Source organism: Paenibacillus tyrphae (assembly GCF_024158745.1).
Lineage (GTDB): Bacteria > Bacillota > Bacilli > Paenibacillales > NBRC-103111 > Paenibacillus_G > Paenibacillus_G tyrfis_A.
This window is the reverse complement of the sequence record NZ_JAMZAW010000039.1, coordinates 1-55347: the sequence shown is the minus strand read 5'-3', so window position 1 is coordinate 55347 and position 55347 is coordinate 1. Positions and strand designations below refer to the sequence as shown.

Below are 55347 nucleotides of genomic sequence, written 5' to 3'. Positions count from 1 at the left end.
GGATCGACATGTCCGAGTATATGGAGAAACACTCTACTTCTCGTTTGGTCGGAGCGCCTCCGGGCTACGTCGGATACGAAGAAGGCGGTCAATTGACCGAAAAAGTACGCCGCAAGCCGTATTCCGTCGTCCTGCTGGACGAAATCGAAAAAGCGCATCCTGAAGTATTCAACATTTTGCTGCAGGTGCTTGAAGATGGCCGCCTGACGGATTCCAAAGGCCGTACGGTCGACTTCCGCAATACGCTGATCATCATGACATCGAACGTTGGCGCCGATACAATCAAGAAAAACTCGACGCTCGGCTTCACCGCTGCACATGATGCAGGCAAAGACTATAACAATATGAAAGAAAAAGTAATGGGCGAGCTGAAGAAAAGCTTCCGTCCGGAGTTCTTGAACCGGATCGACGAGATTATCGTGTTCCACTCCTTGGAAGAACAGCATATCGCCGAGATCGTGACTTTGATGGCCGAAGAGCTTCGCAAACGGTTGAAAGAGCAGGAAGTCGAATTCTTCCTGACCGATTCGGCCAAAGCGTTCCTGGCCAAAGAAGGCTACGATCCGACCTTCGGCGCAAGACCGCTGCGCAGAGCAATTCAGAAGCACATCGAAGACCGGTTGTCCGAAGAATTGCTGCGCGGCAATATCGCCAAAGGCGACTCGCTTACGATCGACGAGAAGGACGGCGAATTGATCGTTCACCGCAACCAAGGTGTCGGTACGCAGGCTTAAGTCAAAAAATTTTAGGAGCGCAGGCTTCTTCCATAGCATCCCACGGCTGCAAGTTGGGCCGGAGGGATGTTTTTTTTCTTTACCATTAAAGCTTTTTTTCTTTTCAGCGGCGGCAAGGGTTTTCAAGACAGGGTCAAAATGGTAAACTTTGAGTTGGGATAAGAAAGCAGGGTTAAATGATGGCGAAAACAAAAACAAAGTTCTTCTGCCAGTCATGCGGCTACGAATCGCCGAAATGGCTCGGTAAATGTCCGGGCTGCGAAGCTTGGAATACATTTGTGGAAGAAGTGGAGACCGTTGTTAAGAGCAAAGGGCTGCACACAAATTTTTTGAACAAGAAAGAAAAAGCGGTTTCTATCATAAACATAGAAAGCAGTCAAGAAGAGCGGATCGTGACGGACAATCGGGAGTTGAACCGCGTGCTTGGCGGCGGCATTGTACCCGGCTCCTTGATTCTGGTAGGCGGCGACCCGGGGATCGGGAAGTCGACGCTGCTTCTGCAAACATCGCATTTGCTGACGCAGCTGGACTTGAAGGTGCTGTATATTTCCGGAGAGGAATCCGTCCGCCAGACGAAGCTGAGGGCTGATCGGCTGCAAGCCGTTTCCCCGCAGTTGTTCGTGCTCTGTGAAACGAATGTGGAGCATATCGAAGCGGCGATCGACGAGATCGAACCGGATTTCATCGTCATCGATTCGATCCAAACGGTATACCACGGTGCCGTAGCTTCCGCTCCGGGTTCGGTTTCTCAAGTTCGGGAATGTACGGGACATTTTATGCGGATTGCTAAAATGAAAGGAATCGCAACCGTCCTCGTTGGTCATGTTACTAAAGAGGGCGCCATTGCAGGACCGCGATTACTCGAACATATGGTCGATTGCGTGCTGTATTTCGAAGGGGAGCGGCATCATTCGTACCGGGTGCTTCGCGCCGTTAAAAACCGGTTCGGTTCGACCAATGAAATCGGGATCTTCGAGATGCGGGAAAGTGGCCTGGTCGAGGTCAACAACCCGTCGGAGCTGTTTTTGTCCGAGCGCCCACTGGGCGTTGCCGGCTCGACCGTCGTCGCCAGTATGGAGGGGACGCGTCCGGTGCTCGTAGAGCTTCAAGCGCTCGTTTCGTCCACCAACTTCCCATCCCCCCGGCGGATGGCGACAGGCTTCGACCATAATCGACTATCCCTGATTATCGCGGTGCTGGAGAAGCGGATGGGCATGTTTTTGCAAAATCAGGACGCTTACCTTAACGTCGCAGGCGGTGTGAAGCTGGATGAGCCTGCCGTCGACCTTGCGGTAGCGGTCAGCATTGCCTCCAGCTTCCGCGAACAGCCGACGCAGCCGTTCGACGTCATCTTCGGCGAAGTCGGCCTGACGGGCGAGGTGCGCGGCGTCTCGCGCGTCGACCAGCGGGTGAGGGAAGCGGAGAAGCTCGGCTTCCGCCGCGTCATTCTCCCGCAAAAAAGCCTGAAAGGCTGGACGCCCCCGGCAGGCATTCAAATTATCGGCGTCAATACCGTAGCCGAGGCGCTATCGGCTGCTTTAGTATAGTATATTTTTTGAAACAAGGGTTTTGATGGAGCGCAGGGGAACTGCCGGAGAGTTTACGTGCCGCCTTTGAACTCGGAAAGCTACCTTAAATTATAATTCAAACTTTCCGAGTTCAAGAGCGGCCGGAGGCAGTTCTCCCTGCTGCGCAATCAACCTCCACTTGCTTCAAAAAATTCGTCAGGAGGGACACCATTGAGCAAGGAAGAAGCAAAACGCGACGTCATGAGCCAGCTGCTGCAGCTCGTTGCGCCAGGCACGCCGTTCCGGGAAGGGCTGGAGAACGTGCTGCGCGCCAAGACGGGCGGCTTAATCGTCGTCGGCTACAGCCCGGAAGTGATGGAGATTGTAGACGGCGGCTTTTCGATCAACTGCGATTTTTCCCCGAACTATTTATATGAGCTGGCCAAAATGGACGGCGCGATCATCCTCAGCGAGGATTTGAAGCGTATTCTGTATGCGAATACGCAGCTGATTCCGGACTCTTCGATTACGTCTACCGAAACGGGCATTCGGCACCGGACGGCGGAGCGCGTCGCGAAGCAGACCTCCAAGCTTGTGGTGTCCATCTCGCAGCGGCGAAACGTCATTACCTTGTATCAAGGTAGCTTGCGCTATTCGCTCAAAGATATCGGCGTTATTTTGACGAAAGCGAATCAGGCGATTCAAACGCTGGAGAAATACAAGTCCGTATTGGACCAGGATTTGACCAATCTGGGCGCTTCCGAATTTGAGGAGCTGGTCACTTTGCACGATGTGACCGGTGTGATGCAACGTATTGAGATGGTTTTACGTATTAAAGGAGAGATCAAGCGTTACATTAACGAGCTTGGTAACGAAGGCCGGTTGATCAGCATGCAGTTGGAGGAATTGGTTGGCAACACTGAGAATGAGGCATACTTGTTGATTAAGGATTACGTCAAAGAGTTGACTGAAGAGAAGGTAAAAGAAGTTCAAGTGACCCTCAAGAAGCATTCGACCGACGAGATGCTCGATCATTCGCACATTGCACGGGCGCTCGGCTATCCGCATACGCCTGGCAGCGCGGAGGAGACGATCTCGCCAAGAGGCTACCGGGTACTGAACAAAATACCGCGTCTTCCCTCCGTTATTATACATAATTTGGTAGAACGGTTTGGTCAGCTCCCGCATCTGATGATGGCGACGATTGAGGAATTGGACGAAGTGGACGGCATCGGCGAAGTGCGTGCACGTACGATTAAAGAAGGCTTAAAGAGGATTCAAGATCAGGTGCTCATTGACAGACATATTTAACTTGCATACAATCAGAGGGTAGCCAAATATTATTAAGATATTAGGGTACAGTAAAACCAGAGGTGGACTAAAACAATGATAACAAAATCCCTTCCGAACTTGTTTACGATTGGGAACTTGTTCTTAGGTATTATTGCAATTATTTCCGTGTTTAATAGTAAGCCCGAGCTTGCTGCGATCATGGTCATCGTCGCGATGCTGCTGGACGGATTGGACGGACGCGTTGCCCGTGCGCTCAATGCGCAGAGCGAATTCGGCAAAGAGCTAGACTCGCTGTCCGATGTCATCTCGTTCGGTGTAGCGCCGGCGTTCATCATGTATGTGGTGGCTTTCACCGAGATGAATGCAGCGGCAGCGTGGATCGTGACCGCGATCTTCCCGATCTGCGGCGCGCTTCGTCTGGCCCGCTTCAATGTCGTTGCCGGGACGCCGGGATATTTTATCGGCTTGCCGATTCCTGCAGCCGGCGGCGTATTGTGTACGCTCGCGCTGTTCCATAAAGAGTTGAACACCGTCGTACTCGTCTTGTCGACGCTTCTGCTGTCTTACCTGATGGTCAGCACCGTCAAATACCCGAACTTCAAAAAAGTCGGCATCCCGAAAGCCGCTATCTGGATTACGCCTGTCGTTGTCGTGGTTGCCGTTGTACTGGCTGTCATGTATCCGGGGCTGTTGTCCAAGCTCATCTTCGTACCGCTGCTTCTTTATGCGCTGTACGGCTTAAAAAAAAACGTTGATCGGCTGTTCTTCTGGAAACGAAGAAAACGTCCGTCCATGGAAGAGCAGGAGTCCAAAACAACGGGCATCTAAAACCGCATAAGCTTCACAAGGCCATGAAAATGAAAAGCATTTGTTTTCCGCAAGGAAAATGAATGCTTTTTTTCATTTTCTTCAACTGATACGATTAGGCTGGAGTAATTTGGATCATAATTGTAGAAGAAGGCAGAATTTGTTATTTTTATGGAGGTGAAAGTCTATGATGAAAAAATGGTTTCAGCTTCTATTTGCAGTTATCGGCGGTGCGCTAGGAGTACGGTGGAGTGATACGATAGGGAAACCATGTTTTGAATTCATAGCATCGGTTTTGGGACGGGAAGAGATTCAAGGACAAGCCCTCTGGATGCTGGGGGCCGGCGCGCTGCTCTTCTATTCGATCAGTTCTTGGGCATTAACGTATCTGCTGAAAGTGGTGCAGCGGGGAGAGGAACGCATTGCCAACGTACCGGTGACCGATCTGCTTGCGGGCTCGATCGGGATGGTCGTCGGCTTGCTTTTTTCGTCGGTACTGCTCCATCCGTTCAGCCAGGCAGGCGTGTTCAGCCCTCTGCTGCATATGCTGCTGATCGCGGCATTTTCGTATGCGGGCTATCGGCTTGGCGCAGTGAAACAGGAGGAGCTGTTCACTGTGCTGGATGCACGACGTTCGGATCGCGGGAAGGGAGCGTCAGGGGAGGCCAAAGGATTCGAGGAGCATAAAATTCTCGATACGAGCGTGATTATTGACGGACGTATTGCGGATATTTGCAAAACCGGATTTATCGAGGGAACCCTCGTCATTCCCGAATTTGTGCTGGAGGAGCTGCAGCATATTGCCGATTCGTCGGATTTGCTCAAGCGCAACCGCGGCCGTCGGGGGTTGGATATTTTGAACAAAATCCAGAAGGAGCTTGATGTCAAAGTACTCATCTACGAGGGGGATTTCGAAGAGATTTCCGAGGTGGACAGCAAGCTTGTGCGTCTGGCCAAAGCTTTGCAGGGCAAAGTGATTACGAACGACTTCAATCTTAATAAAGTATGCGAGCTGCAAGGCGTATCGGTTCTGAACATCAACGATCTGGCGAATGCGGTGAAGCCGGTCGTACTGCCCGGAGAGGAAATTCTGGTGCAAGTCATCAAGGACGGCAAGGAGCATGGACAGGGCGTCGCCTATTTGGATGACGGCACAATGATTGTCGTGGAAGGCGGCCGGGACTTTATCGGCATGACGCTCGATGTGCTGGTGACAAGCGTTCTGCAAACGTCAGCCGGACGGATGATATTTGCCAAGCCGAAGCTATTGGAAAAAGCGCTCTAACACGGTATGATAAGATAGATGCGCTTAGAATAAGGCAAACGGGTTTGCTTCATTCGGAGCCGAACCATAGTGGCAGGTGGACAAGGTGACGGATAAACTGGGGGTCGTGGTCGTAGCGGCGGGCAGAGGCTCGCGTATGCGAACGCAAGAAAGCAAGCAATATTTGCTGCTGGACGGTAAACCGATTCTGGTACATACGCTGGAGCTGTTCGATCGGCTAGAAGCCGTAAGCGACATCGTGTTGGTTACGGGTGCGGACGATGTAGAGCGGTGCCGGGGCTATATCGAGACTTACGGGCTAAGAAAGGTGAAGTGGGTGATTCCCGGGGGGAAGGAACGTCAAGACTCCGTTTACCAAGGGCTGCTGGCTTTGGAGGGCACGGTCCATTGGGTGATGATACACGACGGTGTCCGGCCGTTTGCCGCCCGGGAGCATATCGCAGCATGCCTGGATAAAGCGAAAGAGACCGAAGCGGCTGTTCTGGCCGTACCCGTAAAAGATACGATTAAAATTGTGGACGGCGAAGGGTTGATCCAAGCGACCCCGGACCGGCGCAGCTTGTGGGCGATTCAGACCCCGCAGGCTTTTCGTTTTTCTTTGCTGCGCGATGCGCACGAGCGGGCGCGGGAGGAAGGCTTCGTCGGGACGGACGACGCTATGTTGGTCGAACGGCTCGGCGTCCGGGTCGCCGTAGTCGAAGCGGACTATTACAATATCAAAATCACGACGCCTGAGGACTTGCCTTGGGCCGAGTGGATCATTCGACATGTCAGGGGAGAGCGAGAGTCATGATACGAGTGGGACAAGGGTTCGACGTGCATCAACTGGTGGAGGGACGCAAGTGCATTATCGGCGGCGTGGACATTCCGTATGAAAAAGGGCTGCTTGGGCATTCCGATGCGGACGTGCTGCTGCACGCGCTGACCGACGCGATTCTTGGCGCACTGGGGCTGGGGGATATCGGAAAGCATTTTCCCGACACGGATGCTGCGTATAAGGATGCGGACAGCTATAAGCTGCTTGTGCAGGTTTGGGAGAGTGCCAAGCAAGCGGGGTACCGCCTGGGCAATGCGGACTGCACGATCATCGCGCAGAAGCCAAAGATGGCGCCGTACATTCCCGCCATGATCGAGCGGATCGCAACCGCGCTCGAATCGGAGCCGTCGCAGATTAATGTGAAAGCGACGACGACGGAGCAGCTCGGCTTCACCGGGCGGGGCGAAGGGATTGCCGCACAGGCGGTTGTTTGTCTTGTGAAAGATGTGCTATCATAACAAATAATCTTTTTACGGATCGAATGGCTTCCGGCGAGCGGTTGGCGCGGGAGTACGGGAGGAGAGGGCATTATGGCAGAGTTTCGCGTAAGATACGCGCCGAGTCCGACGGGGCATTTGCACATCGGCGGAGCACGGACGGCATTGTTCGATTATTTGATTGCCCGCAAGCAAGGTGGGAAATTCGTGGTCCGTTTCGAGGACACGGATCAGACGAGACATGTGGAATCGGGTGTCGACAGCCAGCTTAACGGTCTCAAGTGGCTCGGCGTGGATTGGGACGAGAGTGTGGACATCGGCGGACCGTATGGACCGTACCGGCAAACGGAGCGGCTTCATTTGTATCAGCCGTTTGTCGATCAACTGCTGGAAAGCGGTGGTGCGTACCGCTGCTATTGCTCGGAAGCGGATCTGGAGAAGGAGCGCGCAGAGCAGGAAGCAGCAGGACAGATGCCGATGTACTCCGGCAGATGCCGTCATTTGACGACGGAGCAAGTCGAAGCGTTTGTGGCCGAGGGCCGCAAACCGTCGATTCGTTTTCGCGTACCGGAAAATCGCGTCATTGCCTTCGAGGACCGCATCCGCGAGCATGTCGAGTTTGAGAGCAACGGGATCGGCGACTTCATCATCGTGCGTCCGGACGGCATTCCGACGTATAATTTTGCCGTTATTTTGGACGACCATCTGATGAAAATTTCATTGGTCATCCGTGGCGAAGAGCATCTGACCAATACGCCGCGGCAAATTATGATGTACGAGGCACTCGGGCTGCCTGTGCCTGAATTTGCCCATTTGGCGCTTATCTTGAACCCGGACCGCAAGAAGATGAGCAAGCGGGACGAGTCCATCATCCAATTCATTGAGCAGTACAAAGAGCTCGGATATTTGCCGGAAGCGGTTATGAACTTCATCGCCCTGCTCGGCTGGTCGCCCAAAGGCGAGGAAGAAATTTTCACCAGAGAAGAGCTGATCGAACAGTTCGATCTGGACCGGGTGTCCAAAAGTCCGGCAGTATTCGACATGGATAAGCTCAATTGGATGAATAACGTTTATATTAAAAAAGCCGATACCGCACGGATTACGAAGCTGGCGCTGCCACACTTGCAGAAAGCCGGGAAGCTGCCGGAGACGCTCAGTCCCGAGCAGGAGCAGTGGGTTCACTCGCTCGTCGGGCTTTATCAGGAGCAGCTGCGTTATGCCGCCGAAATCGTGCCGTTGTCCGAGCTGTTCTTCCGTGAGGACGTCAGCTACGACGATGAAGCCAAAGCGATGCTTGCCGAAGAGCACGCGCCGATCGTCCTTGGTAGCTTCTTGAAGCAGGTCGAGGCCGCAACCGAGTTTACCGTGGATGCGCTGAAAGCGATGATCAAGGCGGTGCAGACGGAGACCGGCTATAAAGGAAAGCAGCTGTTCATGACCATTCGTGTGGCGCTGACAGGACAAATGCACGGGCCCGACCTGAACATGGCGCTGCATTTGCTGGGAAAAGAAACGGTGTCCGCACGCATTAAGAAGTTATTGTAATGCCTGCAGTTTTCTTATATACTTAGAAAAAAATAAGATCATTTCTTCGATAACATACATCTACGGCGACGAACGGGAAAGTACGGAAAAGTCGGGATTCCCAGAGAGGACGATCGGTTCGGAAACGAACCGGCTGCGAGTCGTCCAATTCCCCTTTTGCGGAAGTGCACCCGGGAGCCGTAAAGACGATCTGACGCGAGCGCTCCGGTGCAGCGGCAGGGTAGTTTTTACCGTGACGTTCACGATACGAACGATTGAGAAGGATAGACGTTGGGCCGGTGCGCTGCCCTTGTACGTTTATCCAAGCAGAGTGGAACCGCGAAAGAAGACGCCTCTGCAGCCGAACGGCTGTAGAAGGCGTTTTTTTTGCGTGATGCGTAGACGAAGTCGTCGCACAGGAACGGGGGATGATACGTGTTTACCAGAATGAAAGAAGACATCGATACGATCTTTGAGAACGATCCGGCGGCGAGAGGCTGGTTTGAGGTCGTGTTCACCTATTCCGGTTTGCACGCCCTCTGGGCGCATCGCGTGGCCCACTGGTTTTATAAAAAAAGCTGGTTCACCCTCGCGCGCATCATTTCGCAGGCCAGCCGTTTTATGACAGGGATCGAGATCCATCCTGGCGCCGTGATCGGGAGGCGTTTTTTCATCGACCACGGCATGGGCGTCGTCATCGGGGAAACGTGCGAGATCGGCGACGACGTGCTGCTTTATCACGGCGTAACGCTCGGAGGCACCGGCAAGGAGCGGGGGAAGCGGCATCCGACCATCGGCAACAACGTGGTCATCTCGGCCGGGGCGAAGGTGCTCGGGTCCTTCACGGTGGGGGACAACTCGCGGATCGGGTCGAACTCTGTCGTATTAAGCGAAGTTCCGGCCAACAGCACCGTCGTCGGAATTCCGGGCAAAATCGTCAAGCGGGACGGCGTGCGCGTCGGGCGGCTGGAGCACGACAAGCTTTCGGACCCCGTTCTCGATATGATTCGCCAAATGCAGCAGCAAATCGACGAGCTGAAGGTTGAGGCTCATAAAGAAAAGACAAGAATTGGAGGAGCCGTGAAACATGAGTCTTAAGATTTATAATACGTTGACTCGCACGAAAGAAGATTTCAAACCACTCGAAGCGGGTAAGGTGAAAATGTACGTCTGCGGTCCCACCGTGTACAGTTACATTCACATCGGAAACGCGCGTCCGGTCATTTTTTTCGACGTCGTGCGACGTTATTTGGAATCGATCGGCTACGAAGTGACGTATGCCGCCAACTTTACGGATGTGGACGACAAGCTGATTAAAAAAGCGGCCGAAATGGGAGTCACCGTACCGGAGGTTGCCGACTTGTTCGTGCAAAAATATTACGAAGATACCAAGGGGCTCGGGGTGCGGGAAGCGACGCTTCATCCGCGCGTCACCCAGAACATGGCGGAGATCATCGATTTCATCTCCGGACTGGTGGAGAAAGATTATGCCTACGAGGCCGGAGGAGACGTCTTCTTCCGGACAGCCAAATTTCCGGAGTACGGCAAGCTGTCGCACCAGAACCTGGAAGAGCTGCAATATGGCATTCGCGTGGATGTCGACGAGCGGAAGGAAAGCCCGCAAGATTTCGTGCTCTGGAAAGCGGCGAAGCCGGGCGAAATCAGCTGGTCGAGTCCGTGGGGCGAAGGGCGCCCGGGCTGGCATATTGAATGCTCGGCGATGATCCGCAAATATTTGGGCGATTCCATCGACATACACGGAGGCGGACTGGACCTGACCTTCCCGCACCACGAATGCGAAATTGCCCAGTCCGAAGGCTTGACGGGGCAGCGGATGGCTAACTACTGGATGCATAACGGGTTCGTGAACGTCAACGATGAGAAAATGTCGAAATCGCTCGGCAACGGAATCAATGTGCACGAGCTGCTGAAGACGATTCCGGGCGAGGTGATCCGGTACTTCATGCTGTCGGGCCACTACCGCAATCCGCTCAATTTCAGCGATGAAGCCGTGGAGCAGGCGAGAGGAAGCTTGGCGCGGATTGAGAACTGCCTTTCCGCGCTCAAGCACCGCCTCAAGACGGCGGAAGCGGGGGAAGTCGATGCCGAAATGGCGGCGGCGGTGCAAGGCGCGCAGCAGCAGTTCGAAAGCAAGATGAACGACGATTTCAATACGCCGGACGCGATCACGGCGGTCTTCGAGCTCGTCAACGCGGCGAATCCGTACATCAACCGCGAGCAGGTGACGGCTCCCAGCTTGGAGCTGCTGCTGAAGCAGTTTGAAGCGATGGATCAAGTGCTGGGCATACTAGCTCCTGAAGCCGAGGACCTGCTGGATGAAGAAATCGAACAATTGATCGTCGAGCGGACGGAAGCCCGCAAAGCGAAAAATTGGGCGCGTGCCGACGAAATCCGCAATCTGTTGACCGAGCGCGGCATCGTGCTTGAGGATACGGCCCAAGGCATTCGTTGGCGGCGGGGCTAAGGCGATGGAACGGGATGAACAGGCGCTGCCTTATTTGCAAGCGAATTTGTTTTCTTTTCCGCCTTCGCGCGAGCCGAGGCTGTTGAATCCCCTCGTGCTGGCCTATATGGGCGATGCCGTCTACGAAGTGTTTATTCGGCAATATGTCGTCTCGCAGACGAATCATAAGCCGAACCATCTTCACCGGCTGTCTACCCGGTACGTCTCGGCCAAGGCACAGGCGAAGGCGCTGCAGCGCTGGCTGCCGCTTCTGACCGAAGAGGAGACGGATATCGTCAAGCGGGGAAGAAACGCCAAATCGGGCACAACGGCCAAAAATGCCGATGTGCTCGAATACCGCCACAGCACGGCGTTCGAGTGTCTGATCGGTTACTTGTATTATACGCAGCGGTGGGAGAGGCTTCAGCAGCTGCTGATGCTCTCCTTGGAGCGGGACGAAACATCAACGACAACAGGAAAGGGGGACGCCTGACGTGGAAGAATTTATCGGAGGCAAGCATTCCGTACTCGAAGCGCTGCGTTCCGGGCGGACCATCAACAAAATTTGGATCGCCGAGCAGGCTCAAAAACAACTTACCCAGCCGATCCTCGCGGAAGCGAAGCAGAACGGCGTCATCGTGCAATTTGCGGACAAGCGCAAGCTGGACCAAATGGCCGGCGGTGTGCAGCATCAAGGCGTCGTTGCCCAGGTAGCGGCGTATGCCTATGCCGAAGTGGAGGATCTGCTGGCTTTGGCCGCGGAACGCAACGAAATGCCGTTCCTGCTCATTCTCGACGAAATCGAGGACCCGCATAACTTGGGGTCCATCCTGCGGACGGCGGACTGTACCGGCGTCCACGGGGTCATCATTCCGAAGCGGCGTTCCGTGGGGCTGACCGCAACGGTATCCAAAACCTCCGCAGGTGCGGTCGAATACGTGCCCGTAGCCCGCGTCACCAACCTCGCCCAGACGATCGAACAGCTTAAGGAGCAAGGCGTTTGGATTGCCGGAGCCGATGTGGGCGCGCAGCAGCCGGTCTATCAAACAAACTTGAATCTGCCTCTGGCTATCGTGATCGGCAATGAGAACAAAGGCATCGGGCGGCTCATTCGCGAAAAATGCGACTTTTTGTTGAAGCTGCCGATGTTCGGTCAAATCAACTCGCTTAACGCCTCAGTCGCGGCGTCGGTGTTCATGTATGAAGTCGTCCGGCAGCGAATGGCTGCGGAATAGCGTCATGCTGCGGGGCGATGCGGCATGATTCAGGAGATCCTCATCGTAGACGGTTACAACATCATCGGATCATGGCCGGAATTGCAAAGGCTGAAGGAGATCCGGCTGGAGGAAGCACGCGACCGGCTGATCGAAACGATGGCCGAGTACCAGTCGTTCTCCGGGATGAAGGTTATCGTGGTGTTTGACGCTTACTACGTTCCGGGGCTTGGCGGCAAATACTTGCAAAACAAGCTCCCGGTGTATTACACCAAGGAAAAAGAAACGGCGGACGAGCTGATCGAAAGGCTCGTCACCGCCCATATCGGACGGCGCAAACAGGTATATGTTGCAACCTCCGATATGACGGAGCAGCATGTAATTTTTGGCAAAGGAGCTTTCCGGATTCCGGCAAGTGAGCTTTTGGTCAAGGTGAGGCAGGTCCGCCAGGAAATCCGCCGGACGATCGACACCGAAGCAGCGCCGAAGCGCAATTCGTTTGACAGCAGACTTAGCGGAGATATACGCGATCAGCTGGAGAAATGGCGCAGGGGGAATTAGGGGCTTTGAAGGCGATGCCTGTAAATCAAGCAACAATCTAGCTTTTGTAGCGGGAATCCGGTTGACGGCGCTAGATTACATAATGTATACTAGTCCTATCTTTCAAGCGTTGGGCCGGAGGGATTGTAGTGAGTGTCGACCTCAAAGAGTTGAGAATGTACGAATACGACCTCAAGGCAGACGAAGATGTGGTCGAAGCAGTCCGTGAAGGGGATAGCGACGCCCTGGAGTACTTGATCAACAAGTACAAGAACTTCGTTCGCGCCAAAGCGCGCTCTTATTTTCTAATCGGCGCTGATAGAGAGGATATCGTACAAGAGGGAATGATCGGCCTGTATAAATCGATCCGCGACTTCCGCGGCGATAAGCTAGCCTCCTTCAAAGCGTTTGCCGAGCTTTGCATTACCCGCCAAATCATTACGGCCATCAAAACCGCCACTCGCCAGAAGCATATCCCCCTAAATTCCTACGTTTCGTTGGACAAGCCCATCTATGATGAAGATTCTGACAGGACGCTGCTCGATGTCATTTGTGGCTCCCGCGTATCCGATCCCGAGGAATTGATCATTAATCAAGAGGAGTTCAGCGGGCTGGAAGATAAAATGGGCGAGATATTAAGCGACCTGGAACGTAGGGTGTTGATGCTGTATTTAGACGGGCGGTCCTATCAGGAAATCGCCGTCGATTTGGACAGGCACGTCAAGTCGATTGACAATGCATTGCAGCGCGTGAAGCGCAAGCTGGAGAGGTATTTGGAAGTGCGTGACGCATAAACGTAGATAAGCGCCTTTATTGCTGCGAAGCAAGGTGCTTTTTTTGTTTTTTAGGTTTAGAGATTATTATAGAACGAATGTTCGTGCATGGCAAGATGTCCTTTTGTAAAAAAATCATCAAGTTTTCGTTTAGGAACGAGCCGCCTGGTCAATAATGGATGAGACGGGACAGGCGCTATGTTAATCCTTTTTCCTTGACAGAAGATAGGCCGTATGCTAAAGTATATCGGGTAGCCTTAGACGAAAAGGCGTTTTTTTGCTGGTCGTGTAAGGTTGTAAATTTCGAGGCTGGTCCGTAGGAGGTGTACATCATGCGGGTGATCATCACGTTAGCGTGCACAAACTGCAAGCAAAGAAACTATACATCCACCAAAAATAAGCGCAACCATCCTGACCGCATGGAGCTCAAGAAATATTGCAAGTTTTGCAATGAACAAACTGCTCATCGCGAGACTCGCTAGTTTTTGGAGGTGTAGTTGTGTCCTTTTTGGCTAAAATGAAGCAGGGATTCGGCAACACATTTTCCTTTTTCGGCGATAGCTGGTCTGAGCTGAAAAAAGTGAAATGGCCCACCCGTAAAGAATTGATTAGCTATACGCTGGTCGTGTTGTTTACGGTTGCCTTCGTGACGGTGTACTTCTACGTTCTGGACTTAGGAATTTCTGAGCTGCTTCGCCTCGTGTTTAAATAAATTTAGGCTATAGGGTGGCGCTATGGAAATGGAAAAAAGATGGTACGTCGTTCATACCTACTCCGGGTATGAAAACAAGGTAAAGGCCAATTTGGAGAAACGCGTCGAATCCATGGATATGAAGGACAAGATCTTTCGTGTGCTCGTTCCCATGGAGGAGGAGCTTGTGAATAAGGATGGCAAGAAAAAAACGGTTATGCGCAAAGTGTATCCGGGGTACGTTCTCGTGGAGATGATCCAAACGGACGACTCTTGGTATGTGGTGCGCAACACGCCCGGCGTTACCGGGTTCGTGGGTTCAACCGGTTCCGGGTCGAAGCCGACGGCTTTGCTTCCGGAGGAAGTCGATTCTATTCTCAAGCATATGGGTATCGAAGAGCCGAAGCCGAAAATCGACTTCGAACTCAAAGAGACCGTGCGCGTGAAAGTCGGACCGTTCGCCAACTTTGTCGGTTCCGTAGAAGAAATTCTGCTCGACAAAAGCAAGCTGAAGGTCCATGTCAACATGTTCGGCAGAGAAACACCGCTTGAGCTCGACTACCACCAGGTGGAAAAGCTGTAGCGTGAAACACTGCCATACTACGGGCGAGGAGGTGTCACACAATGGCAAAAAAGGTTATTAAAGTTGTGAAACTGCAGGTTCCTGCAGGGAAAGCGAATCCGGCTCCGCCGATCGGTCCGGCTCTCGGTCAAGCAGGCGTTAACATCATGGCATTTTGCAAAGAGTTCAACGCTCGTACTGCCGATCAAGCAGGTCTTATCATTCCGGTTGAGATCTCCGTTTTCGAAGACCGTTCTTTCACGTTCATCACAAAAACTCCGCCGGCTGCCGTATTGCTGCGCGTAGCTGCTGGGATCGAAAAAGGATCCGGCGAACCGAACAAGAAGAAGGTTGCAACTGTAAAACGCGCGAAAGTGCGTGAAATCGCCGAGCAAAAAATGCCTGACCTGAACGCTGCATCCGTTGAGGCTGCTATGCGCATGGTTGAAGGTACGGCTCGCAGCATGGGCGTAGTCATCGAAGACTAATCGCTTGCTGCACTCAGTGGGAGGATATTCCGCTAATACCACATAGGAGGACATAAAAGTGGCTAAACACGGTAAGAAATACCTTGAAGTTGCTAAGCAAATCGATGCTGAGACGTTCTACGAACCGCTCGAAGCCATCGAACTCGTTAAGAAAACAGCACGCGCCAAATTCGACGAAACCGTTGAAGTGGCTGTGCGTCTGGGCGTAGACCCGAGAAAACAAGACCAAGCCGTTCGCGGTGTGGTTGTATTGCCTCACGGCACAGGTAAAACGAAACGCGTTCTTGTATTCGCCAAAGGCGACAAAGCCAAAGAAGCGGAAGCGGCAGGCGCCGATTTCGTAGGCGATCAAGACATGATCAACAAAATTCAGCAAGGCTGGTTCGACTTCGATGTCTGCGTAGCTACGCCGGACATGATGAGCGAAGTGGGTAAACTCGGTCGTATCTTGGGTGGTAAAGGTTTGATGCCGAACCCGAAAGCGGGCACTGTTACGTTCGACGTAGCAAAAGCCGTTCAGGAGATTAAGGCAGGTAAAATCGAATACCGTCTGGACAAGGCTGGACAAATCCATGCGCCGATCGGTAAAGTATCCTTCGACGCCGAGAAGCTTGCTGAGAACTTCAAAGCTTTGATCGATGCGCTCAACAGAGCAAAACCGGCTGCAGCCAAAGGGGTATACCTGAAAAACATCGCGGTATCCTCGACGATGGGGCCAAGCGCTCGTGTCAATGCAACAGCCCTGAGATAAGGTAAAGCTTGGTAGTTGACTTTTGAAGTCATCCATGCTAACCTGTTTTAGGTTGACAAACGAATATGCTTACCGTAGACAGCAGGTGCTCATTCGAGCTTAATTTCCTGCCGAGGTGTTGTGATATAAATTCGATATTCTGTACGGAATATGTGAATCGTCATGCCTTCGCCGTGTCTGCGAAGGCATTTTCGCTTTTAGCGGGAATGTCGGCGGAGAGTGACGGCGAGGAAAGGGAACGACCTCGAGAACGTGTTTACGAAGTAAGTTTTCGGACGCATAAGAAGCAGTTTTCTCACGAGAGCTGATGCTTACGAAATAGTTTTCTTACGAAAACTTGTAGGAGGTGCAAAATGGCAAACGTAAAAATTATCGAGCAAAAAGCTCAGCAAGTTACGGTAGTATCTGAAAAGCTGAAAGAGAACTCTTGCTCCATCGTAGCTGACTACCGCGGTTTGAACGTGAAGCAAGTAACCGAGCTTCGCAAACAACTGCGTGAAGCGGGCGTAGAATTCCAAGTGTTGAAAAACACGCTGATTCGTCGCGCGACAGCTACTGCGGAATTGTCTGATCTGGATGAGTACTTGACCGGTCCTACCGCGATTGCATTCAGCAAAGACGACATTATAACTCCGGCTAAAATCTTGACCGAGTTCGCCAAGAAAAACGACCAGCTCAGCGTAAAAGCGGGTGTCGTTGAAGGTAAAGTGGTTGATTTCAACCAAATCAAAGCGCTGGCGGAACTGCCTTCCAGAGAAGGTCTTCTGTCCATGTTGCTCAGCGTGCTTCAAGCTCCGGTTCGCAACTTCGCCCTTGCGGTTAAAGCTGTGTCCGAGAAGCAAGAAGGCGGCGCGCAAGCGTAATTGTGCCGTTTGAAATGATTACAAAACATTCTTAATTGAAGATAATGGAGGTTTAACCATGAGCAAAGAGCAAATCTTGGAAGCCATTAAAGGCATGACTGTTTTGGAACTGAACGATCTGGTTAAAGCAATCGAAGAAGAGTTCGGCGTAACCGCAGCAGCTCCGGTAGCTGTTGTAGCAGGCGGCGCTGCGGCAGAAGCTGCAGAGCAAACAGAATTCGACGTAATTCTGACCAACGCTGGCGCATCCAAAATCAACGTTATCAAAGTTGTTCGCGAAATCACGGGTCTCGGCCTGAAAGAAGCAAAAGATCTCGTAGACAACGCACCGAAGCCGCTTAAAGAGAAAGTATCCAAAGAAGATGCTGAATCCGTTAAAGCAAAATTGGAAGAGGCAGGCGCTTCCGTAGAAGTGAAGTAATTCGAGCTACAGCACCCCTTGCAGAGGCGATCCTCTTCAAGGGGTTTTCCTTTTTAATTCGAACCAGGAGGCGGTGGATACGTGTCTGAGCATTACTATACCCCGAGACCCAGCGTAGAGCACGACTTGCATACGATCGAGGAAACGCTGCGCGGTCGCAGCTTTGTTTTTTGGACGGATGCCGGGGTCTTCTCCAAAAAGGGGGTCGATTACGGATCGAAGCTGCTTGTGCAGACTATGGAGCTGGCGAAGCAAGCCAGAGTGCTGGATGTAGGCTGCGGGTACGGCCCGATTGGATTGGCGGCCGCAGTGGTAGCGGAGCAGGGAAGCGTTACGATGGTAGACATTAACGAGCGTGCCATTGAACTTGCGCAACGAAACGCTGAGCGCAACCGGATCGCAAACGTCCGGATTTTGCAAAGCGATTTGCTGGCAGAGGTGATGGACCAGACTTTTGATACGGTGCTAACCAATCCGCCCATTCGCGCCGGCAAAGAGACGGTACACCGCGTGTTTGAGCAAGCTCATCATGTATTGGCTCCCGGCGGGGCGCTATGGGTAGTCATCCAGAAAAAGCAGGGGGCTCCTTCCGCTTACGCCAAGCTAGAGTCCCTATACTCCCAAGTGGAAGAAGTCGAGCGCGACAAGGGCTATTGGATTATCAAGGCCGTGAAGTAAGTCCTTCGTTAGGCGGAGGAATATATCGGTTGGCGGCGAGTTTTTTGTCCCATTCCTTTCAATGTGATATGTAGTTTAGAAGGAATGGAACAAAAGTGTCTGAGTTTAAGCTGACCGATATATTCCGTAGCAGGAAATATGTTGACTTGACTTCTGCTTTGTGATATTTTTATAAAATGTCAGCATTAAGATAGGGTGAAATCTCTTTAGTCGACTAAAATGTCAAGATTTTTTTATACAGGTATGAATAAAATTTTTCCATTTGACGTATAATGTTAAAATTTTAGGTAAACTATACAAGGTATAAGGAAATTTATGGCAAGTCGATTGGGCGGACACCCATATTACTATTTGTATTTAGTCATTTAGAAGCTTCCTGAAGAAGTGACACTTCGCGCAGTTATTTACTCGAGAAGGCTTCCCAAAGAGGCTTTTATTTTGTTCTATTGAGTAGACATGAGGGGTGAATCTAAGTTGGCGGGACATCTTGTTCAATTAGGTAGACGTAAACGCAGGTCATACGCTCGGATTCATGAGGTTTTGGAGGTTCCGAACCTGATTGAAATCCAACAAAAATCATATCAATGGTTTTTGGATGAGGGATTGCGTGAAATGTTTCAAGATATTTCCCCGATCCAAGACTTTACGGGGAATTTGGTGTTGGAATTTATCGACTACAGCTTGGGAGAGCCTAAGTATTCGGTCGACGAATCCAAGGAACGCGACGTCACCTTTGCTGCACCGCTTCGTGTGAAAGTACGCTTGATCAATAAAGAAACCGGCGAGGTTAAAGAGCAGGAAGTGTTTATGGGCGACTTCCCTTTGATGACCGAGACGGGTACCTTTATTATCAACGGCGCTGAACGGGTTATCGTCAGCCAGCTGGTTCGTTCCCCTAGCGTTTATTTTAGCACGAAAGTCGATAAGAACGGTAAGAAAACATATACCGCAACCGTGATTCCGAACCGTGGAGCCTGGCTGGAGCTGGAGACGGACGCCAAGGACATTATCTACGTGCGGATTGACCGTACGCGGAAAATTCCGGTCACGGTGCTGCTCCGCGCTCTTGGTTTCGGTACCGATGCGGAAATCATAGAATTGCTCGGCGACAACGAGTATATCCGCAACACGCTGGACAAGGATAACACCGATTCGACGGACAAGGCCTTGATCGAGATCTACGAGCGTCTGCGTCCGGGCGAGCCGCCTACGCTGGATAATGCGAGAAGCTTGCTTGTCGCGCGCTTTTTCGATCCGAAGCGGTATGATTTGGCCAACGTCGGCCGGTACAAAATCAACAAGAAGCTGCACATCAAAAACCGTCTGTTCAATCAGCGGCTGGCAGAGACGCTTGTCGATACGAATACCGGAGAAATCGTTGCCGAGGCCGGCCAATTACTCGACCGCCGTCTGCTCGACACGATCATTCCTTATCTGGAAGAAAGCGTCGGCTTCACGGAATACAATGTAGTTAATGGTGTAACCGAGTCGGATAAAATTCCGCTGCAGTGCGTCAGCGTATATTCTCCGCTTGAGGATGGGAAGGTCGTCAAGGTTATTGCCAACGGCAAGATCGATAAAACGGTCAAAAACATTACCCCGGCCGATATTATCTCATCCATCAACTATTTCATTAACCTGCTGCACGGTATCGGCAGCACGGACGACATTGACCACTTGGGGAACCGTCGTCTGCGCTCCGTCGGCGAGCTTCTGCAGAACCAGTTCCGGATCGGGTTGTCCCGGATGGAACGCGTTGTGCGCGAGCGGATGTCGATTCAAGATGTGAACACCATCACTCCGCAGCAACTTATCAATATTCGTCCGGTTATTGCGTCCATCAAAGAGTTTTTCGGAAGCTCCCAGCTTTCGCAGTTCATGGACCAAACGAACCCGCTTGCCGAGCTTACGCACAAACGTCGTTTGTCCGCATTGGGACCCGGTGGTTTGACGCGGGAGCGCGCAGGCTTTGAAGTCCGGGACGTTCACCACTCTCACTATGGACGGATGTGTCCGATCGAGACGCCGGAGGGACCGAACATCGGGTTGATCAACTCCCTTTCGACCTTTGCGCGTGTGAATGAATTTGGCTTTATCGAAGCGCCTTATCGTCGCGTCGACCCGCACACGGACGTTGTGACGGATGAAATCTCCTACCTGACGGCCGATGAAGAGGATAATTACGTGGTCGCTCAGGCGAACGCTGAACTGACCGAGGAAGGCAAGTTTGCGAACGACTCCGTTATCGTGCGTTACAAAGACGACATTTTGACGCTTCCGAAAGAGCGAGTCGACTACATGGATGTCTCTCCGAAACAGGTTGTGTCCGTGGCGACTGCTTTGATTCCGTTCCTTGAAAATGACGACTCCAACCGCGCCCTGATGGGTTCGAACATGCAGCGTCAGGCGGTGCCGCTTCTTATTCCGAAGTCGCCGCTTGTCGGTACGGGGATGGAGCACAAATCGGCCAAAGATTCCGGCGTATGTATCGTTTCCAAAGTGAACGGCGTCGTCGAACGGGTTTCGGCTAACGAGATCTGGGTGCGCCGTCAAGAGATGGTGGACGGCCGCTTGGTCAATGGAGACATTATCAAGCATAAGCTGCACAAGTTTTTGCGTTCCAACCAGGGAACTTGCATCAACCAGCGTCCGATTTGCCACAAGGGCGAACAGGTGCGCGTCGGCGACATTTTGGCCGACGGTCCTTCGACCGAACAGGGCGAGCTGGCGCTCGGCCGCAACGTCGTCGTTGCTTTCATGACTTGGGAAGGCTACAACTACGAGGATGCGATTCTGCTTAGCGAAAAATTAGTGAAGGAAGACGTTTATACTTCCATTCACATTGAAGAATACGAATCCGAAGCGCGCGACACCAAGCTCGGACCGGAAGAAATCACCCGCGATATCCCGAACGTAGGCGAGGATGCGCTGAAAAACTTGGACGAACGCGGCATTATCCGCGTCGGCGCCGAGATTGCCGCCGGTGACATCCTGGTCGGTAAAGTAACGCCTAAAGGGGTAACCGAGCTTACGGCGGAAGAGCGTCTTCTACACGCAATCTTCGGTGAAAAAGCCCGCGAAGTCCGCGACACTTCGCTTCGCGTGCCTCACGGTACGGACGGAATCGTGGTTGACGTGAAGGTGTTCACCCGCGAGAATGGCGACGAGCTTCCTCCAGGCGTCAACCAATTGGTACGCGCCTATATCGCCCAAAAACGGAAAATTTCCGAAGGCGACAAAATGGCGGGACGCCACGGAAACAAAGGGGTTATCGCGCGCATTCTGCCGGAAGAGGACATGCCGTTCCTGCCGGACGGGACGCCGGTTGAAGTCGTATTGAACCCGTTGGGGGTTCCTTCCCGGATGAACATCGGACAGGTGCTGGAAGTTCACTTGGGGATGGCCGCGAAATATCTCGGTATTCACACGGCTACGCCGGTATTCGACGGCGCCCGCGAGTATGACGTTTTCGATACGATGGAAGAAGCCGGAATGCAGCGCAACGGTAAAACGATGCTGTATGACGGCCGGACCGGAGAAGCATTTGAACGCGAAGTTACCGTTGGCGTCATGTACATGATCAAGCTGGCGCACATGGTCGACGATAAAATCCACGCCCGTTCCACTGGGCCATACTCTCTCGTTACGCAGCAGCCGCTCGGCGGTAAAGCGCAGTTCGGCGGCCAGCGCTTCGGGGAGATGGAGGTTTGGGCGCTTGAGGCGTACGGCGCAGCTTATACGCTGCAGGAAATCTTGACGGTCAAGTCCGACGATGTCGTCGGCCGCGTGAAGACGTACGAATCGATCGTCAAGGGCGAGAACGTTCCGGAGCCGGGCGTTCCGGAATCCTTCAAAGTATTGATCAAAGAGCTTCAAAGCTTGGGTATGGATGTCAAAATCTTGTCCGAGAACGAAGAAGAGATCGAAATGAAGGAAATGGACGACGAGGATGAGGTGACCAGCGACAAGCTGAACCTGAATCTCGAAGGCGCGGAGCTTGGTGTAGAGTAAGGCTGTGATGGAATGCTTTACGGACGTAAGTCATGGGCATATGCCCGCACACAGATTTTGCTGCACAAAACATGGAGGAGGGTTGCTCCTTGATCGACGTCAATAATTTTGAGTACATGAAAATCGGATTGGCTTCCCCCGACAAGATACGTTCATGGTCCAGAGGCGAAGTAAAGAAGCCAGAAACGATCAACTACCGAACGTTGAAACCGGAAAAGGAAGGCTTGTTCTGCGAGAAAATCTTCGGGCCGACCAAAGATTGGGAATGTCATTGCGGTAAATATAAACGCGTCCGTTACAAAGGCGTCGTCTGTGACCGATGCGGCGTAGAGGTTACTCGTCAAAAAGTGCGCCGCGAACGTATGGGCCATATCGAACTGGCAGCGCCGGTTTCGCATATTTGGTACTTCAAAGGCATTCCGAGCCGCATGGGGCTTGCGCTTGACATGTCCCCCCGTTCGCTGGAGGAGATCATCTACTTCGCATCCTATGTTGTAACGGATCCGGGAGATACGCCGCTGGAGAAAAAACAGCTGCTCTCCGAGAAAGAATACCGCAGCTATCGCGAAAAGTACGGCTATGCGTTCCAAGCCGGCATGGGCGCCGAAGCGGTGAAGAAGCTTCTTCAGGACATCGACATCGAGAAAGAAGTCGATACGCTGAAGGAAGAGCTGAAAACCGCCCAGGGTCAACGCCGCAACCGCGCAATCAAGCGGTTGGAGGTCATGGAAGCTTTCCGTAACTCGAAAAATATGCCGGAGTGGATGGTGCTGGACGTGCTGCCGGTCATTCCTCCGGAGCTTCGTCCGATGGTGCAACTGGACGGCGGGCGTTTCGCGACCTCCGACTTGAACGACCTGTACCGCCGGGTAATTAACCGGAACAACCGTCTGAAAAGACTGCTCGACTTGGGCGCTCCCGACATTATCGTGCAGAACGAGAAACGGATGCTGCAGGAAGCCGTTGACGCCTTGATCGACAATGGCCGCCGCGGCCGTCCGGTAACGGGCCCGGGCAACCGTCCGCTCAAATCGCTCAGCCATATGCTTAAAGGGAAACAAGGCCGTTTCCGTCAAAACCTGCTCGGTAAACGGGTTGACTATTCCGGTCGTTCCGTTATCGTCGTAGGACCGAGCCTTAAGATGTACCAATGCGGGCTCCCGAAAGAAATGGCGCTTGAGCTGTTTAAGCCTTTCGTCATGAAGGAGCTTGTCAACAAAGGTCTTGCTCACAACATCAAGAGCGCGAAGCGCAAAGTGGAACGCGTCAGCCCGGAAGTATGGGACGTGCTCGAAGAAGTCATCAAAGAGCATCCGGTCCTGCTTAACCGCGCCCCCACGCTTCACCGTCTCGGGATTCAGGCGTTCGAGCCGATCCTGGTCGAAGGGCGCGCGATCAAGCTGCATCCGCTCGTATGTACGGCTTATAACGCCGACTTCGACGGTGACCAGATGGCCGTCCACGTGCCGCTGTCCGCAGAAGCGCAAGCGGAAGCTCGCGTCTTGATGCTGGCTTCGGGGAACATTTTGAACCCGAAAGACGGCAAGCCTGTCGTTACGCCTTCGCAGGATATGGTTCTCGGAAGCTTCTACTTGACGACCGAGAACAAGCAAGCGAAAGGCTCGATGACGATTCTTCGTACCGTTGCCGAAGCCGTGTCCCTGTATCATCGTGGAGACGCTTCGCTTCATGCCCGCGTAGCCATTCCGACCAAAGCGCTCGGGAAAACGAGCTTTACGCCGGAACAGCAAGAAGCGATGCTTATTACAACGATCGGAAAAATCATCTTTAATGAAATTTATCCCGTTGACTTCCCGTACATCAACGAAGCGACCAAAGCGAACTTGTTGAACGGTGCGTCAGATAACTATTTCGTATTCGAAAAAGGCGGAGACATCCGCAAAGCGATGGAAGAGCTGCCGGAGACGAAGGCCGTAGGTAAAGACTACCTGGGTACAATCATCGCCGAATGCTTCCGCCGTTACCATACGACGCAAACGTCGGTTACGCTGGATAACATTAAGCAGCTTGGCTTTACTTACTCCACGCGAGCAGGGATCACGATCGCGGTGGCGGACGTTACCGTTCCGCAGGAGAAGGATCAAATTCTTCAAGAGTCCGACGAGAAAGTCAAGGTCGTGACGAACCAATACCGCCGCGGTCTGATTACGGACGACGAGCGGTATGAACGCGTCATTGCGATCTGGAGTAAGGCGAAGGATGAAATTACCGACATTTTGATGAAGTCGCTTGATAAATACAACTCCATCAACATGATGGTCGAATCCAAGGCGCGCGGTAACAAATCGCAGATCACCCAGCTTGGCGGGATGCGCGGTCTGATGGCGACGCCGACAGGCCGGATCTACGAATTGCCGATCAAATCGAACTTCCGCGAAGGCCTGACGGTCTTGGAGTACTTCATCTCCACGCACGGCGCGCGGAAAGGTTTGGCCGATACGGCGCTTCGTACCGCCGACTCCGGTTACTTGACCCGTCGTCTTGTCGACGTAGCGCAGGACGTCATCGTACGCGACGAGGATTGCGGTACGGACAAAGGCTTCCTGGTCAGCCGCATTCAGGACGGTAAAGAGGTTATTGAGGATCTGTACGACCGGATCGAAGGCCGTTATTCCTTCGAAACGATCCGCGATCCGAAGACCGGTGAAGTCATTGTTTCCCGCAACGATCTAATCGAAGCAGGAAAAGCTGACCGGATTATTGATGCCGGCATTGAAAAAGTACAGATTCGTTCCGTACTTAGCTGCCGCTCCAGACACGGCGTATGTAAAAAATGTTACGGACGTAACTTGGCGACAGGCCAACACGTCGAGATCGGTGAAGCTGTAGGTATTATCGCGGCGCAATCCATCGGGGAACCGGGAACGCAGCTGACGATGCGTACGTTCCATACCGGGGGCGTTGCGGGCGACGATATTACCCAAGGTTTGCCGCGGATTCAGGAGCTTTTCGAAGCGCGGAATCCGAAAGGGCAAGCGACGATTTCGGAGATCGACGGCGTGGTAAAAGAAATTCGCGAAGCGAAAGACCGCCGGGAGATCGAGGTTCAAGGCGAAGCGGAATCCAAAGTGTACTCCATCTCTTACGGTTCCCGTATCCGGGTCTCCGTCAACCAGACCGTAGAGGCTGGCGACGAGCTGACCGAGGGTTCGATCGACCCGAAAGAAATGCTGCGCATCAAAGGGATCCGCGGCGTGCAGAACTATATTTTGCAAGAGGTTCAGCGCGTATACCGGAACCAAGGGGTAGAAATCAACGACAAGCACGTAGAGGTTATGATCCGCCAGATGCTGCGTAAAATCCGTATCGTCGATGCGGGCAATACAACGCTGCTTCCTGGCTCGTTCGTGGATATCCACGAATACGAGGAAGCGAACAAAGTGGCTCTCTTCGCGGGCGAAGAGCCTGCAGTTGCGAAGCCGGTGCTCCTCGGGATCACCAAAGCGTCGTTGGAGACCGATTCGTTCCTGTCTGCGGCATCGTTCCAGGAAACCACCCGGGTTCTTACCGATGCGGCGATCAAAGGCAAGGTCGACCAACTGCTCGGCCTGAAAGAGAATGTCATCATCGGGAAGCTGATTCCAGCCGGTACGGGGATGTCGAGATACCGCAACATCCGTATCACCGACCCGAACGCCGTTCCGTTGGATGAAGAAATGACCGAGGCGGAAGCTGTAACGGTAGAATAAAGCATCTCATAGACTTGCCTTTAAAATTTGGATTGAAAAATCTTGTTTAAAGGCAAGTCTTTATTCTTGACAGGGTATAACTGAAATGCTAATATATCAAAGTGTGCCATTTTAGAGGCTCGTCACCTGTCCCTTGGAGGGGTTGTCACATGTCTTATGATAGAGTGAAGCAGGCAGCGAAACTGACTATCGGCACGAAGCAAGCGATGAAGACAGTGGAGCAAGGCCAGGCCACGGAAGTGTTCATTGCGAAAGATGCAGATCCGCGAATTACGATAAAAATAGTTAACCTTTGCAAGAAATGCGGGGTTAAAGTGACATACGTGGACTCCATGAAAATGTTAGGTAAAGCGTGTGGAATCGATGTAGGCGCAGCTGTGGCTGCGGTGGTGAATGAATAGACGTTTTTGTCTGAGAAACAGTAATGGATCGAAGGCAAAAACTTTTCCTTTGTTCATTTACGACTCGCCTGGATCTGTGGGCTTGAAAAATGCAACATCATTACAATGAAGGAGGTGGCCAATATGCCAACAATTAACCAGCTCGTTCGTAAAGGACGTCAAGCTAAAGTTGTAAAATCCAAATCCCCTGCTCTTCAAAGAGGCTTCAACGCCCTGAAAAGAGAAGCAACGGATCTGAGCTCCCCTCAAAAACGCGGTGTGTGCACTCGTGTAGGTACGATGACGCCGAAGAAACCGAACTCCGCACTTCGTAAATATGCGCGTGTTCGTTTGACCAACCGTGTCGAGGTTACGGCTTACATCCCGGGTATCGGACACAACCTGCAAGAGCACAGCGTGGTGCTGATCCGCGGAGGCCGGGTAAAAGACCTTCCGGGGGTACGTTACCATATCGTTCGCGGTGCGCTTGATACTGCAGGCGTGAACAACCGTAAACAAGCTCGTTCCAAGTACGGCGCGAAACGCCCGAAAGTGAAGAAATAATGAGTAGTAATCCAATCAATTTATTGAGAAAGGGGGATAACTATGCCTCGTAAAGGTCCAGTTACTCGCAGAGACGTATTGCCAGATCCGGTGTATAACAGCAAGCTTGTTACCCGTTTGATCAACCGCATCATGATTGATGGTAAAAGAGGAGTAGCTCAACAGCTGCTTTACAATGCTTTCAATCTGATCCAAGAGCGTACAGGCAAAGAGCCGATGGAAGTTTTCGAACAAGCCATCAAAAACATCATGCCTGTTCTCGAAGTTAAAGCCCGCCGTGTGGGGGGAGCTAACTACCAAGTGCCGATTGAGGTTAGACCTGAACGCCGCACGACGCTCGGACTTCGCTGGCTCGTCAACTACTCCCGCCTGCGCGGAGAGAAGACGATGGAAGAAAGATTGGCGCAAGAGATCATCGATGCAAGCAACAACACAGGCGCTTCCGTTAAAAAACGTGAAGACACGCACAAAATGGCTGAAGCCAACAGAGCGTTCGCGCACTATCGTTGGTAAAATTTTATTCCTATCAATAGGAAGGAGACAACCTGATGGCAAGAGAGTTCTCCTTAAAAGATACGCGTAACATCGGGATCATGGCGCATATCGATGCCGGTAAGACGACCACGACCGAGCGTATTCTGTTCTACACAGGCCGCGTGCACAAAATCGGTGAAGTTCACGAAGGTGGCGCAACGATGGACTGGATGGAGCAGGAACAGGAGCGCGGAATCACGATTACGTCCGCCGCTACGACCGCTCAATGGAAAGGTCACCGCATCAATATTATCGACACCCCGGGTCACGTTGACTTCACTGTTGAAGTTGAACGTTCCCTGCGCGTATTGGACGGAGCAGTAGGCGTATTCAGTGCCAAGGAAGGCGTTGAGCCGCAGTCGGAAACCGTTTGGCGTCAAGCGGACCGTTACGGCGTTCCTCGGATTGCTTACGTCAATAAGATGGATATCATCGGTGCAGACTTCTTGGGTGCCGTACAGCAAATGCGCGAGAAATTGGGTGCGAATGCTGTTGCCATCCAACTGCCGATCGGTGCCGAAAGTGATTTCAGAGGCATTATCGATCTGGTTGAACAAGTCGCCTATATCTACAAAGACGACCTTGGCAAAGACGTTGAGCAAAGCGAAATCCCGGCTGAATTCAAGGACAAAGTGGAAGAGCTTCGCCTTGAGCTCGTAGAGAAAGTAGCCGAACTGGACGAAGAACTCATGATGAAATACCTCGAAGGCGAAGAGCTTACCGTTGATGAAATCAAGGCTGCCCTTCGTAAAGGGGTATGCGAAGTGAAAATCTTCCCGGTTATCTGTGGATCTTCGTACAGAAATAAAGGCGTACAGCCTATGTTGGATGCCGTTGTTGCTTACCTTCCATCCCCGCTCGACGTACCGGATATCAAAGGTACGCTGGAAGACGGGACGGAGGTTGTGCGCAAATCCGCTGACGAAGAGCCTTTCGCGGCGCTGGCGTTCAAAATCATGACAGACCCGTTTGTTGGTAAGTTGACATTCTTCCGCGTATACTCCGGTATCCTCAACTCCGGTTCCTACGTGGTCAATGCAACGAAAGGCAAGCGTGAACGTATCGGTCGTATTCTCCAAATGCATGCGAACAGCCGTCAAGAAATTAGCATCGTATATGCTGGTGATATTGCTGCTGCCGTAGGCTTGAAAGATACAACAACCGGCGACACGCTTTGCGACGAGAAGAACCCGGTTATCCTGGAGTCGATGAACTTCCCTGAGCCGGTTATCCAACTCGCGGTTGAGCCGAAAACAAAAGCCGACCAAGACAAAATGGGTATTGCTTTGGCGAAACTGTCCGAAGAAGACCCGACCTTCCGCGCTCATACGGACGAAGAAACAGGCCAAACGATTATCGCAGGTATGGGTGAGCTTCACCTCGAGATTCTCGTTGACCGTATGCTTCGCGAGTTCAAGGTAGAAACCAACGTGGGTAAACCGCAGGTTGCCTACCGCGAAACGTTCCGTCAAGCGGCTAAAGTCGAAGGTAAGTTCGTTCGCCAATCCGGTGGCCGTGGTCAATACGGACATTGTTGGGTGGAGTTCGAGCCTCTTGAAGCGGGAACTGGCTTCCAATTCGAGAGCAAAATTGTCGGTGGTTCGATTCCGAGAGAGTACATCGCTCCGATCCAAGCAGGTATCGAAGAGTCGATGAAAAACGGCGTGTATGCAGGCTTCCCGCTTGTAGACATCAAAGCTACCGTTGTCGACGGATCTTACCATGATGTCGACTCCTCCGAGATGGCGTTTAAAATCGCAGGTTCCATGGCCCTCAAAGCCGCTGCGGAAAAATGCCGCCCGGTTCTGCTCGAGCCGATCATGAAAGTGGAAGTTACCGTACCGGAAGAGTACATGGGCGACGTTATGGGCGACCTGAACTCCCGCCGCGGACGGATCGAGGGTATGGATACTCGTCACGGGGCTCAAGTCATTCGTGCGAAAGTGCCTCTCTCCGAAATGTTCGGTTACTCCACGACGCTGCGTTCGCGTACGCAAGGTCGCGGCGTATACTCGATGGAAATTTCCCATTATGAAGAAGTGCCTAAGTCCATTGCTGACGAAATCGTCGCAAAGAACAAAGGCGCCTAATATAATTAGTTATTTAAGGAGGCAATCTACTCATGGCAAAAGCGAAATTTGAGCGTAATAAACCGCACGTTAACATTGGTACCATCGGTCACGTTGACCATGGTAAAACAACTTTGACTGCTGCAATCACGACTGTATTGTCCAAAAAATACGGCGGTGCTGCTGTAGCATTCGACCAAATCGACAAAGCTCCGGAAGAGCGCGAGCGCGGTATCACGATCTCCACTGCGCACGTTGAATATGAAACTCCTAACCGTCACTACGCACACGTTGACTGCCCAGGCCACGCCGACTACGTTAAAAACATGATCACTGGCGCAGCTCAAATGGACGGCGCGATCCTGGTTGTATCCGCAGCTGACGGCCCAATGCCGCAAACTCGCGAGCACATCCTGCTCTCCCGCCAAGTAGGCGTACCTTACATTGTCGTATTCCTGAACAAATGCGACATGGTTGAAGACGAAGAGCTTCTTGAACTGGTTGAAATGGAAGTTCGCGACCTGCTCAACGAGTACGAGTTCCCGGGCGACGACACTCCGATCGTTCGCGGCGCAGCTCGTGAAGCACTGCAAAACCCAGACGGTCCTTGGGCTGACAAAATCGTTGAGCTGTTCGAGCACATCGATACCTACATCCCGACGCCTGAGCGCGACACTGACAAGCCTTTCTTGATGCCGGTAGAGGACGTGTTCACGATCACTGGTCGTGGTACCGTTGCTACAGGTCGTGTAGAGCGCGGTGTAGTTAAAGTCGGCGACGAGATCGAAATCATCGGTCTGGCTGAAGAAACTCGCAAATCCGTTGTTACGGGCGTAGAAATGTTCCGTAAGCTTCTGGATTCCGCTCAAGCGGGCGACAACATCGGCGCACTGCTTCGCGGTGTAGACCGTAAAGACATCGAGCGTGGACAAGTTTTGGCTAAACCGGGTTCGGTTAAACCGCACACGAACTTCTCCGCTCAAATCTACGTTTTGACTAAAGAAGAGGGTGGACGTCATAAGCCGTTCTTCACTGGCTACCGTCCGCAATTCTACTTCCGTACAACAGACGTTACGGGTATCATCAACCTGCCGGAAGGCACAGAGATGGTTATGCCTGGCGACAACATCACGGTAACGGTTGAGCTGATCGCTCCAATCGCTATCGAAGAAGGTACTCGCTTCGCTATCCGCGAAGGCGGCCGTACCGTTGGTGCCGGTGCCGTTGCTTCTATCTCGAAGTAATCCTAGTCTCCGGACTTTGCCCTTCATCTCATAGAGATGGAGGGCTTTTAATTTTTTTTAGGCAAATGTCGAATTTTTTCTTGCTTTTTGGTTTTGTATTTAATATAATAGTGAACGTTGGTCTGTGACGTTGCGATGATGTGAGAGGTTGCTGACACACCCGGCCCCTTTGCCATAGGGACGGCGTCAGGAGATTTTCACGGAGTATGTCCGATACTAAATTGGGCGATAGAAGGAGGGAATACTATGGCAAAGCAAAAGATTCGTATTCGTTTGAAGGCTTATGATCACAGAGTGCTGGATCAATCCGCAGAGAAGATCGTGGAAACAGCCAAACGTTCCGGTGCAGGAGTGTCTGGTCCGATTCCGCTTCCGACTGAGAAGCAAATCATCACGATTCTGCGTGCGGTTCACAAGTACAAGGACTCGCGTGAGCAATTCGAAATGCGCACACATAAGCGTTTGATCGATATCGTTAATCCGACGCCGCAAACCGTTGATGCGCTGATGCGTCTGGATCTGCCGTCCGGTGTGGATATCGAAATCAAACTGTAATATACGTTTGTGGATAAATAAGCGACAAGCAAGAGAGGAAAAGAGGTGTCAACGATGACAAAAGGTATCTTAGGTAAAAAACTTGGGATGACTCAAGTATTTACGCCGGAAGGATTGGTTGTACCGGTAACTGTAATTCAAGCGGGTCCTTGCACAGTGTTGCAGAAGAAGGATTCGGAGAACGACGGTTACGAAGCCATCCAAATCGGTTTTGCCGATAAGAAAGAAAAGAACGCGAATAAACCTGAGTTGGGCCATGCGAAAAAAGCAGGCGCAACGCCTAAGCGCTACGTTAAGGAGCTTCGCGGCGTTCAGATTTCCGAGTATGAAGTTGGCCAAGAAATCAAAGCCGACGTATTCTCCGAAGGTGAATTCGTTGATGTAACAGGAACGTCCAAGGGTAAAGGATTCCAAGGCGTTATTAAAAGACATAACCAATCCACTGGTCCGATGGCTCACGGTTCCCGCTACCACCGCGGTCCGGGTTCGATGGGTTCCATCCAGGCTAACCGTGTTCCTAAAGGCAAGAAATTGCCGGGTCACATGGGTACGGAAACCGTTACGATTCAAAAGCTCGAAGTTGTGAAAGTAGACGTTGAACGCAACGTTCTTCTGATCAAAGGCTCCATTCCGGGTCCTAAAAACAGCTTCGTTACGATAAAGTCTTCGGTGAAGAAGTAAGAAAGACGGAAAGGAGGATAACAAATGCCAAAAGTAGCAGTGTTTAACGTTAGTGGTGCCCAAGTAGGCGAAGTGGAACTCGCGGATAGCGTGTTCGGAATCGAGCCGCACGTTCATGTATTGAATGAAGCGGTATTGATGCAGCGTGCGTCCCTTCGTGCAGGTACGCATAAAACGAAAGGTCGTTCCGAAGTTCGCGGCGGTGGCCGTAAACCGTGGAAACAAAAAGGCACAGGCCGTGCTCGTCAAGGTAGTATCCGCTCTCCGCAGTGGAAAGGCGGCGGTACCGTTTTTGGTCCGACTCCTCGCAGCTATGCCTACAAACTGCCTAAAAAAGTTCGTCGTCTGGCGATCAAATCCGCGTTGTCTTCCAAGGTGAAGGCGAGCGAAATTATCGTGCTTGACCAATTGCAATTGGCTCAACCGAAAACGAAAGAATTTGCAGCGATTTTGAATAACCTCAAAGTGGATCGTAAAGCTTTGGTTGTGACGGCTGCTTACGACGAAAACGTAGCATTGTCCGCACGTAACATTCCTGGCGTGAAGTTTGTTGCTGCTGAAGGAATCAACGTGCTTGATGTTATGGTTTACGACAAGCTGATCATTACGAAGGATGCGGTGCAAAAGGTAGAGGAGGTGTTTGCGTAATGAAGAACCCTCGCGATATTATTAAGCGCCCGGTCATTACCGAACGTTCCAGCGAAATGATGGCGGAAAAGAAATATGTGTTCGAAGTGGACATCCGTTCCAATAAAACGGAAGTCAAACAAGCGATCGAGCAAATCTTCAAAGTAAAAGTAACGAACGTGAATACGCTCAGAATGCCGGCGAAGCCGAAGCGTTATGGCCGTTATTCCGGATATACGTCCGAATGGAAAAAAGCGATCGTCACTTTAAGCGCAGACAGCAAAGAACTGGAGTTCTTTGAAAACTCGCAAGTTTAATTTTTTGAAGTAAGGAGGGAATCCACGTGCCAATTAAAAAATATAAACCAACCTCTCCTGCAAGACGTGCGATGTCGGTTTCTACTTTTGAAGAAATCACAACATCCACACCGGAGAAATCGCTTTTGGCTCCTCTGAGCAAAAAAGCGGGTCGGAACAACCAAGGTAAAATTACGGTTCGTCACCAAGGCGGCGGACACAAACGTAAATACCGCATCATCGATTTCAAACGGAACAAAGATGGAATACCTGGTCGCGTTGCTACAATCGAATACGATCCGAACCGTTCCGCTAACATCGCACTGATCCACTACGTGGATGGCGAGAAACGCTACATCATCGCTCCGAAAGGCTTGAAAGTGGGCGATCAAATCGTATCCGGTCCGGATGCCGACATCAAAATCGGTAACGCGCTTCCTTTGGAAAACATTCCGGTAGGTACGGTTATCCACAACATCGAGCTGAAGCCTGGCAAAGGCGGACAATTGGTTCGCGCAGCTGGTACGGAAGCTCAATTGCTCGGTAAAGAAGAGCAATATGTAACGGTTCGCTTGTCTTCCGGCGAAATGAGAAAAATCCTCAAAGTTTGCCGCGCGACAATCGGTTCCGTGGGTAACGAAGATTACGAACTCGTGAAGATCGGTAAAGCCGGCCGTTCCCGTTGGTTGGGTCAAAGACCGGAAGTTCGCGGTTCCGTTATGAACCCGAACGATCACCCGCACGGTGGTGGTGAAGGTCGCTCCCCGATCGGACGCAAATCCCCGATGTCTCCTTGGGGCAAACCGACGCTCGGATACAAAACACGGAAGAAAAACAAGGCTTCCAATCAATATATTGTACGTCGCCGCACGAAGTAATTACGGTTCGGTTAAAGAAGGGAGGAACGAAGCATGGGTCGCAGTTTGAAAAAAGGGCCTTTCGTAGATGGCTACCTTTTGAAGAAAGTCGAAGGTATGAACGTTGAGGGCGCAAAGAAACAAGTGATCAAAACTTGGTCTCGCCGCTCCACGATTTTCCCGCAATTCATCGGTCACACGTTCGGTGTGTATGACGGCAGAAAGCATGTTCCGGTATACGTAACGGAAGATATGGTCGGACATAAACTCGGTGAGTTTGCACCAACCCGTACTTACAAAGGACACGACGACGATAAGAAGACGGGTAAACGCTAGGCTCGGAACCTACAGATCAGTTTGTGAATGAGAGGAGGTACATCCATGCAACAAGCTAAAGCTATTGTAAGATACGTTCGAATTGCTCCGCGCAAAGCGCAACTCGTTGTTGACTTGATTCGCGGCAAGCAAGTGGGTGAAGCGATCGCAATCCTGCGTCACACGCCGAAAGCAGCTTCCCCGATCGTTGAGAAATTGCTCAACTCGGCTATTGCCAACGCGGAGCATAACTACTCCATGGATCCTAACAGTCTGGTGGTTTCGCAAGTATTTGTGGACCAAGGCCCGACTTTGAAAAGATTCCGTCCTCGTGCGATGGGTCGTGCGAGCCGCATCAATAAACGTACCAGCCACATTACATTAGTGGTATCTGAGAAATAAGGAGGGACAACGTGTGGGTCAAAAAGTAAACCCGGTAGGACTTCGCATCGGTATTATCCGTGATTGGGAATCCAAATGGTACGCCGGTAAAGATTTCGGCGACTTGCTGATGGAAGACGTAAAAATCCGTGAATATTTGAAACAAAAGTTGAAAGATTCCGCCGTTTCCCGCATTGAAATCGAACGTGCCGCTAATCGCGTGAACGTGACGATTCATACGGCGAAGCCAGGCATGGTTATTGGTAAAGGCGGTTCCGAGGTTGAAGTTATCCGCGGTTACCTGACTAAGCTGACGAACGGCAAAAAAGTACACATCAACATCTCTGAAGTGAAACATCCAGAGCTGGACGCAATCTTGGTTGCAGAAAGCATTGCACAACAATTGGAGCGTCGCGTATCGTTCCGTCGTGCATTGAAACAAGCGATTCAAAGAACGATGAGAGCCGGTGCAAAAGGGATTAAGACATCGGTTAGCGGTCGTCTGGGCGGAGCGGAAATCGCCAGAACGGAAGGTTACAGCGAGGGTACGGTTCCTCTTCATACATTGCGTGCGGACATCGACTATGGTACAGCTGAAGCTCATACCACTTACGGTCGAATCGGCGTAAAAGTATGGATCTATCGTGGCGAAGTTCTTCCAACGGCTAAGAAAAAGGCTGCTGCGGAAGGAGGCAACTAATCATGTTAGTTCCTAAACGTGTGAAACACCGCAAAGAGCACCGCGGCAACATGCGCGGTCGCGCTAAAGGCGGTACGGAAGTTCATTTCGGTGAATACGGCTTGCAAGCGATGGAGCCGGCTTGGGTAACCAACCGTCAAATCGAAGCTGCCCGTATTGCGATGACTCGTTACATCAAGCGGGGCGGTAAAGTTTGGATCAAAATTTTCCCTTCCAAACCGATCACCCAAAAGCCGCTTGAAGTTCGGATGGGTAGCGGTAAAGGTAACGTAGAAAAATGGGTTGCTGTCGTTAAGCCAGGTAAAGTTATGTTCGAACTGGCCGGCGTAAGCGAAGAAATCGCCCGTGAAGCTATGCGTCTCGCCTCTCACAAGCTGCCGATCAAAACGAAGTTTGTGAAAAGAGAAGAAGTAGGTGGTGAAGTAAATGAAAGCTAGTGAATTTCGCAACTTAACCACTGCTGAGATCGAACAAAAGATTTCCGGATTTAAAGAGCAGCTCTTTAACCTCCGTTTTCAACTGGCTACAGGTCAACTGGATAATCCCGTACAAATTCAAAAAGTCCGCAAAGAGATTGCCCGGGCAAAGACTGTTTTGCGTGAAAGAGAATTGGGAATCACTAGTTAATGAATGAGAGAGGAGGATCTCAGAATGGCTGAACGCAACGAGCGTAAAACGCAGCTGGGTAAAGTCGTAAGCGACAAAATGGACAAAACCATCGTTGTGGCTGTAGAAACTTACAAAAAACACGACTTGTACCACAAACGCATTAAATATACGAAGAAATTCAAAGCTCATGACGAAAACAACGAAGCGAAAATCGGCGATGTTGTTAAAATCATGGAAACTCGTCCGCTTTCCAAAGACAAGCGTTGGAGACTGGTCGAAGTCGTAGAAAAAGCGGTTATCGTTTAATATAAGCATCGGGCATCAATTCCGGAAGGAGGGAATACACAATGATTCAACCTTTTACTCGTTTGAACGTAGCTGACAACTCTGGTGCGAAGCAACTGATGTGTATCCGCGTGTTGGGTGGTACGGGTCGTCGTACGGCTAACATCGGTGATCTGATCGTCTGCTCCGTGAAAGAAGCAACACCAGGTGGCGTTGTCAAAAAGGGCGACGTTGTTAAAGCAGTAGTCGTGCGTACGAGACGCGGTGCTCGCCGTAAGGACGGATCCTACATCAGCTTTGACGAGAACGCAGCCGTAGTTGTAAAAGAAGATAAGAGCCCGCGCGGCACACGTATCTTCGGACCGGTTGCTCGCGAACTTCGCGACAGAGACTTCATGAAGATCGTTTCTCTGGCTCCGGAAGTTATCTAATAAACCAGTTGCTTACGAAGTCGGCTTTCATAGGAAAGTTTGTAGGAGGTGTACACAGTGCCAAAACAACCGAAGAAACTCGAGTCTCACAACAATAAATTGCACGTGAAAAAAGACGATACGGTTTTTGTTATCACCGGTAAAGACAAAGGGAAGAAAGGCCGCGTTATCGCAGCATTCCCTCGTGAAAACCGTGTGCTGGTCGAAGGCGTGAACATGATCAAGAAGCATTCGAAGCCTTCCCAACAAAATCCGCAAGGCGGCATTATCACGCAAGAAGCTCCGATCCACGCATCCAACGTGATGTTGGTAGATCCGAAGAGCGGCCAACCTACTCGCGTAGGTTACAAAGTGCTGGACAACGGCAAAAAAGTTCGCGTTGCGAAAAAATCCGGCGAAGTTATCGACTAATCGTATAAGTAAGAAAGGAGGTACACGGATTCATGGCTGCAAGAATGAAAGATCGCTTTTTGAACGAAATTACGCCTTCCCTGATGCAGAAATTCAACTACACCACGGTGATGCAGGTTCCGAAAATTGAAAAAGTGGTTATCAACATGGGTGTTGGTGAAGCAGTTGCTAACTCCAAGGTACTCGATACCGCTGTTAACGATCTGCAGTTGATCTCCGGACAAAAGCCGGTTATCACCAGAGCGAAAAAATCGATCGCAGGCTTCAAGCTGCGTGAAAATATGCCGATCGGTGTGAAAGTTACGCTTCGCGGCGAGCGTATGTATCACTTCTTGGATAAATTGTTCAACGTTGCTCTTCCTCGCGTACGCGACTTCCGCGGCGTTTCCACCAAAGCTTTTGACGGCCGCGGTAACTACACGCTCGGTTTGAAAGAACAACTCATCTTCCCAGAGGTTGAGTACGATAAAGTGGATAAAGTGCGCGGTATGGATATCGTTATCGTCACAACGGCTAAAACGGACGAAGAGTCCCGCGAATTGTTGGCTCAATTGGGCATGCCGTTTTCCAAATAACATGCTTACGAAGCAAGTTTCCTAATGGAGACTTTGGAGGTGTAAACTGAAGTGGCAAAAACTTCGATGAAGATTAAGCAGCAGCGTCCTCCGAAATTCAAGGTGCAGGCTTACACACGCTGCGAACGCTGCGGTCGCCCGCATTCCGTACTACGGAAATTCAAAATTTGCAGAATTTGCTTCCGCGAATTGGCATACAAAGGCCAGATTCCTGGCGTGAAGAAAGCAAGCTGGTAAACTTTAAGCTCTCGGGAAGGAGGTTCACTACACATGGTTATGTCCGATCCAATTGCAGATATGCTTACACGCATCCGCAACGCTAACGTCGTTCGTCATGAAACTGTCGAAATTCCGGCTTCGAAGGTCAAAAGAGAAATCGCTGAGATCCTCAAGAAGGAAGGCTTCATTCGTGACGCTGAATATATCGAAGACAGCAAGCAAGGCATCATCCGCTTGTTCCTGAAATACGGCCCTAACAATGAGCGCGTTATTACAGGACTGAAAAGAATCAGCAAACCGGGCCTTCGCGTTTACGCGAAAAGCCAAGAAGTGCCTCGCGTACTTGGCGGTTTGGGAATCGCAATTCTGTCCACGTCCAAAGGCGTGATGACGGATAAAGAAGCTCGTCAATCCAAAGCTGGCGGAGAGGTAATCTGCTACGTTTGGTAATCTAGATTTTGAATGAACGGAGGTGCACAACATGTCCCGTATTGGTCGCAAACCGATCACGATCCCAAGCGGAGTAAACGTGACTATTGACAATACACTCATTACGGTAAAAGGTCCGAAAGGCACTTTGAGCCGTGAATTGCATAGAGATATGAAGATCAGCGTTGAGGACAATGTTCTGACCGTAGAACGTCCTTCCGACAATAAATTGCACCGCTCTCTGCATGGTACGACCCGCAGTGTCGTACAAAACATGGTTAGCGGAGTAACTGATGGTTTTGCTAAATCTCTTGATCTCGTCGGCGTAGGTTACCGTGCGAACAAATCCGGCAACAAGCTGGTTCTGAACGTAGGTTACTCCCACCCGGTTGAAATCGAGCCGGAGAACGGTATCGAGTTCGAAGTTCCTTCCAACACTAAGATCATCGTCAAAGGGATCGACAAAGAGTTGGTTGGAGCTACGGCAGCAAAAGTTCGTTCCGTTCGTGAGCCTGAGCCGTATAAAGGCAAAGGTATCAAATACGAAGGCGAGCGTATCCTTCGCAAAGAAGGTAAAGCCGGTAAGAAGAAATAAGGCTGCTTAAGCTGAGCGCATAATCCGAACTTCGGATGATCCAACTCGAAAGGAGTGAACCTCGAATGATTACTAAAGGCGATAAAAACAAAGCGCGTTTGAAAAGACATCTTCGCGTTCGTAAGAAAATTCAAGGAACGACGGAACGTCCTCGTCTGAACATTTTCCGTTCCTCTAAGCATATGTACGCACAACTGATCGACGACGTTAAAGGCGTAACGATCGCAGCGGCTTCTACGCAGGACAAAGAGCTCAAAGAAGGGCTCGGAAACGGCGGAAACGCAGAAGCAGCTTCGAAAGTCGGCGCTCTGATCGCTGAGCGTGCGAAAAAAGCAGGTATCGCGAAAGTCGTTTTCGACCGCGGCGGTTACCTGTACCATGGACGTGTTAAAGCACTTGCTGACGCTGCTCGTGAAGCAGGTCTTGAATTCTAATCCAATTCATCAATAAGGAGGTAAAGGACTTGCGTATTGATCCCAATACATTAGAACTGACTGAAAAAGTCGTTCATATTAACCGCGTAGCTAAAGTCGTAAAGGGCGGTCGCCGTTTCAGCTTTAGCGCACTCGTGGTTGTGGGCGACGGCAAAGGTTGGGTAGGCGCGGGAATCGGTAAAGCTTCCGAGGTACCTGATGCGATTCGCAAAGGTATCGAAGATGCGAAGAAAAACCTGATTCACGTTCCTATCGTCGGAACGACTATTCCTCACATGGTGATCGGACATTTCGGCGCAGGACGCGTATTGCTTAAGCCTGCTTCGAAAGGTACCGGAGTTATCGCCGGCGGCCCGGTTCGTGCGGTTCTTGAACTGGCAGGCGTAGGCGACATTCTGACGAAGTCCCTCGGGTCTTCGAACTCCATCAACATGGTTAACGCTACTCTGGAAGGCTTACAGCGCCTGAAGCGTGCGGAAGAGGTTGCTAAGCTTCGCGGTAAAACCGTAGAAGAACTCTTAGGTTAGGAGGGATACCATGGCTAAGCAACTGCAAATTACCCTCAAGCGCAGCCTGATCGGTCGTCCTGAAACTCAGCGTCGTACGGTTACGGCTCTCGGACTTCGCAAATTGCATCAATCCGTTACTCAACAAGACAATGCTGCAATCCGCGGCATGGTTAACCAAGTAAGCCACTTGGTCGAAGTTAAAGAAATTGAAGCTTAAGGTGTTAACATATAGCTAGAGGAGGTGCAAACGATGAAATTGCATGAGCTTTCTTCCGCTCCAGGTTCCCGCGATACGCGCAAGCGTGTAGGTCGTGGTATCGGTAGTGGGATGGGTAAAACAGCTACTCGCGGTCACAAAGGTCAAAACGCCCGTTCCGGCGGCGGTGTCCGTCCGGGCTTCGAAGGCGGTCAGAACCCGCTTTATCGTCGCTTGCCAAAACGTGGATTTAACAACAGATTCCGTACGGAATATGCGGTTATCAACGTAGAGGATTTGAACAAGTTTGCAGCAGGTACGGAAGTAACTCCTGAAGTTCTTTTGGAATCCGGCATCGTGAAAAACCCTAAAGATGGCATCAAAATTTTGGGTAACGGTGAAATCACGGTTCAGCTGAACGTTAAGGCTAGCAAGTTCTCCCAATCTGCGGTAGAGAAAATCCAGGCTGCCGGCGGTAAAACCGAGGTGATTTAATGTTTCGTACCATATCCAATATTATGAAAGTAGACGATCTGAGGAGACGGATCCTGTTCACCCTTCTGGTGCTGATCGTCTACAGAATTGGTGCTTTTATTCCGGTACCTAACATCAACACAGACATTCTCAAGCTTCAAGACCAAGCTAACGCAGGTGGTGTATTCGGCTTGCTGAATACATTCTCCGGCGGCGCGTTGTTCCAATTCTCCATCTTCGCGATGGGGATTATGCCGTATATCACGGCATCCATCATCGTGCAGCTTCTTTCCATGGATGTCATTCCGACATTCACGCAATGGGCTAAAGAAGGAGAAGTCGGCAGAAAGAAGTTAAGCCAGATCACCCGTTACGGGACCATTGTGCTAGGAATCATCCAAGCATTTGGTCTGGCGATCGGATTTAACCGTCTATATGCCGGTCTTGTGATCAATCCGAACTTTACGACGTATGCGTTGATCGCGATCGTGCTTACGGCTGGGACTGCTTTTCTGATGTGGTTAGGGGAACAAATCACCGAAAATGGCATTGGAAATGGTATTTCCATTATCATCTTCGCAGGGATTGTTGCGGCAATCCCGACTGGCATCGGACAAATATACCAAACGCAATTTGCAGATGCAGGCGGCGCGCTCTTCCTTAACATCTTGAAGGTCGTTATTATTGCCGTCGTGGTCATTGCCTTGATCGCCGGTGTGATTTTCGTCCAGCAGGGCGTTCGTAAAATTCCGGTGCAGTATGCAAAACGGGTGGTAGGACGCAAAATGTTCGGAGGACAGTCGACGCACATTCCGCTTAAAGTAAATGCGGCTGGCGTCATTCCGGTCATCTTCGCGCTTTCGCTGTTAGTGTTTCCTCCGACGATTGCAAGCTTCTGGAGAGGTAACGCTGTGGCGGAATGGATTATCACCAACTTGAACTACACGCATCCGCTCGGTATGGTGCTGTACGTTTTGTTGATCATCGGCTTTACGTATTTCTACACGTTTGTACAGATGAACCCTGTGCAAATGGCGGATCAGATGAAGAAAAATGGCGGATATATTCCAGGCATCCGTCCGGGCAAAACGACCTCGGTTTACTTGACGAGAGTCATGACCCGAATCACATTGTCCGGTGCGCTATTCCTGTCTGCCATCTCGATCCTTCCAATGATCATCGGTTCTGTGGCTGGGCTGCCGAACTCCGTTACCATTGGCGGTACGTCTTTGCTGATCGTTATCGGTGTAGGACTTGAGACGATGAAACAAATCGAAAGCCAACTGATCAAACGCCACTACAAAGGCTTCATTAATAAATAGCAAATAGGTACTGATAGTGAGCTTTTAGCTATCGGCACCTATTGTGCTGTTAGTATCGATAGATGCCAGTGGGGAGGAAGTCTGATGAACGTCATCTTTATGGGGCCCCCGGGTGCAGGAAAAGGTACTCAGGCGGAACGAATCGTTGATGAGTTTCAAATTCCGCATATTTCTACGGGAGACGCCTTTCGGCTGGCGATGAAGCAGGAAACGCCGCTCGGGCTCGAAGCGAAGAAGTATGTGGATCAAGGTTTGCTCGTACCGGATGAAATTACGATCGGGATCGTTCGCGAACGCCTTCAGCAGCCGGACTGCAGCAAAGGCTTTTTGCTGGACGGTTTTCCAAGAACCATCTCCCAAGCCGAAGCTTTGGATGAGATTGCGGCATCGCTGGGTAAAACCATCGAGCACGTGATCAATCTGAAAGTGGATCGGGATTTGCTGCTTGCCCGTTTGACAGGTCGCCGGATCTGTAAATCCTGCGGAGCTACGTATCATGTCTTGTTTAACCCTCCTGCACGTGAGCATGTTTGCGACAAATGTTCTGGTGAGTTGTATCAACGTTCGGATGACACCGAAGAAAAAGTAGGGACTCGTTTGGACGAGTATACCAATAAAACCGCTCCGCTTTTGGAGTATTATCGTAACAAGGGAATATTGCGTGAGGTTAACGGTGAGCAAGAGATTAATACGGTTACTGCACAAATCAGTTCACAATTGCGGGGGCTTGCGTAATGATCATCTGTAAGTCAGCTGCTGAATTGGAATTGATGCGGGAGGCGGGACGGATTGTCGCCGAAACGCATCGGGTGCTGCGGCAAGCCATTCAGCCCGATATTACAACGAAACAGCTCGACCAGATCGCAGAAGATTTTATTCGCAGTCAGGGCGCAATTCCGTCTTTTAAAGGCTACAATGGTTTTCCTGGCAGTATTTGCGCTTCGGTCAACGACGAACTGGTTCACGGCATACCCAGTCAACGAAAGCTTAAAGACGGTGACATCATCAGTATCGACATCGGTGCAGAGTACAAAGGATATCATGGGGATTCCGCATGGACCTACGGTGTTGGCGAGATTTCCGATACGGCCCGCAAGCTGCTCGAAGTAACCGAAAGGTCGCTTTATGCAGGACTTGCTGAAGCCAAGCCGGACGCCAGACTGTACACGATATCCCACGCCATTCAAAAAGTGATTGAAGATGAAGGTTTTTCGGTTGTTCGGGAATACGTAGGACATGGCATCGGAACGAAGCTCCACGAGGAGCCGCAGATTCCGAACTACGGTATTCCAGGGCGCGGTCCGCGGCTGAAGCCCGGTATGGTACTTGCAATCGAGCCGATGGTCAACGTGGGGGAACGTTATGTGAAGACCCTCGCAGACAATTGGACGGTTGTGACGGTGGATGGCACACTGTGCGCGCATTTTGAGCATACCATAGCGATTACGCCGGACGGCTACGAGATTTTTACGCTGCCCGGTAAGTAAAGCACGATGGCAACATCGAACATGCCCCAGATCGGACAAATCGTAAGGGTGAATCGGGGACGGGAATCCGGATCGTACGCTGTCATAATCGGCGTCGTAGACCAACGGTACGTGTGGATTGCAGACGGCGGAAAACGGAAATCAGACGCACCCAAAAAGAAAAACGTGATTCATCTTGAGCTTCTGCCGGCGATCAGCAGCGAAGTGGCTGATAGTATTATGACTACCGGTCGAGTCACCAACGGAAAGCTGCGGTTTGCATTGACGAAGTATGCGGACCATGAATCAGCGAAAGCGCAAGAGAAAGGAGAATGACTGTGGCCAAAGAAGATGTGATTGAAGTTGAAGGTACAGTGATTGAACCTCTTCCGAATGCAATGTTTAAGGTTGAACTGGAGAACGGTCATAAGATACTTGCTCACGTATCCGGTAAAATCAGAATGCACTTTATCCGGATCCTGCCCGGCGATAAAGTGACGGTCGAGCTTTCGCCCTATGATTTGACCAGAGGCCGTATAACCTATCGTTTTAAATAAATGTACGAAGTCAGTTTTCTCACGAAGCTCAGCTAACGCTTACGAAGTAAGTTTTCTAACGAAAACTCTTAGGAGGTTAACACCATGAAGGTTAGACCGTCGGTCAAGCCGATTTGCGAAAAATGCAAAGTCATTCGCCGCAAAGGGAACGTTATGGTAATCTGCGAAAATCCGAAGCATAAACAAAAACAAGGTTAAGGAGGTGCTGTGTTAAATGGCACGTATTGCTGGTGTAGACTTGCCTCGTGACAAACGAGTAGTAATCGCGCTGACCTACATTTTCGGGATCGGTAACACGACTGCTCAAAAAATCGTCGCTCAAACCGGTATCAATACCGATACTCGCGTTCGCGATTTGACGGAAGACGAAGTAAGCAAAATCCGCGACGTCATCGACAAAACGCTGAAAGTAGAAGGCGACCTGCGTCGTGAAATCGCACTGAACATTAAGCGCCTGATCGAGATCGGCTGCTATCGTGGCGTTCGTCACCGCCGCGGCCTGCCTGTTCGCGGTCAACGTACTAAAACAAATGCTCGTACGCGCAAAGGTCCTCGTCGTACGGTAGCTAATAAGAAAAAATAGTAAAGGGGGGTAACCTTTAAATGGCTAAACCTAAAAAAGTCGTTCGTACAAAACGTCGTGATCGGAAAAATATCGACTCCGGAGTGGCTCATATCCGCTCTACGTTCAACAACACTATCGTAACCATTACCGACCCGCACGGGAATGCAATCTCCTGGGCAAGCGCCGGTAACCTCGGCTTCAAAGGCTCGCGTAAAAGCACTCCGTTTGCTGCGCAAATGGCTGCCGAATCTGCGGCAAAAGCTGCTATGGAGCATGGCATGAGAGCAGTTGAGGTTATGGTTAAAGGACCGGGTGCAGGTCGCGAAGCTGCGATTCGTTCGCTGCAAGCTGCAGGTTTGGAAGTTAACCTGATTAAAGACGTTACACCGATTCCTCACAACGGTTGCCGTCCTCCGAAACGTCGTCGTGTCTAATTAGGATTGCTAAGCCAGGCGGTATAATTTTCCAAAAGTTGTGAATACTATTTGGATAGGCATACTGCGCGTTTATACGTCTTAAGTTATCCAAAGGGAAACGACGTTTGAAGGAGGGTGTAACCATGATCGAAATCGAAAAGCCGAAAATAGAAACCGTATCATTGAGCGAAGACGGCACCTACGGCAAGTTTGTCGTAGAGCCATTGGAACGAGGCTACGGAACGACTCTTGGGAACTCGCTTCGCAGAATTTTGCTTTCGTCTTTGCCGGGCGCCGCTGTGACGTCCGTGCAAATCGACGGCGTGCTGCATGAGTTCTCCACCATTCCGGGTGTCATGGAAGATGTTACGGAGATTATCCTGAACCTGAAAGGGCTATCGCTCAAGATTCACTCCGATGAGGAGAAAGTGCTCGAGATTGATGCCGAAGGTGAAGGGGCTGTTGTGGCTGGCGATATTCGCGGCGATAGCGATGTGGAAATCTTAAACCCTGATTTGCACATTGCTACGCTGTCCTCCGATGCAAGGCTGCATATGAGAATTCATGCGAGCCGCGGCCGGGGATACGTATCGGCAGACAAGAACAAAAAAGAGGATCAGCCGATCGGCGTGATTCCGATCGATTCGATCTACACTCCGATTACTCGTGTCAATTACAGCGTAGAAAATACTCGCGTCGGTCAAGTTACCAACTATGATAAGTTGACCCTTGAAGTTTGGACGGATGGTAGCATCCGCCCGGAAGAAGCCGTAAGCTTGGGCGCCAAAATTTTGACGGAGCATCTGATGCTGTTCGTCGGTCTGACCGACGAAGCCAAGGACGCCGAGATTATGGTGGAGAAGGAAGAGGACAAGAAGGAGAAAGTTCTGGAGATGACTATCGAAGAACTCGATCTCTCGGTTCGTTCCTACAACTGCCTGAAGCGCGCCGGCATCAATACGGTGCAGGAATTGATTACGAAAACGGAAGAAGACATGATGAAGGTCCGCAACTTGGGTCGCAAATCTCTGGAGGAAGTTCAAGAGAAGCTCGAAGAGCTTGGTCTTGGCCTGAGAATGGAAGATTAAGTCTTAAGTCGCGCACCTCTGACCAATCAAGCAGAAGGAGGTTGCTCACATGGCATACCAAAAGTTGGGTCGTGACTCCAGCGCGCGTAAAGCTTTGTTTCGCGATCTGGTAACCGACTTGTTCATACATGAGCGCATTCAAACGACGGAAGCGAAAGCCAAAGAACTTCGTTCCATCGCAGAAAAATTGATCACCTTGGCAAAACGTGGTGACTTGCACGCACGTCGGCAAGTGGCTTCCTTTGTTCGTCGCGAAGCGGCTAACGAAAACCAAGATGCGATTCAAAAGCTTTTCTCCGATCTGGCTCCTCGCTACGCTGAGCGTCAAGGCGGCTATACCCGCATTTTGAAGCTCGGACCTCGTCGCGGCGATGCTGCTCCAATGGTTTACTTGGAGCTTGTAGACCGGGCTTAAGAGAAAAAGGATGGGAAAGGGTGGACGGGATCTTACGATTCTGATGAAACCCTTTTTTTTGTAGGATCGAAAATTCGTTTTCCAAGCACGGAGGACTGCCGTGAGAAACATCAGCATGACGGTATCCTACAACGGGGCGAGCTACCATGGCTTCCAGACGCAGCCTCAGAAGATTACGATTCAGCAGCAGTTGGAGCAAGCTTTGTATCAGCTCACCCTCGAGGAGATCAAAGTGACGGCTTCGGGGCGGACCGATGCGGGGGTTCATGCGCGGGGACAGGTTTTTAATTTTCAGACCGGTTCTCAAATCCCCATTGAACGCTGGTGCATGGCGATTAACTCGCGATTGCCGGATGATATTGTGGTATGGGATGCTAGGGTGGTGCCGGATGATTTTCATGCCCGAAGGTCCGCTAAGCTCAAGACGTACCGATATACGATACGATGCGGGAAATATCCGGACCTGTTTAAGCAGCACACGGAATTTCACCATCCGACTCCCCTTGATATAAAGGCCATGCAGGACGCGCTGAGCTGCTTTGTCGGCGAGCATGACTTCACTTCGTTTTGTTCGAGCCGATCATCGGCGGATAGCCATGTTCGCACGATCTTCGAAGCTCGCTTGGAATGCGAATCGATAGAGCCGCACTTGCAGTCGTACGCTATCCACATTTATTTGACCGGCAGCGGTTTCTTATATAATATGGTGCGGATCATTGTAGGTACCTTGATTGAGGTTGGCGAAGGGAAGCGGAGCCCGTCTAGTATTCGCGATGTATTGTCGGCGAAAGACAGGGCTTTGGCAGGGCCGACGGCGATGGCGCACGGGCTTATGCTGTGGGAAGTTTTTTACGGAAAAGATGCGCCAAATGCTTGATTACTGCATGCCGATGTAGTAAAATAACAAATGGTGTTTCTTATGACTGGCTACCCCACGGCCCCGGGTCAATGAAACGGCCAACCAACTTGTTATAACCTATAACCATGATAAATGAATGACCTGTGATGAAGATAGATTTAGGAGGAACATTAACATGCGTACCACATATATGGCGAAGGCTAATGAAGTTGAACGCAAATGGTACATCATCGATGCTACCGGCAAGACGCTTGGACGTCTGGCCAGCGAAGCGGCAAGCATTCTGCGCGGCAAACATAAGCCTCAATTCACTCCGCATGTAGACACTGGCGATTTCGTCGTTGTCGTCAATGCTGAGAAAATCGTTTTGACAGGTAAAAAACTGCAAAACAAAATGTACTATCGTCACTCCCTGCATCCGGGCGGTCTGAAAGTGACTTCGGCTCAAGATATGCTGAACAACAAGCCTGAGCGTATGTTGGAACTGGCGATTCACGGTATGCTTCCGAAAAACCGTTTGGGCAACCGCCTGAAAACGAAGCTTAAAGTGTATGCAGGTTCGGAACATCCGCATCAAGCACAACAACCTGAAGTTTGGGAACTTCGCGGTTAATAAAGGGAGGACTGTCTTGTGGCACAAGTACAATATTATGGCACCGGTCGTCGTAAGCATTCGGTAGCACGTGTACGTTTGGTACCGGGCGAAGGCCGTATCGTTATTAATAAACGCGAGCTGGACGAATACTTTGGTCTGGAAACGCTGAAATTGATCGTAAAACAACCGCTGAACCTGACTGAAACATTGTCCAAGTACGATGTATTGGTTTTGGCTCATGGCGGCGGGATCTCCGGACAAGCCGGCGCGATCCGTCACGGGATTTCCCGCGCTCTGCTGAAGGCAGATCCGGAATTCCGCGGCGCCCTGAAGAAAGCGGGCTTCTTGACTCGTGACCCGCGGATGAAAGAGCGTAAAAAGTACGGCTTGAAAGCTGCTCGTCGCGCTCCTCAATTCTCCAAACGTTAATATCGACACAACGAACCTTTCCGAATTCACTTCGGAAAGGTTTTTTTATTTTCACCGAACAAGCCTGAGAGCAATAAAATAAGGCAGAAGCCTAGACAAAATTTTAAATTGACAAAAAGGGTCCATCGTTTATAATAAAAATAAATAAAATAAAACACATAACTATACTCGGAATTAAACTAACGGAGGTGCGTAAAATCATGAATTTATTTGAAAAAGAGGAGTTAATCCGCCAAGCTGCAGAGGATTTTGAAGCTCAAAGCCCGGAGGCACTTTTATCCTGGGCGGTAGAAAGTTTCCCCAATATCACTTTAGCCTGTAGTTTTGGAGCAGAGGACGTCGTATTGGTCGATATGCTCCAGAAGGTCAGCCCCAAAACAGATATCTTTTACCTGGATACGAACGTGCATTTTCAGGAAACCTATGAAACCCGCGACCGCCTGCAGCAGCACTACGGAGTCGAATTCGTTCAAGTGCTCCCGAAGCTGACATTGGCAGAGCAGGCGCAGCAGTTTGGCGAAGAACTGTGGAAGAGCGCTCCGAACCAATGCTGTAACATCCGCAAAGTCGATCCCTTAACGGATATCCTCAAAAACTACGATGCCTGGATCACAGGAATTCGCCGCGACCAGGCGCCGACACGCGCCAATTCCAAGAAGGTTGAATACGACGTCAAGTTTGGTCTTATCAAATTCAATCCGCTCGCCGATTGGACATCTGAAGATGTATGGAGTTATATTCGAAGCAACAACATTATTTACAACCCGCTTCATGATCGGAACTACCCAAGTATCGGCTGCGAGCACTGTACCCGTCAGGTAGTGGCAGGTGAGGACCCGAGAGCGGGCCGTTGGGCCGGTTTCGAGAAGACGGAATGCGGACTTCACAAATAAGCAGAGAGGACAATGGGAGGGGCAATAGCGATGGGAGAAACTATTCGACCGCACGGTGGAACGCTCATTAATCGGGTGATTGAGGGCGAGAAAAGAACAAGCCTGCTGGAGCATGCTGCAACGTTATATTCGCTTAAAATCGACGCATGGACGATTTCCGATCTCGATTTGATCGGTGTCGGCGCTTTTTCGCCGCTTACAGGCTTTTTGGGTGAACAGGATTATCATTCAGTCGTGGAACGTATGCGCTTGGAAGACGGAACGGTCTGGAGCATTCCGATTACGTTAGCTGTTGATCCGCAAATCGCCAGTAACCTTGCGATCGGACAGGAAGTAGCGCTTGTAGGAGCCCAGGACGGCATCGTCTACGGCATTATTGAAGTTCAAAGCATTTATCATGTCGACCAACGCAAAGAAGCGCTGAACGTGTTTAAAACCGACGACGAGGCGCATCCCGGCGTCCAGAAGCTGTTCTCCCGGCCGTCTACCTATGTGGGCGGGCCGATCCAAGTATTAAACCGTCCGAAGCCGGATAAATTCGAGGAGTTTTACTACGATCCGGCTGTAACGCGGCTACTTTTTTCCGAGAAGGGCTGGAGGACCGTAGTCGGTTTCCAAACTCGGAATCCGGTTCACCGGGCGCATGAATACATTCAAAAAAGCGCTATGGAAATCGTCGATGCGCTCTTTCTGAACCCGCTCGTGGGCGAGACCAAGTCTGACGATATATCGGCGGATGTCCGGATGCGCAGTTACTTGGTTCTGCTGGAAAATTACTATCCGAAGGACCGCGTATTTTTGGGCGTATTCCCCGCAGCGATGCGCTATGCCGGGCCGCGTGAAGCGATTTTCCATGCGATGGTGCGGAAAAACTACGGCTGCACGCATTTTATTGTAGGGCGCGATCATGCGGGTGTAGGCGACTATTACGGAACGTATGAAGCACAGGAAATCTTCAGCAATTTCACTCCCGAAGAGCTTGGCATCACGCCGCTGTTCTTCGAGCACAGCTTCTTTTGCACCAAGTGCGGCAACATGGCCTCCAGCAAGACGTGTCCGCACGGCAAAGAAGACCATTTGCATCTGTCCGGAACAAAAGTTCGTGCGCTGCTGCGTGACGGCCAATGCCCGCCGCCTCAGTTCACGCGGCCGGAAGTAGCGGAAGTGTTGATCGAAGGTATGAAAGAACCTGAATATCAGGTATAAGCTAGGTATAATTGTCCACCTCGTCCCATAAGATGAAAGAGAGTCTAGGGATGTGAGGTGGATTTTTTCATGTTCGGAAAAAGAAAGAGGGTCGTCGTTTGGCTGACCATGCATAGCGGGATCAAAATCGTTATGTCAGCCTTGTTGGTGGCGCTCATGCTGTTTATGTTCACCTACGAGCTCCCATCCACCAAAACATGGACGTATTGGACGATGCCGTTGTCCGGCAAAATCATCGCATTGGATGCCGGGCATGGCGGGGCGGACGGAGGCGCTCGAAGTAAGGACGGGCTGGAGGAGAAGGATGTCAATTTGGCCATTGCCTTGCACCTTCGGGATTATTTGCAGCAGTCGGGAGCATTGGTGGTCATGACCCGGGAGGACGACCGGGACCTGGCCTCTCCGGAAACGAAAGGATACAGTAAACGCAAAACCGAAGATCTGCTGAAACGGGCTGAATTTGTTACCAAGCAGAAGTCCAATCTATTCGTCAGCATCCATCTGAACAGCATACCGTCCCCCCGCTGGTCGGGTGCGCAGACGTTTTTTTATCCGAATCATGCGGACAATTCGACCTTGGCAACGTTGATTCAGGAGGAAATGAAAAGGAACTTGAAAAATACGGATCGGGTCGCGAAGCAGGCCGACAAAGAAATCTATTTGCTTAAAGCGATGACCATTCCAAGCGCTCTCGTCGAAGTCGGTTTTTTATCCAATCCGGGTGAAGCTCAACTGCTTCGGGATCCGGCTTATCAGAAAAAGATAGCGACTTCCATTTATCAAGGCATTCTCCGGTACTATTCGGGTGAAAAAGTGGGCTCCTGATGAATTTGTGGTATAATATACCGCAGTAGAACTTAACTATGGATCGCCGAGGTGACATCGTGATAACCAAAGAACAATTGCTGGCTTTCGTAAGCCCGCTGAAGGACCTGGAGTTCGGCTTAAGCTTGGCCGGTTTGAATTTTATTCGCGATATCATGATCAAAGAACAACATGTGTCGGCAACCGTACTGCTGTCCAGTGATAACGAATCGTACAAGCAGCAGCTGCAGGATCAGATTGCTGAAGCTTTCAAACAAGCAGGCGCCACGGACGTTCACCTGCGTTTTCGGCTGCTGTCCGAATTCGAGCGCAACGAAGCGGCGCGCAAGGCTCAAGAATCCGCTTCTGTTCACGAAAAAAACGAGCAACCTTCCGAGCCTTCAGTCAACGTGCTTGACCCGCAATCGGGAGTGCGTTTCATTGCCATCGCGAGCGGAAAAGGCGGCGTTGGGAAGTCGACAGTCACGGTTAACCTGGCTGTAGCGTTAGCAAGATTAGGGAAGAAAGTCGGCTTGGTCGATGCCGATATTTACGGATTTAGCGTTCCCGACATGATGGGAATTGAAGAACGTCCGCAGCTCATGAACAACCGCATTATTCCGGTTGAACGATTCGGCGTTAAAGTGATTTCCATGGGCTTTTTTGTCGAAGAAAATACACCGGTCATTTGGCGCGGCCCGATGCTGGGGAAAATGCTCCGCAACTTCTTTAACGAAGTGGAGTGGGGCGAGCTTGATTATATTTTGCTGGACCTGCCCCCGGGGACGGGAGATGTGGCCCTGGACGTCCATCAGATGATTCCGCACAGCAAAGAAATTATCGTTACCACGCCCCATGCTACAGCTGCTTTTGTAGCGGCACGAGCAGGAGCAATGGCGATTCATACGGAGCATGAGATTATCGGTGTCGTCGAAAATATGTCGTACTATGCCTGCGGCAAATGCGGCAATAAAGAATATGTGTTCGGCCGTGGAGGCGGCGGCAAGCTGGCTGAGGAGCTGCATACGAAGCTGCTGGCGCAAATTCCTCTCGGCGTCCCGGACAACCATGTGGCCGAAGCGGACTATTCTCCTTCGGTTTATAAAGCCGATACCGAAACAGGGCTCATTTACCGTGACATGGCGGAGCAAGTCATCCAACAGCTAGAGGAAAAAGGATCAGCCTGAGGAGGCTGATCCTTTTTTTCTAACTTTAATGTTAACCTCCGCCGCTTCCACCGCCTTGCTTAGATCCGCCACCTTGCTTGCCTTGTCCTCCTTTTTGCTTATCCTTGCCTTCGCCTTCACCGCCCTTCTTCTTGCCTTTCTCCTCCTTAGGCTTCGATTCTTCCTGCAGCACCTTTTTCATCAAATCCATCATTTCCAAGCGGAAAATCGGACTTTGCAGTGATTCCTGAATGACAGCTTTGGTTTGAGTGCGGTAGGCCGTTCCCTTCAACGTATCCATTAGCATTGCTTCAAAATCCGGGCTCTTCATGGCATCCATCATGGCTTTTTGATATTCGGGGTCCTTTAATAATTCTTTTTGAAGCTGCTTGGTGTCTTTTTGAATGGCTTTTGCAAAATGACCGGCGAATTTCGGGTCGCTAATCATTTTTTGCAGAAACTGGTTGCTCTCCGTATCGGTCAATACATCCTTTACTGCAAGCTGAAGCTGCTGCGTATCACCGGCGGATAATAATTGAAGCTTGCTGTTCTCATGTATGGTAGCCTGTTGGATAGCTTTCCGCCCGTCTTCGGTTTTCAAAATATCGAGAACCATCGACTTGGTGTCTTTATAAGTATTCCCGCCGCCGGCGGATGAAGCTTGTGATTCGGAACCGCAGGAAGTTAAGAAGCCGACGATTAGGACAGCGGGTAAAAAACGAATCCATCGCGCAATCATCAGTTCGGGCTCCTTTCATTGTTTTGCCGTTAGTATTTGTTACGTCCCCGGGGATTAACACAATTGTTGTTAGCTTTTTATTGTGAAGGTTGGTACAATTAACTGTTGAAATGACTTATTGGGGGTATAGCGGTCGTGACGTTAAGAAAATGGTTTTATTTATTTTGGACCACGCTGCTGATCGGTGCGGTGGCGGCCGTTATTGCCGGGCTTGTACTACAATTGACGGACCAACAGGTTGAGCTCGGCGGAAAACAAATCGGCTTTAGTGTGATCACGATGATCCTTGGCGGTGCTACGATCAGTGTGTTGAGCCAGATGGGCTTTTTCGCTTATTTGATTGTCCGGTATATTATAGGCGGTATTCTTCGAAAATGGGCTTGGGATATCGTCCAAGTGATCATTACGGTGATCGTCTTGTTCGATCTGATCTATTTGCGTTATGTTAGCAGTGAGCAGCAGATGAGCTGGGGAGTGTATATGATCCTTCCGCTGTCGCTCATTCTGGTGTCGATCGGCGTAGCTTGGTGGAAAATAAAAATGACGAATCGCAGCGCCGCCATTCCGACATTATTCTTTATGATCGCGGTCACGGCGATCGAGGCTATTCCTTCCCTGCGGCTCGACAACGCGGCTTCTACAATCTTTATGATGGTTCCGCTGTACTTGTGCAATGCTTGGCAAATATTGATCCTCAGCAAAGTGCTGAACACAAATAAAGAGCCGATGTAACGGCTCTTGCTGTTTTTTCGTATAAGAAGCGGGGTTAACGTACAGGCTTCATGGTTTGATCTTCGACTGGCGGTTGATTGCCGACCTTCGTTTGCTTCATCAATTGACTGACGGTTACGAACTCGTAACCTTTTTCACGTAATTTGTCGATAATAACGGGGAGCGCTTCGTGGGTTTGCTTGACGGAGTCGCTGGCGTGAAATAAAACGATATCGCCAGGATGCGCTTTAGATAAGACGCGGTTGATGATCGTGTCGACCCCTTTATTCATCCAATCCTGGGAATCCGTATCCCATTGAATGACCGTATAACGCAGCTCGTTCGCGATCCGCAGCACGCGTTTGTCAAAATCGCCGTTAGGGAGCCGCAGCAGGTTCGGACTTGTACCGGTGACTTCTTGAATGATTTGGTGAGCCGTCTTAATTTGGGCGCGGATTTCCTCATCGTTCAAGCTGCTGTAGTTCACGTGCTTATGTCCGTGACTGCCGATTTCCCACCCGCCTTTGACGATTTTGCTTACGGTGTCGGGATGGCTTTTGGTCCATGGGGAGGATAAGAAGAAGGTAGCGTTTCGAATCCCCTTATTTTCCAAGATTTGAAGGATCGGCTCCGTGCGCGTATCCCCCCAGCTGATATCGAAGGTGAGAGCAATCACCTTTCTTTCCGTGGGAATGCTGTAGACCGCGGCGGGTTCGTATTGGGAGAAGACAGAAACATTTTCCCTTTCCGAATAAATGATGCCGATGGCGAACAGGACAGCAACGGTAATAATTAGCGCCTGTTTGAGCTTTTTGCCGTTCATGACATAAAAATAATTCACTGGCTAGGCCTCCTTTGCCCATCTCGTCCGGAAAGGCTTGTATTAGTAGATATGTATGCTCGTACCCTTATCTTATGCTTAAAAGGAGGGACTCTCTTTGAATTGGAAAAATGCAATTATGCAAATGAAGCTGATGAAACATTACTTTATTGCATCCACCTTGGTATTTGTCACGGGTATCGTGATGGGCGCTCTGTACTCCAGCCAGTTTCATGCGTTCATCAACGGCCAGCTCGAAGCGTTAAAACAAATCTCGGATTCCATTGCAAGCAAGCCGAATCAGCAATGGTCTTTATTTTGGCTCATTTTTTGGAATAATGCTTCCAAATCGTTATTGATCATCGCCTTAGGGCTGTTTTTCGGGGTATTCCCGCTGTTCTTTCTTCTTGCCAACGGCTTGCTGCTCGGCTACGTATGTATGGTATCGGCCCAGAAGCAATCGTGGCTGTATGTGATCAAAACAATCCTTCCCCATGGGATCCTGGAGATTCCAGCAATTATCGTGGCTTGCGCTTTCGGGCTGCGATTGGGCGTGATGGTACTGAAGATGCTGCTTTCTGCACTTAGTCCGACCCGTTCCGTCAAGACAAGAGAACAGTTTCTGCTGTTTATCAAAGCGCTGCTGCCTGTCAGTGTAATGCTTGTGGCAGTGCTGTTCTTAGCCGCGTTAATCGAAAGTACATTAACCTTATGGCTGGCCCGCGGATAAAAATAAATGAAACGCAAACACATAAAAATGCCCAAAACTGTGCATAACAGTAAAACACAAGACGGTTTTGGCGATATAAAGAGGTATGCAGACCAGCGCCGCCCTTCTTGGTTTGGGTTCGATTACGCTAATGCTGCATATCTCTTTTTGCATTTGCGCACTTCATTTTGGAAAGGGGCCACATCGGCATGCTTGGCTTTTTGTTTAATGAACGGGAATGCAGAGAACTGGATTACGTCCTGCGCAAGGAGCTGGATGAAATGCTCTTCGACTTGAGTGATAAGAGAATCGATGCGGACATCAAAACGGCGATCGAATCGCGGTACAAAGTCATTTTCCGCATGTATGCCCGCCTGGCCTCGCCTAAAGAAATCTCGAAATACGCAAGAAACCGGATGTACCATTAAAATAAATCGAAAAAACGCTTGACTTCCAGTGCGCTCTTATGATAATTTATTACTCGTTCTCCTTTTGCAAGCAAGCAGCTTCACCTCTGGAAACAAAAAGAAATAAAAAAAGCTTGCTTTTCGATAGGCGAATGTGATATATTATAAAAGTCGCCGCTAAACAAGGTGACAGCAAGAAACAAAGGCTGCAGAGCTTGATAGTGCAGCATTTGTTGAAG

72 protein-coding genes and 1 other annotated feature (1 of these 73 only partly in view) are annotated in these 55347 nt (G+C 50.8%); of the genes, 70 read left to right on the top strand and 2 right to left on the bottom strand.

Features of this window, described 5'->3' with window-relative positions:
• The 67 genes from clpC to NI000_RS34475 form a co-directional block, all read left to right on the top strand.
• Window positions 1–734, top strand: partial view of an ATP-dependent protease ATP-binding subunit ClpC gene (gene clpC, locus NI000_RS34805; protein WP_253415868.1) — the 3' portion only. 1711 nt of this gene lie to the left of the window's left edge; only the last 734 of its 2445 coding nucleotides appear in the window; its start codon lies off the left edge, out of view; its stop codon occupies window positions 732–734.
• A 179-nt stretch (window positions 735–913) separates the two neighbouring features.
• The gene (gene radA, locus NI000_RS34800; protein ID WP_036691481.1) at window positions 914–2281 is read left to right on the top strand and encodes a DNA repair protein RadA; all 1368 of its coding nucleotides are present in this window, start codon (window positions 914–916) and stop codon (window positions 2279–2281) included.
• A 192-nt stretch (window positions 2282–2473) separates the two neighbouring features.
• Window positions 2474–3553 (top strand): DNA integrity scanning diadenylate cyclase DisA, encoded by a 1080-nt coding sequence (disA, locus tag NI000_RS34795; RefSeq protein WP_301292820.1) that lies wholly within the window; start codon window positions 2474–2476, stop codon window positions 3551–3553.
• A gap of 75 nt (window positions 3554–3628) precedes the next feature.
• The gene (gene pssA / locus NI000_RS34790) at window positions 3629–4363 is read left to right on the top strand and encodes a CDP-diacylglycerol--serine O-phosphatidyltransferase (RefSeq protein WP_253415867.1); all 735 of its coding nucleotides are present in this window, start codon (window positions 3629–3631) and stop codon (window positions 4361–4363) included.
• 166 nt (window positions 4364–4529) lie between these two features.
• Complete coding sequence (locus NI000_RS34785) at window positions 4530–5627, top strand: PIN/TRAM domain-containing protein (protein WP_090674781.1); 1098 nt, start codon at window positions 4530–4532, stop codon at window positions 5625–5627.
• Window positions 5628–5712: 85 nt separating this feature from the next.
• On the top strand, window positions 5713–6420 hold the full coding sequence (gene ispD / locus NI000_RS34780; RefSeq protein ID WP_253415866.1) for a 2-C-methyl-D-erythritol 4-phosphate cytidylyltransferase: 708 nt from the start codon (window positions 5713–5715) through the stop codon (window positions 6418–6420).
• A complete protein-coding gene (ispF, locus tag NI000_RS34775) occupies window positions 6417–6902 on the top strand; it encodes a 2-C-methyl-D-erythritol 2,4-cyclodiphosphate synthase (protein WP_253415865.1) in 486 nt (161 codons plus the stop codon). Before ispD ends, ispF begins: the two co-directional genes overlap by 4 nt.
• A 72-nt stretch (window positions 6903–6974) precedes the next feature.
• On the top strand, window positions 6975–8426 hold the full coding sequence (gene gltX, locus NI000_RS34770; RefSeq protein WP_301292819.1) for a glutamate--tRNA ligase: 1452 nt from the start codon (window positions 6975–6977) through the stop codon (window positions 8424–8426).
• Window positions 8427–8840: 414 nt separating this feature from the next.
• Window positions 8841–9503 (top strand): serine O-acetyltransferase, encoded by a 663-nt coding sequence (gene cysE / locus NI000_RS34765; protein ID WP_253415864.1) that lies wholly within the window; start codon window positions 8841–8843, stop codon window positions 9501–9503.
• A complete protein-coding gene (gene cysS, locus NI000_RS34760) occupies window positions 9493–10890 on the top strand; it encodes a cysteine--tRNA ligase (RefSeq protein ID WP_253415863.1) in 1398 nt (465 codons plus the stop codon). Before cysE ends, cysS begins: the two co-directional genes overlap by 11 nt.
• 4 nt (window positions 10891–10894) lie before the next feature.
• Complete coding sequence (locus NI000_RS34755) at window positions 10895–11362, top strand: Mini-ribonuclease 3 (protein ID WP_054975986.1); 468 nt, start codon at window positions 10895–10897, stop codon at window positions 11360–11362.
• A gap of 1 nt (window position 11363) precedes the next feature.
• Window positions 11364–12104, top strand: coding sequence for a 23S rRNA (guanosine(2251)-2'-O)-methyltransferase RlmB (gene rlmB / locus NI000_RS34750; RefSeq protein ID WP_010498905.1), 741 nt, complete (start codon window positions 11364–11366; stop codon window positions 12102–12104).
• A 24-nt stretch (window positions 12105–12128) separates the two neighbouring features.
• On the top strand, window positions 12129–12644 hold the full coding sequence (locus NI000_RS34745; RefSeq protein ID WP_253415862.1) for an NYN domain-containing protein: 516 nt from the start codon (window positions 12129–12131) through the stop codon (window positions 12642–12644).
• A gap of 128 nt (window positions 12645–12772) precedes the next feature.
• The gene (gene sigH, locus NI000_RS34740; RefSeq protein ID WP_025851016.1) at window positions 12773–13417 is read left to right on the top strand and encodes an RNA polymerase sporulation sigma factor SigH; all 645 of its coding nucleotides are present in this window, start codon (window positions 12773–12775) and stop codon (window positions 13415–13417) included.
• 311 nt (window positions 13418–13728) lie between these two features.
• Entirely contained in the window at window positions 13729–13878 is a 150-nt protein-coding gene (rpmG, locus tag NI000_RS34735; RefSeq protein ID WP_025851018.1) for a 50S ribosomal protein L33, read from the top strand.
• A 17-nt stretch (window positions 13879–13895) separates the two neighbouring features.
• The gene (secE, locus tag NI000_RS34730; RefSeq protein WP_010498901.1) at window positions 13896–14108 is read left to right on the top strand and encodes a preprotein translocase subunit SecE; all 213 of its coding nucleotides are present in this window, start codon (window positions 13896–13898) and stop codon (window positions 14106–14108) included.
• 28 nt (window positions 14109–14136) lie between these two features.
• Window positions 14137–14670: a transcription termination/antitermination protein NusG gene (gene nusG / locus NI000_RS34725; RefSeq protein WP_010498900.1), complete on the top strand. Its 534-nt coding sequence runs from the start codon at window positions 14137–14139 to the stop codon at window positions 14668–14670.
• A 41-nt stretch (window positions 14671–14711) separates the two neighbouring features.
• Window positions 14712–15137 carry a 50S ribosomal protein L11 gene (rplK, locus tag NI000_RS34720; RefSeq protein ID WP_010498899.1) on the top strand — a complete coding sequence of 142 codons (426 nt, stop codon included), beginning with the start codon at window positions 14712–14714 and terminating at the stop codon, window positions 15135–15137.
• A gap of 58 nt (window positions 15138–15195) precedes the next feature.
• Complete coding sequence (gene rplA, locus NI000_RS34715) at window positions 15196–15888, top strand: 50S ribosomal protein L1 (RefSeq protein WP_010498897.1); 693 nt, start codon at window positions 15196–15198, stop codon at window positions 15886–15888.
• A 54-nt stretch (window positions 15889–15942) separates the two neighbouring features.
• Window positions 15943–16090, top strand: a sequence feature (ribosomal protein L10 leader region).
• 151 nt (window positions 16091–16241) lie between these two features.
• Window positions 16242–16751: a 50S ribosomal protein L10 gene (gene rplJ / locus NI000_RS34710; protein WP_251605470.1), complete on the top strand. Its 510-nt coding sequence runs from the start codon at window positions 16242–16244 to the stop codon at window positions 16749–16751.
• A 58-nt stretch (window positions 16752–16809) separates the two neighbouring features.
• The gene (rplL, locus tag NI000_RS34705; protein WP_063187728.1) at window positions 16810–17172 is read left to right on the top strand and encodes a 50S ribosomal protein L7/L12; all 363 of its coding nucleotides are present in this window, start codon (window positions 16810–16812) and stop codon (window positions 17170–17172) included.
• Between the two features lie 81 nt (window positions 17173–17253).
• The gene (locus tag NI000_RS34700; protein ID WP_253415861.1) at window positions 17254–17850 is read left to right on the top strand and encodes a class I SAM-dependent methyltransferase; all 597 of its coding nucleotides are present in this window, start codon (window positions 17254–17256) and stop codon (window positions 17848–17850) included.
• Between the two features lie 456 nt (window positions 17851–18306).
• The gene (rpoB, locus tag NI000_RS34695; RefSeq protein ID WP_253415860.1) at window positions 18307–21861 is read left to right on the top strand and encodes a DNA-directed RNA polymerase subunit beta; all 3555 of its coding nucleotides are present in this window, start codon (window positions 18307–18309) and stop codon (window positions 21859–21861) included.
• Window positions 21862–21950: 89 nt separating this feature from the next.
• Complete coding sequence (rpoC, locus tag NI000_RS34690; protein WP_253415859.1) at window positions 21951–25571, top strand: DNA-directed RNA polymerase subunit beta'; 3621 nt, start codon at window positions 21951–21953, stop codon at window positions 25569–25571.
• Window positions 25572–25720: 149 nt separating this feature from the next.
• Window positions 25721–25972: a ribosomal L7Ae/L30e/S12e/Gadd45 family protein gene (locus NI000_RS34685; protein WP_010498885.1), complete on the top strand. Its 252-nt coding sequence runs from the start codon at window positions 25721–25723 to the stop codon at window positions 25970–25972.
• A 123-nt stretch (window positions 25973–26095) separates the two neighbouring features.
• Complete coding sequence (gene rpsL / locus NI000_RS34680) at window positions 26096–26515, top strand: 30S ribosomal protein S12 (protein ID WP_010498884.1); 420 nt, start codon at window positions 26096–26098, stop codon at window positions 26513–26515.
• 42 nt (window positions 26516–26557) lie between these two features.
• The gene (gene rpsG / locus NI000_RS34675) at window positions 26558–27028 is read left to right on the top strand and encodes a 30S ribosomal protein S7 (protein WP_010498883.1); all 471 of its coding nucleotides are present in this window, start codon (window positions 26558–26560) and stop codon (window positions 27026–27028) included.
• A 35-nt stretch (window positions 27029–27063) separates the two neighbouring features.
• Entirely contained in the window at window positions 27064–29139 is a 2076-nt protein-coding gene (gene fusA / locus NI000_RS34670; RefSeq protein ID WP_253415858.1) for an elongation factor G, read from the top strand.
• A 32-nt stretch (window positions 29140–29171) separates the two neighbouring features.
• Window positions 29172–30362 (top strand): elongation factor Tu, encoded by a 1191-nt coding sequence (gene tuf / locus NI000_RS34665; protein WP_253415857.1) that lies wholly within the window; start codon window positions 29172–29174, stop codon window positions 30360–30362.
• 246 nt (window positions 30363–30608) lie between these two features.
• On the top strand, window positions 30609–30917 hold the full coding sequence (rpsJ, locus tag NI000_RS34660; protein WP_006212922.1) for a 30S ribosomal protein S10: 309 nt from the start codon (window positions 30609–30611) through the stop codon (window positions 30915–30917).
• Window positions 30918–30971: 54 nt separating this feature from the next.
• The gene (gene rplC, locus NI000_RS34655) at window positions 30972–31598 is read left to right on the top strand and encodes a 50S ribosomal protein L3 (protein WP_127487853.1); all 627 of its coding nucleotides are present in this window, start codon (window positions 30972–30974) and stop codon (window positions 31596–31598) included.
• A gap of 24 nt (window positions 31599–31622) precedes the next feature.
• A complete protein-coding gene (rplD, locus tag NI000_RS34650; protein WP_036691415.1) occupies window positions 31623–32246 on the top strand; it encodes a 50S ribosomal protein L4 in 624 nt (207 codons plus the stop codon).
• Window positions 32246–32542, top strand: a complete 297-nt coding sequence (gene rplW / locus NI000_RS34645) for a 50S ribosomal protein L23 (protein ID WP_010498877.1) — start codon at window positions 32246–32248, stop codon at window positions 32540–32542. The genes rplD and rplW overlap by 1 nt, the downstream gene beginning before the upstream one ends.
• Before the next feature lie 26 nt (window positions 32543–32568).
• Window positions 32569–33399, top strand: coding sequence for a 50S ribosomal protein L2 (gene rplB, locus NI000_RS34640; RefSeq protein ID WP_054975997.1), 831 nt, complete (start codon window positions 32569–32571; stop codon window positions 33397–33399).
• Window positions 33400–33432: 33 nt separating this feature from the next.
• A complete protein-coding gene (gene rpsS, locus NI000_RS34635) occupies window positions 33433–33714 on the top strand; it encodes a 30S ribosomal protein S19 (protein ID WP_054975998.1) in 282 nt (93 codons plus the stop codon).
• 45 nt (window positions 33715–33759) lie between these two features.
• Window positions 33760–34095 (top strand): 50S ribosomal protein L22, encoded by a 336-nt coding sequence (gene rplV, locus NI000_RS34630; RefSeq protein WP_010498872.1) that lies wholly within the window; start codon window positions 33760–33762, stop codon window positions 34093–34095.
• A 13-nt stretch (window positions 34096–34108) separates the two neighbouring features.
• On the top strand, window positions 34109–34774 hold the full coding sequence (gene rpsC / locus NI000_RS34625) for a 30S ribosomal protein S3 (RefSeq protein ID WP_253415856.1): 666 nt from the start codon (window positions 34109–34111) through the stop codon (window positions 34772–34774).
• Between the two features lie 2 nt (window positions 34775–34776).
• The gene (gene rplP / locus NI000_RS34620) at window positions 34777–35211 is read left to right on the top strand and encodes a 50S ribosomal protein L16 (protein WP_010498870.1); all 435 of its coding nucleotides are present in this window, start codon (window positions 34777–34779) and stop codon (window positions 35209–35211) included.
• Window positions 35201–35401 carry a 50S ribosomal protein L29 gene (gene rpmC / locus NI000_RS34615; protein WP_010498869.1) on the top strand — a complete coding sequence of 67 codons (201 nt, stop codon included), beginning with the start codon at window positions 35201–35203 and terminating at the stop codon, window positions 35399–35401. Before rplP ends, rpmC begins: the two co-directional genes overlap by 11 nt.
• A gap of 24 nt (window positions 35402–35425) precedes the next feature.
• Window positions 35426–35689 (top strand): 30S ribosomal protein S17, encoded by a 264-nt coding sequence (gene rpsQ / locus NI000_RS34610; RefSeq protein WP_013921152.1) that lies wholly within the window; start codon window positions 35426–35428, stop codon window positions 35687–35689.
• Window positions 35690–35730: 41 nt separating this feature from the next.
• A complete protein-coding gene (gene rplN / locus NI000_RS34605; protein WP_253415855.1) occupies window positions 35731–36099 on the top strand; it encodes a 50S ribosomal protein L14 in 369 nt (122 codons plus the stop codon).
• A gap of 57 nt (window positions 36100–36156) precedes the next feature.
• The gene (gene rplX, locus NI000_RS34600) at window positions 36157–36510 is read left to right on the top strand and encodes a 50S ribosomal protein L24 (protein WP_081481723.1); all 354 of its coding nucleotides are present in this window, start codon (window positions 36157–36159) and stop codon (window positions 36508–36510) included.
• A 32-nt stretch (window positions 36511–36542) separates the two neighbouring features.
• Window positions 36543–37085, top strand: coding sequence for a 50S ribosomal protein L5 (gene rplE / locus NI000_RS34595; RefSeq protein WP_253415854.1), 543 nt, complete (start codon window positions 36543–36545; stop codon window positions 37083–37085).
• Between the two features lie 51 nt (window positions 37086–37136).
• Complete coding sequence (locus NI000_RS34590) at window positions 37137–37322, top strand: type Z 30S ribosomal protein S14 (protein ID WP_010498863.1); 186 nt, start codon at window positions 37137–37139, stop codon at window positions 37320–37322.
• Window positions 37323–37355: 33 nt separating this feature from the next.
• Window positions 37356–37754, top strand: coding sequence for a 30S ribosomal protein S8 (gene rpsH, locus NI000_RS34585; protein WP_010498862.1), 399 nt, complete (start codon window positions 37356–37358; stop codon window positions 37752–37754).
• 31 nt (window positions 37755–37785) lie between these two features.
• A complete protein-coding gene (gene rplF, locus NI000_RS34580; protein ID WP_010498859.1) occupies window positions 37786–38328 on the top strand; it encodes a 50S ribosomal protein L6 in 543 nt (180 codons plus the stop codon).
• A gap of 65 nt (window positions 38329–38393) precedes the next feature.
• Complete coding sequence (gene rplR / locus NI000_RS34575; protein WP_253415853.1) at window positions 38394–38762, top strand: 50S ribosomal protein L18; 369 nt, start codon at window positions 38394–38396, stop codon at window positions 38760–38762.
• A 29-nt stretch (window positions 38763–38791) separates the two neighbouring features.
• The gene (rpsE, locus tag NI000_RS34570) at window positions 38792–39289 is read left to right on the top strand and encodes a 30S ribosomal protein S5 (RefSeq protein WP_010498854.1); all 498 of its coding nucleotides are present in this window, start codon (window positions 38792–38794) and stop codon (window positions 39287–39289) included.
• A 10-nt stretch (window positions 39290–39299) separates the two neighbouring features.
• Window positions 39300–39488: a 50S ribosomal protein L30 gene (gene rpmD / locus NI000_RS34565; RefSeq protein ID WP_010498853.1), complete on the top strand. Its 189-nt coding sequence runs from the start codon at window positions 39300–39302 to the stop codon at window positions 39486–39488.
• Between the two features lie 33 nt (window positions 39489–39521).
• Entirely contained in the window at window positions 39522–39962 is a 441-nt protein-coding gene (gene rplO, locus NI000_RS34560) for a 50S ribosomal protein L15 (protein ID WP_010498851.1), read from the top strand.
• Complete coding sequence (gene secY / locus NI000_RS34555) at window positions 39962–41263, top strand: preprotein translocase subunit SecY (RefSeq protein WP_054976004.1); 1302 nt, start codon at window positions 39962–39964, stop codon at window positions 41261–41263. Before rplO ends, secY begins: the two co-directional genes overlap by 1 nt.
• A gap of 84 nt (window positions 41264–41347) precedes the next feature.
• Entirely contained in the window at window positions 41348–41998 is a 651-nt protein-coding gene (locus NI000_RS34550; RefSeq protein ID WP_010498847.1) for an adenylate kinase, read from the top strand.
• Window positions 41998–42750: a type I methionyl aminopeptidase gene (gene map, locus NI000_RS34545; protein WP_010498845.1), complete on the top strand. Its 753-nt coding sequence runs from the start codon at window positions 41998–42000 to the stop codon at window positions 42748–42750. The genes NI000_RS34550 and map overlap by 1 nt, the downstream gene beginning before the upstream one ends.
• 6 nt (window positions 42751–42756) lie before the next feature.
• A complete protein-coding gene (locus NI000_RS34540) occupies window positions 42757–43065 on the top strand; it encodes a KOW domain-containing RNA-binding protein (protein WP_025851050.1) in 309 nt (102 codons plus the stop codon).
• 2 nt (window positions 43066–43067) lie between these two features.
• Window positions 43068–43286, top strand: coding sequence for a translation initiation factor IF-1 (infA, locus tag NI000_RS34535; RefSeq protein WP_009676800.1), 219 nt, complete (start codon window positions 43068–43070; stop codon window positions 43284–43286).
• 84 nt (window positions 43287–43370) lie between these two features.
• Window positions 43371–43484 (top strand): 50S ribosomal protein L36, encoded by a 114-nt coding sequence (gene rpmJ / locus NI000_RS34530; protein WP_003333770.1) that lies wholly within the window; start codon window positions 43371–43373, stop codon window positions 43482–43484.
• A gap of 16 nt (window positions 43485–43500) precedes the next feature.
• The gene (gene rpsM / locus NI000_RS34525; RefSeq protein WP_253415852.1) at window positions 43501–43869 is read left to right on the top strand and encodes a 30S ribosomal protein S13; all 369 of its coding nucleotides are present in this window, start codon (window positions 43501–43503) and stop codon (window positions 43867–43869) included.
• Between the two features lie 20 nt (window positions 43870–43889).
• Complete coding sequence (gene rpsK, locus NI000_RS34520; RefSeq protein WP_010498836.1) at window positions 43890–44285, top strand: 30S ribosomal protein S11; 396 nt, start codon at window positions 43890–43892, stop codon at window positions 44283–44285.
• A 125-nt stretch (window positions 44286–44410) separates the two neighbouring features.
• The gene (locus NI000_RS34515; protein ID WP_036691383.1) at window positions 44411–45355 is read left to right on the top strand and encodes a DNA-directed RNA polymerase subunit alpha; all 945 of its coding nucleotides are present in this window, start codon (window positions 44411–44413) and stop codon (window positions 45353–45355) included.
• A 49-nt stretch (window positions 45356–45404) separates the two neighbouring features.
• Window positions 45405–45770 (top strand): 50S ribosomal protein L17, encoded by a 366-nt coding sequence (rplQ, locus tag NI000_RS34510; RefSeq protein WP_010498832.1) that lies wholly within the window; start codon window positions 45405–45407, stop codon window positions 45768–45770.
• A gap of 100 nt (window positions 45771–45870) precedes the next feature.
• Entirely contained in the window at window positions 45871–46647 is a 777-nt protein-coding gene (gene truA / locus NI000_RS34505) for a tRNA pseudouridine(38-40) synthase TruA (RefSeq protein WP_253415851.1), read from the top strand.
• Between the two features lie 157 nt (window positions 46648–46804).
• Complete coding sequence (gene rplM, locus NI000_RS34500; RefSeq protein ID WP_253415850.1) at window positions 46805–47242, top strand: 50S ribosomal protein L13; 438 nt, start codon at window positions 46805–46807, stop codon at window positions 47240–47242.
• A gap of 18 nt (window positions 47243–47260) precedes the next feature.
• Window positions 47261–47653 (top strand): 30S ribosomal protein S9, encoded by a 393-nt coding sequence (rpsI, locus tag NI000_RS34495; RefSeq protein ID WP_010498826.1) that lies wholly within the window; start codon window positions 47261–47263, stop codon window positions 47651–47653.
• A gap of 200 nt (window positions 47654–47853) precedes the next feature.
• Window positions 47854–48546, top strand: coding sequence for a phosphoadenylyl-sulfate reductase (locus NI000_RS34490; protein WP_253415849.1), 693 nt, complete (start codon window positions 47854–47856; stop codon window positions 48544–48546).
• A 30-nt stretch (window positions 48547–48576) separates the two neighbouring features.
• Window positions 48577–49752 carry a sulfate adenylyltransferase gene (gene sat, locus NI000_RS34485; RefSeq protein WP_253415848.1) on the top strand — a complete coding sequence of 392 codons (1176 nt, stop codon included), beginning with the start codon at window positions 48577–48579 and terminating at the stop codon, window positions 49750–49752.
• A gap of 69 nt (window positions 49753–49821) precedes the next feature.
• Window positions 49822–50577 (top strand): N-acetylmuramoyl-L-alanine amidase CwlD, encoded by a 756-nt coding sequence (gene cwlD, locus NI000_RS34480; protein ID WP_253415847.1) that lies wholly within the window; start codon window positions 49822–49824, stop codon window positions 50575–50577.
• Between the two features lie 59 nt (window positions 50578–50636).
• On the top strand, window positions 50637–51743 hold the full coding sequence (locus tag NI000_RS34475) for an Mrp/NBP35 family ATP-binding protein (RefSeq protein WP_309247960.1): 1107 nt from the start codon (window positions 50637–50639) through the stop codon (window positions 51741–51743).
• Window positions 51744–51774: 31 nt separating this feature from the next.
• Here NI000_RS34475 and gerD read toward each other — a convergent pair whose 3' ends face one another.
• A complete protein-coding gene (gene gerD / locus NI000_RS34470; protein ID WP_253415846.1) occupies window positions 51775–52461 on the bottom strand; it encodes a spore germination lipoprotein GerD in 687 nt (228 codons plus the stop codon).
• Window positions 52462–52596: 135 nt separating this feature from the next.
• On the opposite strand from gerD, the gene NI000_RS34465 reads away from it, so the two are divergent.
• Window positions 52597–53193, top strand: coding sequence for a KinB-signaling pathway activation protein (locus tag NI000_RS34465; protein WP_253415845.1), 597 nt, complete (start codon window positions 52597–52599; stop codon window positions 53191–53193).
• A 34-nt stretch (window positions 53194–53227) separates the two neighbouring features.
• On the opposite strand, the gene pdaB is transcribed toward NI000_RS34465, so the two are convergent.
• A complete protein-coding gene (gene pdaB / locus NI000_RS34460) occupies window positions 53228–54013 on the bottom strand; it encodes a polysaccharide deacetylase family sporulation protein PdaB (RefSeq protein ID WP_253415844.1) in 786 nt (261 codons plus the stop codon).
• Window positions 54014–54110: 97 nt separating this feature from the next.
• On the opposite strand from pdaB, the gene NI000_RS34455 reads away from it, so the two are divergent.
• Window positions 54111–54722 (top strand): stage II sporulation protein M, encoded by a 612-nt coding sequence (locus NI000_RS34455; protein WP_253415843.1) that lies wholly within the window; start codon window positions 54111–54113, stop codon window positions 54720–54722.
• A 188-nt stretch (window positions 54723–54910) separates the two neighbouring features.
• Window positions 54911–55129 carry a hypothetical protein gene (locus NI000_RS34450; RefSeq protein WP_036691499.1) on the top strand — a complete coding sequence of 73 codons (219 nt, stop codon included), beginning with the start codon at window positions 54911–54913 and terminating at the stop codon, window positions 55127–55129.
• Window positions 55130–55347 lie beyond the last annotated feature (218 nt).

Coding starts and splice junctions, on each gene's coding strand:
- radA (WP_036691481.1), top strand. CDS start 914: ATGGCGAAAACAAAAACAAAGTTCTTCTGCCAGTCATGCGGCTACGAA.
- pssA (WP_253415867.1), top strand. CDS start 3,629: ATGATAACAAAATCCCTTCCGAACTTGTTTACGATTGGGAACTTGTTC.
- NI000_RS34785 (WP_090674781.1), top strand. CDS start 4,530: ATGATGAAAAAATGGTTTCAGCTTCTATTTGCAGTTATCGGCGGTGCG.
- ispF (WP_253415865.1), top strand. CDS start 6,417: ATGATACGAGTGGGACAAGGGTTCGACGTGCATCAACTGGTGGAGGGA.
- gltX (WP_301292819.1), top strand. CDS start 6,975: ATGGCAGAGTTTCGCGTAAGATACGCGCCGAGTCCGACGGGGCATTTG.
- cysS (WP_253415863.1), top strand. CDS start 9,493: ATGAGTCTTAAGATTTATAATACGTTGACTCGCACGAAAGAAGATTTC.
- NI000_RS34755 (WP_054975986.1), top strand. CDS start 10,895: ATGGAACGGGATGAACAGGCGCTGCCTTATTTGCAAGCGAATTTGTTT.
- NI000_RS34745 (WP_253415862.1), top strand. CDS start 12,129: ATGATTCAGGAGATCCTCATCGTAGACGGTTACAACATCATCGGATCA.
- rpmG (WP_025851018.1), top strand. CDS start 13,729: ATGCGGGTGATCATCACGTTAGCGTGCACAAACTGCAAGCAAAGAAAC.
- nusG (WP_010498900.1), top strand. CDS start 14,137: ATGGAAAAAAGATGGTACGTCGTTCATACCTACTCCGGGTATGAAAAC.
- rplK (WP_010498899.1), top strand. CDS start 14,712: ATGGCAAAAAAGGTTATTAAAGTTGTGAAACTGCAGGTTCCTGCAGGG.
- rplJ (WP_251605470.1), top strand. CDS start 16,242: ATGGCAAACGTAAAAATTATCGAGCAAAAAGCTCAGCAAGTTACGGTA.
- rplL (WP_063187728.1), top strand. CDS start 16,810: ATGAGCAAAGAGCAAATCTTGGAAGCCATTAAAGGCATGACTGTTTTG.
- rpoB (WP_253415860.1), top strand. CDS start 18,307: ATGAGGGGTGAATCTAAGTTGGCGGGACATCTTGTTCAATTAGGTAGA.
- NI000_RS34685 (WP_010498885.1), top strand. CDS start 25,721: ATGTCTTATGATAGAGTGAAGCAGGCAGCGAAACTGACTATCGGCACG.
- rpsL (WP_010498884.1), top strand. CDS start 26,096: ATGCCAACAATTAACCAGCTCGTTCGTAAAGGACGTCAAGCTAAAGTT.
- rpsG (WP_010498883.1), top strand. CDS start 26,558: ATGCCTCGTAAAGGTCCAGTTACTCGCAGAGACGTATTGCCAGATCCG.
- fusA (WP_253415858.1), top strand. CDS start 27,064: ATGGCAAGAGAGTTCTCCTTAAAAGATACGCGTAACATCGGGATCATG.
- tuf (WP_253415857.1), top strand. CDS start 29,172: ATGGCAAAAGCGAAATTTGAGCGTAATAAACCGCACGTTAACATTGGT.
- rpsJ (WP_006212922.1), top strand. CDS start 30,609: ATGGCAAAGCAAAAGATTCGTATTCGTTTGAAGGCTTATGATCACAGA.
- rplC (WP_127487853.1), top strand. CDS start 30,972: ATGACAAAAGGTATCTTAGGTAAAAAACTTGGGATGACTCAAGTATTT.
- rplD (WP_036691415.1), top strand. CDS start 31,623: ATGCCAAAAGTAGCAGTGTTTAACGTTAGTGGTGCCCAAGTAGGCGAA.
- rplW (WP_010498877.1), top strand. CDS start 32,246: ATGAAGAACCCTCGCGATATTATTAAGCGCCCGGTCATTACCGAACGT.
- rpsS (WP_054975998.1), top strand. CDS start 33,433: ATGGGTCGCAGTTTGAAAAAAGGGCCTTTCGTAGATGGCTACCTTTTG.
- rplV (WP_010498872.1), top strand. CDS start 33,760: ATGCAACAAGCTAAAGCTATTGTAAGATACGTTCGAATTGCTCCGCGC.
- rplP (WP_010498870.1), top strand. CDS start 34,777: ATGTTAGTTCCTAAACGTGTGAAACACCGCAAAGAGCACCGCGGCAAC.
- rpmC (WP_010498869.1), top strand. CDS start 35,201: ATGAAAGCTAGTGAATTTCGCAACTTAACCACTGCTGAGATCGAACAA.
- rpsQ (WP_013921152.1), top strand. CDS start 35,426: ATGGCTGAACGCAACGAGCGTAAAACGCAGCTGGGTAAAGTCGTAAGC.
- rplN (WP_253415855.1), top strand. CDS start 35,731: ATGATTCAACCTTTTACTCGTTTGAACGTAGCTGACAACTCTGGTGCG.
- rplE (WP_253415854.1), top strand. CDS start 36,543: ATGGCTGCAAGAATGAAAGATCGCTTTTTGAACGAAATTACGCCTTCC.
- rpsH (WP_010498862.1), top strand. CDS start 37,356: ATGGTTATGTCCGATCCAATTGCAGATATGCTTACACGCATCCGCAAC.
- rplF (WP_010498859.1), top strand. CDS start 37,786: ATGTCCCGTATTGGTCGCAAACCGATCACGATCCCAAGCGGAGTAAAC.
- rplR (WP_253415853.1), top strand. CDS start 38,394: ATGATTACTAAAGGCGATAAAAACAAAGCGCGTTTGAAAAGACATCTT.
- rpmD (WP_010498853.1), top strand. CDS start 39,300: ATGGCTAAGCAACTGCAAATTACCCTCAAGCGCAGCCTGATCGGTCGT.
- rplO (WP_010498851.1), top strand. CDS start 39,522: ATGAAATTGCATGAGCTTTCTTCCGCTCCAGGTTCCCGCGATACGCGC.
- secY (WP_054976004.1), top strand. CDS start 39,962: ATGTTTCGTACCATATCCAATATTATGAAAGTAGACGATCTGAGGAGA.
- NI000_RS34550 (WP_010498847.1), top strand. CDS start 41,348: ATGAACGTCATCTTTATGGGGCCCCCGGGTGCAGGAAAAGGTACTCAG.
- map (WP_010498845.1), top strand. CDS start 41,998: ATGATCATCTGTAAGTCAGCTGCTGAATTGGAATTGATGCGGGAGGCG.
- NI000_RS34540 (WP_025851050.1), top strand. CDS start 42,757: ATGGCAACATCGAACATGCCCCAGATCGGACAAATCGTAAGGGTGAAT.
- rpmJ (WP_003333770.1), top strand. CDS start 43,371: ATGAAGGTTAGACCGTCGGTCAAGCCGATTTGCGAAAAATGCAAAGTC.
- rpsM (WP_253415852.1), top strand. CDS start 43,501: ATGGCACGTATTGCTGGTGTAGACTTGCCTCGTGACAAACGAGTAGTA.
- rpsK (WP_010498836.1), top strand. CDS start 43,890: ATGGCTAAACCTAAAAAAGTCGTTCGTACAAAACGTCGTGATCGGAAA.
- NI000_RS34515 (WP_036691383.1), top strand. CDS start 44,411: ATGATCGAAATCGAAAAGCCGAAAATAGAAACCGTATCATTGAGCGAA.
- rplQ (WP_010498832.1), top strand. CDS start 45,405: ATGGCATACCAAAAGTTGGGTCGTGACTCCAGCGCGCGTAAAGCTTTG.
- rplM (WP_253415850.1), top strand. CDS start 46,805: ATGCGTACCACATATATGGCGAAGGCTAATGAAGTTGAACGCAAATGG.
- NI000_RS34490 (WP_253415849.1), top strand. CDS start 47,854: ATGAATTTATTTGAAAAAGAGGAGTTAATCCGCCAAGCTGCAGAGGAT.
- sat (WP_253415848.1), top strand. CDS start 48,577: ATGGGAGAAACTATTCGACCGCACGGTGGAACGCTCATTAATCGGGTG.
- cwlD (WP_253415847.1), top strand. CDS start 49,822: ATGTTCGGAAAAAGAAAGAGGGTCGTCGTTTGGCTGACCATGCATAGC.
- gerD (WP_253415846.1), bottom strand. CDS start 52,461: ATGATTGCGCGATGGATTCGTTTTTTACCCGCTGTCCTAATCGTCGGC.
- NI000_RS34450 (WP_036691499.1), top strand. CDS start 54,911: ATGCTTGGCTTTTTGTTTAATGAACGGGAATGCAGAGAACTGGATTAC.